Below are 57,671 nucleotides of genomic sequence, written 5' to 3' on the forward strand. Positions count from 1 at the left end.
CCGTTCGAGACGGCAAGATCACTCGGCTCGCGATCTACAGTCTGACCCCGGACGGCGGGCGCCTGCTCAACGACGTGGGTGTCGATCCGTCCAGCCGCACGCCGTAATCGGTGGCAGTGACCCCGGGTCTGTCAGCACCACCACACCAAGCATCAAACGATCACAGGGAGCATAATGAAGATCGCAGTCTTCGGTCCGAATCGACGAGTCGGCGTTGTCGTGGGCGATGACGTCGTCGACGTCAACGGTGCGTACGCCAAATATCTGACCGAGCGCACGGACAGCGTGCGTCCGGCGGCGCGAGCGGCGCACGAGGTGCCAGCCGAGCTGAATTCCTTCATCGAGCAGGGGGACGACGCACTCGCCGGTGCAAACACGGCGCTCGACTTCCTGTCGGAGGACAGCGACAAGACGGGCGTCGACGGCGAACAGCTCGTGTTCCCCCTGAACGCAGTCACGCTGCACGCGCCGATCGAAGGGCAGTCGCGAATCTTCGCCGCACTGGCCAACTTCGCCGACCACATGCAGGCCGCTGCCGACAACACCTCTAACGGGAGTGACAAGGCAACCCTCGACCGGCTGGTGTCCGGTGGTCCGAAGTACTTCATCAAGGACCCGCGAGTCGTCTCGGCCGACGGTGACGACCTGGCCTACCCGCGCCGGACCAACCTGCTCGACTACGAGGCGGAAGTGGCCGTCGTGATCGGTAAGCGTGCCAAGGACATCGCGGCCAACGACTTCGGTTCGTACATCTGGGGTTACACGCTGGTCAACGACTGGTCCATCAGGGATAACGTCTCGTTCGGACCGGACTTCCAGTACTCGAAGAACTTCGATGGCGCCGCAACGGTTGGTCCCTGGATCGTCGTCGACGAGAGCCTGGATCCGCAGGACATCCCGGTGGAAGCACGCATCAACGGCGAGGTTCGGCAGAGCGGGAACACCAAGTCGATGATCCATAGCTTCGCCTCGCTCGGGGAGTACCTGTCCAGGGATTCGACGCTGTTCCCCGGGGATCTGATCAGTGGGGGGACGCCCAAGGGGACGGCCGTCGATTCCAGCACCCGCGACGCCGAGGGGAAGTTCGCGGACGATTCGCTCTTCCTGAACCCGGGTGATGTTGTGGAGGTCAGCTCCACCGCACTGGGCTCCATCACCAACACGATCTCCGGATCGCGCGGCGGGAAGAAGTAGTCATGGCCGCGAAGAAATACTCGGTCGGTGGTGTCTCGTACGACCGACCATTCAAAATTCGTCGTCTCAACCATTTCGGCATCAGCGTCACTGACACCGGAACAGCCGTCGGCTTCTACCGTGATGTCCTCGGCTTCGTGGTCGCAGACATGCTCGATCTGCAGAAGTACGATCCCGGTGTGTGGTTGGACGGCCTGTCCGACACCAAGATCTACTTCCTGCGGCACAACAGCGACCACCACACGCTGGTGCTCATGCCCCGTTCGTGGGTGGACAAGAACGACAACCCTGCTCGGGACGACATCACGGTCAACCAGATCACCTGGCAGGCAGGATCGTTGCGTGAGGTGGTGCAGGCTAGGTTGTGGCTCGAGGAGCAGGGCTCCACGATCGAGCGGTACGGCCGCGACCCCGGTTCCAACTGGCACACCTACTTCCCAGACCCCACCGGTCACACCAACGAACTCGAGTACGGCATCGAGCAGGTGGGCTGGGACGGCGTCAGCAAGCCGGAAGTGATGTGGCCCTGGGCCAACGAACATCCCGCGCTTCCCACGAAGTCGGAGGCGAGCGAGCTCGAGGAAGCCGAGGAAAAGGGCATCGACCTCACCTCGGGGCACCGCTGGATCGACACGCTACCCAAGACCTACGACGTCGGCGGAGTGTTGCTCGCCCGTCCCTTCAAACCGGTCCGCATCGGTCCGGTCAGCATCTTCGTTGCCGATCTCGATGCGGCGGAACACTTCTATACCGAAACGCTCGGACTGGTGAAGAGCGAGGAGTCGACCGTCGAGGGTCACCGCGTGCTCTTTCTGCGCGCCAACACCGAACACCACAGCATCGCACTCTTCCCGCTCGAGGTCCGGAGTGCACTGGGATTGAGCGACAACACGACCCTGCTGTCCTTCGGCGTCCAGCTCGGTTCGTACGAGCAGTTGCGGGACGCGAAGACCTTCCTCGAAGAACGCGGCGTCAAGCTGATCGATCTGCCGCAGGAGATTCACCCGGGCATCGACTACGCCATCCACGCGGTCGCGCCGGACGGTCACGTGATGCAGCTCTACTACTACATGGAGCAGGTCGGGTGGGACGGCACAGTGCGCTCACCTGAGAGCCGACGCCGCGTCGAACCCGGAGTCTGGCCCGAGACGCTCGAACCCATGTCCGATACCTATGGCGGCGAAACGTTCTGGGGTCCGCTCGGGTGACCACGCATCCGACCATCACCATTCATCGTCATCACGAAGTGAGGAAAGTACGTGCCTGAGCACAACGCTGAGAGGCGAGTCGCGGCGGTCACCGGTGCAGCGCAGGGACTCGGCGCCGAAATCGCGCAGCAACTCGCCGAAGACGGATTCTCCGTCGTCCTCCTGGACATCCAGGAGGACGGGCTCGAGACATCGAAGAAGCAGATCGAGACCATCGTGTCCGGCGTCGAGGTGCTCACGCTAGCGGTCGATCTAACCGACGAGGTAGCCGTCGTCGCTGCGTTCGAGAAGATCGACCAGCGGTTCGACCGTCTCGACGCACTGGTCAACACCGCCGGAGGCAGCGGAACGGATCCGGTGCGCTCGCTCGACGACCTCGGCGCCGACGTCTGGCGGCGGGTGCTCGACAACAACGTAACCAGCGCCTTCCTCTGCAGCCGACAGGCAGTGCCACTCATGCTGCGACACGGCTACGGCCGGATCGTGAACTTCTCGTCCGCGGTCGCCAACGGCCTGGCAGGTCCCTCGGGCACCGTAGGTGCCCGGCTGCCGTACGCCGCATCGAAGGCTGCGATCAACGGCTTCACGAAGCAGCTGGCTAAAGACCTCGGCGCAACGGGCATCACCGTGAACGCGGTCTCGCCCGGTCTGGTTCTACCGACCGCCGGCCGGGTGCGGACCATCTTCGAGGCGCTGTCCGACGAGACGCAGGACGCGACACGCGCAGCTATTCCACTGGGCCGCACAGGAACCGGTACGGAGATCGCGGCCGCAGTCGGATACCTCGTGTCCGAACATGCCGGTTTCACGTCGGGATGCATCCTCGCGGTCGACGGAGCTGCATCATGAGCGACGTGCTCGACGTGCCCCTGGTATTCGTTCCGGCGCTGGGATCGGACGCTCGCTCGTGGCGGCCGGTAGCCGACATCCTCGGCGACAAGGTAACCAGCGTCGTGGTGCGCGGTCACGGCAGTTCGATCGAGGACATGGCCGACCGCGTACTCGAGCAGAGCCCGCAGGAATTCTTCCTCGTGGGAAACTCCATGGGTGGGTACGTCTCACTGGAGATCGCGCTCCGGAGAACGGGTCGCGTGCGAGGCCTGGTACTGCTCAACTCGTCCGCAATCGCTGCCGATTCCGATCGGCGCGCGAATTCCCAGCGCCTCGTCGAGAAAGTTCGAGCAGGGGAATTCGACGAAGCGGTGACAATGATTTCGAGCGCTGTCGCCCCGCAGCGGCCGGACGTCGCCGAAGCCGCGGCCACGATGGCGCGAGATCTCGGTGACGAGGTGTTCATCGCACAGCAGACGGCCGTGTCGAACCGACGCGACCGGCGCTCCGAAATCGCCACGCTCGACGTGCCCACACTCGTGATCGTGGGTGAACACGACGCGATCACCCCGCTCGCGCTCGGTTCCGAAGTCGTCGACTCGGTCCCGCATGCGGAACTGGTCGTCCTCCCCGGGGTCGGCCACCTCTCGACTCTCGAAGCGCCGGACGCCGTGGCTTCGCACCTGCTGTCCTGGCTGTCGCGCCAGGTCACTTCCGCGAGGACGGGGCTGTGATCGAGTTCGACCACACCACACTCGGGCAACGGGTGCTGTTCGCCCGCGGGCAAGCGGTCGACAACATCGTCTCGGCCGTGGGGGACCTGTCCGCGTCGCGCGTGCTGCTCGTCGCTGATTCGTTCGTGACGAGCCTCGCGGACGAGATGGCTCACCGGGTACCGGTCGTGGCTCGGATCGACGATGTCGTCCAGCACGTGCCGGTCGCGAACGGTCGCGCTGCTGTCGACCTCGCGCGTTTAGAGGCTGTCGACGCGGTCGTGTGCATCGGCGGCGGCTCGTCGACGGGGCTCGCCAAGTTCGTTGCCCGCGACACTGGGATCCCGATCGTTGCCGTCCCGACCACGTTCGCCGGCTCCGAAGCCACCGACGTGTGGGGACAGACGGACGGGGATCGCAAGACCACCGGATCCGATCCGAAAGTTCTGCCCCGAGTCGTGGTCTATGACGCGGCTCTCTTCGCCTCGCTGCCCGCCCGACTGGCGGTGGCGTCGGGGCTCAACGCCGTCGCCCATGCGGTGGACGCTTTCTGGGCGCCGCGTGCCGACCCGATCGACACGGCACTTGGCACCGAGGGCCTCCGTGCGCTCGTTCCCGGCTTGCGGGCTATGTCCGAAAACCCTGACAATCTTGACGCGCGAGAGGCCACGCTCTACGGGGCCTACCTCGCGGCCGTGGCGTTCGCCTCGGCGGGCAGCGCGCTGCATCACAAGATCTGCCACGTTCTGGGTGGTGCATTCGGGCTGTCACACGCCGACACGCATGCCGTGGTGCTGCCCTACGTGATGGACTTCAACGGCCCCGCCGCGCCCGATGCAGCGCGCCGAGTGTCGGACGCCCTCGGTGGCTCGTCGGCTGCACGCGGGCTCTACGACCTCCGCCGGGACCTGGGTGTCGTCGACTCTCTCTCACAGTTGGGTATGCCGGAGGACGGCATCGACACCGCCGCCGAGCGCATCATCGCGGCGGTTCCTGCCTCTAACCCGCGCCCGGTCGCGCTGGCCGATCTGCGCACTCTTCTCGCCGCCGCGTGGGCGGGCGACCCGATCGATGAGCAGGAGCGAGTATGACGATCGAGCAGGAGCGAGCGAACGCCGAGCTGAACCCGTCGACCGAGCAGGCCGCGCGTGAGCAGGCACTGGTCGACACCGTCCTCGGCTCGTTCGGCGAATCGCCGAACGCCCGATTGAAAGAAGTCATGAAGGCGGTGGTTCGGCACGTGCATGCCGCAGCCCGCGAGGTCAGGCTCACCGAAGCCGAATGGAACACGATGATCGCGTTCCTCACCGAAACGGGCCAGACGTGTACGGACACCCGGCAGGAGTTCATTCTGCTGTCCGACGTACTCGGACTGTCCATGCAGGTGATCGGAATGAACAATCCATCGGTCGCGAACGCCACCGAGGCGACGGTGTTCGGCCCGTTCTTCGTGGAAGGTTCACCCCGAATCGAACTTGGACAGGACATGTCGTTCGGCGCGAAGGGGGAGCCGTGCTGGGTGACCGGCAGTGTCCGCGACGTTCACGGTAAACCCGTTCCCCGCGCGCGTATCGAGGTGTGGGAGGCGGATGAGGACGGGCAGTACGACGTGCAGTACGGCGACGACCGCGTCGCGGCACGTGCGCACCTTTTCGCCGACGACAGCGGGGAGTTTCGATTCTGGGGTATGACTCCAACTCCCTATCCGATTCCGCACGACGGTCCGGTGGGGCGGATGCTTTCGGCCGTAGGTCGTTCCCCCATGCGCGCGAGTCACCTGCATTTCATGGTGACTGCGCCTGGCTTACGGCGTTTGGTGACTCACATCTTCGTCGACGGTGACGAGATCGGCTGGAAGGATGCCGTGTTCGGCGTGAAGGAGTCGTTGATCAAGGCGTTCGAGCGTCACCCGTCGGGACCCACTCCCGACGGGCGCGTGGTGAACGGCTCGTGGAGCGACGTCACCTTCGACATCGTCCTCCCCCCCGGGACCTGATGGTAAGGGTCACTCGTCCTCTCGGTCGATATCCGAGCTGGCGAAGTGGCCCGTCACGAATTCGAGAAATGCTCTCGCTGGGGTTCCCGTCGGCCCGTAATTCCGGGTGATCGCGCCGTAGAAGCGAAATGCGTTGGCGTCGCTGATCGGAATCGTGACCGTCGGTGACTGCTGATCGGCCTGGGGAACCGGCACGATGGCGATGCCGCGGCCGTGCCGGACCAGTGCGCGCAGCGTGGACAATTCGGTGGCTTCGATACCGATGGTGGGAGTAAGGCCGGCTTCGTCGAAGAGGCGGTCGACGACTTGGCGCAGCCCGTAGCTCGGGCCGAGAGCGATCATTGGCCGCCCAGCAATTTCGGCAATGGTGATGGACTCGCGATCGGCGAATTCGTCCCCGGGCGGGACTTCGAGACAGAGAAGTTCTCGGCCCAGCGGCACCCAGGCCAGATCTTCCGCGTTTGGTCGAGGTGCGACGAACCCGACGTCGATCCGGCCGTTTCGCACGGCGTCAACTATGGCGTCCGCGGCCCCTCCCTCGAGTTCGAACGTGGTCAGCGGTGCAACCAGGTGGTATTGGTCCAACAGGGAGGGGACGAGCCAGGATCCGAAGGAATGGAGGAATCCGAGGGACACCACTCCGCGCTCAGGATCCACCAGAGTTCGGATCCGTTCTTCGCCCTGGGTGAGCTCCTGCATTGCTCTGACCGCGTGGGCCCGGTAGATCTCACCGTATTTGTTCAGCCGGATCCGGTTCTGATTCCTGTCGAATAACTTGACGCCCAATTGACGTTCGATTCTCGCCAGTGCACGCGACATAGTCGGCTGGCTGATGTGGAGATGTGTGGCGGCGTTGGTCACGTTCTCGGTTCGCGCCAGGATGACAAACCATTCAAGCTCACGTAATTCCATGGTTGTAAAGCACTTCCTCTCATAGCGCCAAAGGCGTATCGGTGTCCACGACCCGCAGACGAACCGCGTGTCCACTCGGATCGGACAGCGCCTACCCCAAGGTGGTTCCGCCCAAGGTCGCAACGAGCGCGCTCGCGGTGTCAAAGTTGACGAAGCCTGCACGGTGAAGTTCCGGAACCGTCACCTGGGCAAGAAGTTCCACGGTGCCAGCGTTCCAGAGAGGGAGAAGCGTGACCCCATCTGCGACTCCCGCTGTGCGGATATCCGCGGCCAAACATGCGAGACCACTCGCTGTTCCCACGAATCGCAAGGTTGTCGGACTAGAGGGGGTCGCCAATTCGAGTTCTCGAAGTGCCAGCCGCGCCTTCCGCGCAGTCGAAGCGAGCAGAATTTCGACGTCGAGCAGCACGAAGGGCCGATTTGCGGATGCCTGCGCGTGGTCGACCAGCCTCCTTGCGTACGCGTCCGTGGCCAGTTGCAGATCGCGGGCACGGAATCGTTGCGTTCGTTCGTCACCGGGTGGCGCAATTCGGGATGAGGCGTCCGGAGCGGTCCGGCTGCGTTCGTATCCGACCGTGAAGGCAGGATGATGGCCACCGTCGACGAGATCGACTGCGACGTGAACGTGCCGCTCGCGGAACGTCGCCGATCCCACGGCGGAGAGGTGACCTAAGCCGCGCGCCGCGGCGGAAATTTGCTCCCCGAGCGGTCCCTCATTCGGGCACGACACGTATTCGGTACTCAAGCCGACACCGGCCAGGCGCCAGGTACTGCTGGCCGCAGCACCCGTCTCGGAGTTCCTTCGGACGGCGCGCGGTCTGCTCGCGCCGGAATCGCCGAGACACCGGCGACGAATTTCAGGAAACGCCGTGCGGCCTGGCTACTCGGACCATGCCTGCGGATGACCGCCCCGTAGCACCGGAACGCAGTCGGGTCGCTGAGCGGGACGGTACCAGTGGCGGACGGGTGTCCCGATGGGGCGGCGGGCACGACCGCCACGCCCAGTCCGGCCGCGACAAGGGCATGCAGTGTGGGAAGTTCGGTGGCTTCGAGCGCGATGCGAGGCCTGAACCCCGCCTCCCGGCATAGGCGGTCCGTGGCCTGGCGTAGACCGTGTCCAGCCTTCAGTGCGACCATTGGCTCGTCTGAGACATCGGTCATCGCGATATGGTCATGGCCCTCGAACGCATGGCCCGCGGGAACCCTCAAACACAGGGCCTCATGCCCGAGCGGTATCCACACGAGATCGTCCGCGGCCGGCTCAGGAGCTACGAAGCCGATATCAATTTTCCCCTGCCGCACACTGTCCACCACGGAATCGCAAGCACCCCCATGTAATTCGAAGGACGTACTTGACGCGACACCGCGATACCTCATGAGCAGATCCGGTATCAGCCACCCACCGAAGGAATGCGCAAACCCAAGCGACACCGAGCCTCGATCCGGATCGACCAGGGTGGCGATCCGTTGTTCCGCACGGTCTAACTCGTTCAGTGCCCGTAACGCGTGGGCCTGGTAGAGCTTGCCGTACCTGTTCAGTCGCAGCCGGTTCTGGTGGCGGTCGAAAAGCTGCACTCCAAGCTTGCGCTCGATTCGGGCCAACGCCCGCGACAGGGTCGGCTGGCTGATATTCAACCGTATCGAAGCCTCCGTGATGTGCTCGGTTTCGGCCAGCGTCGTGAACCACTGAAGCTCGCGCAATTGCATGGTGAACCTGCCTAGGGGAGAACGCCGTCGCTGGCGGATACCTACCGGTGGTCCAGCGCTGGGGTTCCAGTCGACAATTAGGACCATCCCTCGCACCTGGGTCCTCGGGATGGGAACTCCACCTTCCCCCGCGCGGCATGTCCGTGACAGCGTGGGAACACCTAGAAGCTACGTAATTGGGCATCTACGTACCCTGTGACATGGGACACCGATCCGGGGACGCGCGTCACGCCTTCTTGCCGAGGGCGGCGGCTGCCCACAGGCCGGCCTCAGTGCGTGATTTGACGCTAAGCTTGGCCAAAATGTGCTCGACATGAACCTCGACTGTGCGCGGAGAGAGCACCAGCTTGCCGGCAATGGCACGATTGCTGAGACCCTCCGCCAACAGCGCCGCTACCTCCGTTTCCCGCGGCGTCAGCAAGCCAGCCGCAGCCACCGTGTCCGTCGGGTCCGATGGGACGGCGGCGACCGACCCCAGCGCCAAGCGCATCCGCTGACCGCGGTCCAGTCGCCGACCGATGTCGTGATGGCGGGCGAACAGGTCGTCCCCGAGCCGATCCTGGACGGCGGATTTGATCGCCTGATAGCGCGAGCCAAGCATGCCCGGTACCTCAGTATCGACAATGGCCAGCAGTTCAGCGACGACGCCCAACATCTTCGCCGCCTTCTTGGGATCGCCGTCGTCCAGCGCGATGCCTGCCATCAGATCGAGGACGACTGCACTGCCGAAGTCATCGTGATAGTCCCATCGCAATGTGAGGCTCTGCTCGGCGTACTCCTCAGCGACATCGAGGTCCTGACGCGTCCACGCGTCGAATCCCAACATCCACAGCGAATAGGAGCGGCCCCAAGTATCGCCCAGACGTTCGCTTCGTTCGACGGCTTCCCGGCCGGCGTCCGTGGCACCTACATGATCTCCGGATATGCTCCTGACGAATCCGAGCAGGAACAAGGTCATCAGCAGACCCTCGGCATCCGCGTGCTCGAGGTGGGCGGTGTAAGCCATTTCCAGAGATGAGCGGCTAACCTCGAAATCCCCGGTGATCAACGCGGCCAATCCTGTCCACGTCGCGGCCCGCGCAGCAATTCGCGGATCACCGATCTTCCGGGCGATCGTGTCCGCTTCGTCAAGAAGCTCCCGGGCAGTATGCGTTTCGCCGTGCAGCGCCTCAATCCACCCCGCTGCCCACAGGGCATTGCCACGCTCGGCGCAGACGGTCATATCGTTGGCAAGGGCACGCTCCAGCCAGCGGCGACCCTCACGGAGATGGCCATTCATCCAGAAGAAGCGGAGGTCCGCAGCGAGCTCCAGGGCGCCATGAGAGCCCGGAGCCGCGTGGAGGAGATGGTCAAAGGCTAACTCGAGGTCGGTGAGGTCAGACTCCCACCGCTGGACCATATCGAGTTGGCGCGGGCCGAAGAAGTTCTCGGCGGCTCTGCTCGCCCACGTTCGGTAATACTCCGTGTGGGCACGCCGGACGCGACCGTAGTCTTCGCCGGCCCCGGCTTGGGCCCGCCCGAACTCGCGCAGAGTTTCCAAGAACCGATAGCGCATGTCGCCGTGCGTCGTCTCGGTGAGAACAATCGACTTGGATACCAAGCCATCGAGCGCGTCGAACAGTTTGGTTCCTTGCAGTGGAGGGAGCCCGCACACGGCGCGGATCGTGGGAAGATCGACGCTGCCGCTGAACACGGCCATTCTCTCCCAGAGCAGCTGTTCGGTGGAGGAGCATAGGTCATAGCTCCACCGCACCAGGGCATCCAAAGACCGGTGGTGCGGCGCGGCGGTGGGGTCACCCGAGGTCAACAGTGCGAATCGGTCGTCAATGTGAGTCAGCAGCTCGTGCACCGACAGCGATCGCAGCCGCATAGCAGCGAGCTCGATAGCCAGCGGCATTCCGTCCAGATAGGTGCACAGCTGTGCGATCTCCGCCGCAGTCCGGTCGGTGATCTCGAATTGATCGTTGACCGCCTTGGCCCGGGCTTTCAGCATGGCCGCGGCCGGATACTCGCAAAGTTCGTCGGCGGTGAGGCCGCGATGATTCGGGGGGATTTCCAGCGGGCGAACGGCGACTACACGCTCGCCTCGGATTCCTAATGGCTCTCTGCTGGTAGCCAATACTCGCAGCTCGGCGGAGGCGGCGAGGAGCGCGGACACCAATCGCCGGCATCCGGGAAGGACGTGCTCGCAATTGTCCAGTATCAACAGCATTGAGCGATCGGCCACATGCCGCCGGAGCTGTTCTTCGGCATCCACGCTGGCCGATGCGCTCAGGCCGATTTGTGTCACCACGGCTTCGGCTACAGTGTCTGAACTGCGTTGCGCGCCCAGCTCGACGAACCATACGCCGTCTCGGAATGCCCGGTCGAGCTTGGCGGACAACGCCGCAGACAGAGCGGTCTTGCCCACGCCCCCGGGTCCGGTGAGTGTAACGAGGCGGGTAGAAGCAAAAAGTTCACGTGCGCTCGCCAGCTCGCGCTGGCGCCCGAACAATTCCGCCGCTGGTGGCGTCAGTGCTCGAGCCCGCGAGACTTGCCTACCCATCTCGGGCATTTTACTCCAGCGCCGACAGCGCAGTGAGCAGGGCGTAGTCGAGCGCGGACAGCGCCAGATCGGTGGCCTTCAGGCCTGCAAGGGGGTGCCGCATTGGGTGCCGAACGTCGTCCTGCTCCCACACGGTTTCGCCAAAGAACGAGGCCACGGAATGTTTGCGCCTCCTCCTACCTGCCGATGCCTTTCAGGGCGGCGTCGACCATGGCATCGGTGGCCTCCTCGTCCAGGTCCCCGGTCTGGAACAGAAGTCGGAAGTAAATTGGAGCGTAGAGCATTTCGGCGACGACATCAGGGTCGATGTCATCCCGCACGGCACCTTCGGCGACGGCGCGCTCGATCAAAAGCCTTGCGGCGTCGGCGCGTCCTTTCCAGAACCGTTGCTTGAACTCCTCGAGGGTTGCCGGATCATGCTGGCACTCTGCGATGAGCTGCGCGATCAGTCGCCCCTCCGGCCCACTGTAGACGCGTGCGAGTGACGCCAGATGTGCCCGCAGTGCATCGATAGCTGGACCCTCGTCGTGGATCGGGGTCTGCGCCACGTGGTTGTCGAGGAAGGAATCGATGACTACAGCCGTCTTGCTGGGCCACCACCGATAGATCGTCATCTTGCTGACACCGGCATGCTTGGCGATGCCTTCGATGGACAGCTTCTGCAGCGACACCGGCCCAGGTGGGGTGTCGTTGAGCAACTCCATGGTTGCCTGCAGGACCGCCTTGCGGCTTGCTTCACTCCGTACGGCCATGCCCGAAATGCTATCCGGTCCGTCTCGGATCGCAACTACCCGGGCCCTGGCCTCGTGGTGGTGGTTTGCACTGGCGCTGGTGATGGACACCACAGTGCTGTACGGTACGTATCGAATTGAATTGGAAGGAGTGGTTGAACCGGAACCCTCGGAAACGGTCGGTCTCGAGCTCGATCGTCGACGCGAGCCGGGACGCAACTCGACGGAATCGAATCCTGCGTACCCCATCGGAGAACGGGAGGTCGCGTCGTGGCTCCCGAGGAAAAGCCGTACCCATTCGCCACTCAGGCAGTGAACTGATTTCAGAAAGGCAGCACACAATGAATCAGCCTCAGGCGCGAACCGCCTCTATTCGTCGGGTGGTGACGGCGGTCGACGAGCAGGGCCGGTCATACGTCCTTGCCGACGGCAAGGCCCCCAACATTTTCAGGTCACCGACGGTTCCCGGATTCGGCGCCGCGCAGGTGTGGGCCACCGAACCGGGACCGGTGTCCAACGACGGCCGCCTCGACCCAGCTTCCGTCGACGCCGAGATCCCGATGTACCCGGAACTGGGTGGCACGATCTTCCGCGTCGCCGACTTCCCACCCGACAGCGTGTACGAAAAGGCCGGGAAGGACCAGCTATTCTCCGACATCGGCGGCGACCACGCGCGAGAGGAAGCGACCCACAGCGGCAACCGCCACTTCTGGTTCCACAAGACCGACTCGATCGACTTCGCCGTCGTAATCGAGGGCGAGATCTGGCTACTTCTCGATGAGGGCGAGTGCCGGCTCGAGGCCGGTGACGTGATCGTCCAGCGCGGCACCGCGCATGCCTGGTCCAACCGAACCGACGAGAACTGCCGGGTGGCGTTCCTTCTGTTCGGCGCCTTGCCGGTATCGACCGACGACACCCAGAGCGAATTGGCGGGGCAGTCGTCGTGACAGAAACACCGGGGGACGTTCTGTGGTGCCCCGATCAGGCCCGCACAGAGGGCAGTGAATTCACCAGATTCGTCACCTGGCTGACCACATCGGGTCTCGTGACGCCGGGCACGATCGACGACTACCACGCACTGTGGCACTGGTCGGTCACCGACCCGAATGCGTTCTGGCGCGCGTTCGCCGACTACATCGGCATCGTCGTCGACACCCCGGACGGCGAACCTGTCGTGCCCGACACGATGCCCGGCGGGCGATGGTTCCCGGGAACGACGGTCAACTACGCCTCGTATGCGCTCGCCGACCACGACAACGCCGACGAGGCCATTGTGGCCATCGACGAGGACGGTACGACAACGACGACCACATGGCACGAGCTCCGCCGGCAAGTCGGCGCCCTCGCCGCGTTCCTGCGACAATCCAGGGTCCAGCACGGCGACCGCGTGGTTGCAATCCTGCCCAACCGCACCGAAGCGGTGGTCGGGTTTCTCGCCGCAGCCTCGGTCGGGGCGGTGTGGTCGATCGTCGCGCCCGAGTTCGGCGTCGGCGCCATCGTTTCGCGGCTGCAGCAACTCGAACCCGTCGTGCTGATCGCGGCGAGCGGTTACACCTACGGTGGCCGCCGTCTCGATCGCAGTGACGTCCTTGCCGACATCGTCGCTCAACTGCCGAGCCTGCGCGAAATCGTCTGGGTCGATACCGCTGCGGGTGTTCCGGCCACGTCGATGCGTACGCACTCCTGGCAGGACGTCGTGGCCGCCGAGCACGAATGGGAAGCCGACCAACTACCGTTCGACCATCCCCTGTGGGTGCTGTTCTCCTCGGGCACCACTGGCATCCCGAAGGGGATCGTCCATGGACACGGCGGCGTCGTCCTCGAGCACCTGAAAACCCTGACGCTGCACGCCGACCTTCGCCCCGGAGACAAGCTGTTCGTCGTCGGCACCACCAGTTGGGTGGTGTGGAACATGCTCGTCTCTGGGCTTCTGCGCGGGGCCACCATCGTTCTCCTCGACGGCAACCCCGCCCATCCCGACATCGACCGGGTCTGGCGAGTCGCTGCCGAGAACAAGGTGTCGATGCTCGGCCTCGGCGCTGCCTACACACACGCCAGTATGCGCGCTCAGCTGCGCCCAGGAACCGACCACGACCTCTCCGCGCTCCGAATGATCCAGGTCACCGGCTCCCCCCTGGCACCGGACGCATTCCGGTGGGTCTACGACGCCGTCGGGCCGGTGTGGCTGGCATCGGTCAGCGGGGGCACCGACATCGCCGGAATCTTCCTCGGCGGCGCGCCGACCGAACCGGTGCGTCTGGGACGCCTCCAGCCGCCTGCGCTCGGGGTTGCCGCCGCAGCATGGGACACCGCCGGCCACCCGGTGGTCGGCCAACCCGGCGAGCTGGTGATCACCAGCCCGATGCCGTCGATGCCGCTGTACTTCTGGAACGACCCCGACGGCTCGCGCTACCGCGAGAGTTACTTCTCGACGTACGCCGGTGTGTGGCGCCACGGAGACCTGGTCGAATTCGATACCGATCGCAGCTCGGTCATCGTCGGACGATCGGATTCGACACTGAACCGCAACGGCATCCGGATGGGCCCAGCGGACCTGTACCGGGTGGTCGAGGCGTTGCCGGAGGTCGAGGAGGCACTCGTGGTGGGTGTCGAGGAGACCGACGGCTACTACATGCCGCTGTTCGTGCAGTTGCACACCGGAACCGATCCCGAAGCCGCGATCACGGCCATCCGCAACGCGATTCGTGCGGCGCTGTCACCACGGTACGTCCCCGACGACATCATTGTTGTCTCGCGGATTCCGCACACCCGCACGGGCAAGAAGCTCGAGGTTCCGGTCAAGCGGATTCTGCTCGGGCACTCCGTGGACCAGGTGGTCGACCCGGGTTCGGTCGACGATGCGCAGGTGCTGATCGAGATCCGTGACCGCACGATACGACAGCGACAGGTGAGCGTGCCATGACGATCACCGAGCCGGTCCGCAGGCTGCTGGCGCAGGATTCGAGCCTGGCCGAATTCGGAATCGAGGTGCTCTCGGCGGGGGAGGGGCGGGCGGTACTGCACATGGTGATCGATGAGTCCGTGGCGAACGGCCACCGCATCGCCCACGGCGGGGTGATCTATGTCCTCGCCGACAGCGCCTTCGCGTGTGCCGCCAACAGCCGCACACCCGGAACAGCCACCGCCGGTGCGTCGATCGAGTACTACACCCCGGCACACGTCGGAGAGGAATTGGTGGCCGAGGCAATCGTCCGGCACCACACCGGTCGGCACTCCCTGGTCGACGTCACCGTCCGCAGCGGCCCTCGTGTCGTCGCGGAATACCGCGGCCGGGGGGCAGTCCTGCGCCGCCCGGATAGTGCGGTCGGCAACCGAACCGCCGACCAATCGGAAGAGAGATGAGGATGGACCAGAAACGATTCACACTGGGGACCTTCGACGCCGGCAACGGCCCATTCCCCGGACTGGTAGTCGACGACGACGTGTACGACATCAGTGCATTCACAGCCTATGACTCGACCGCCGCGCTACTCGAGGACTGGGACTCCGCGTTCAAGACACTGGCCGAGGCCGCGGTCTCACCCACTACGCCCGGAACACCCGCGTCGGAACTGCGAACGCTGCCGCCGGTGACCCGGCCGGGCCAGATCTACGGGGCCGGAGCGAACTATCGCGAGCACATCATCCAGATGGCGGTAGCGCACAAGCTGGGCACCGCCGGACTGACGGACGAGGAGCTCGCCGAGGAGGCCGGCCACGACATCGACGAGCGCAAAGCGCACGGCGAACCGTATGTGTGGACCGGTGTCCCTTCGGCGATCAGCGGCGCGTACGACGACATTCTTCTTCCTACCGGATGGTCCGACCACGACTGGGAACTCGAGCTCGGCGTGGTCATCGGTCGTCGTGCTCACAACGTCACGGTGGCCGGCGCACTCGACTACGTCGCCGGCTACACGATCTGCAACGACCTCACCACACGAAGCCTGGTTCCGCGCAGGGATATTGCGATGATGGGAACGGACTGGATGCGGGCGAAGAACTTCCCGACGTTCTACCCGACCGGCCCGTGGCTCGTTCCGGCAGCTTTCGTGCCAGACCCACTGAACCTGGGTATCCGGCTTCGCCTCAACGGTGACACCATGCAGGACAGCACCACGGGCGACATGGTCTTTGGCCCCGCGGAACTGATCTCCTACATCTCGCGCTTCGTCGAGCTCGAGCCCGGAGACATGGTGATCACCGGATCCCCGCCCGGCAACGGCTCGCACTGGGGCCGGTACCTCCGCCAGGGGGACGTCCTCGAATGCGAGATCGATGGTCTGGGCATGCAACGCACCCGCTGTATCGACGCCTAGTTGTACTGATCTGGGAGGTTGGGTACGCGGGTGGCGGGTGGTTGGCCGCCGAGTGCGGTGTGGCCTCGGTGGTGACTGTAGGTGTGCAGCCATCGCGGGAACTCGTCGCAGCGTTCGCGGTCGCTGGTGTAGAGGCGGGCGTAGGCCCATTCGTCGGCCAGGGTGCGGTGGAAGCGTTCGACTTTGCCGTTGGTTTGGGGTCGGTAGGGGCGGGTTCGGCGATGCTTGATCTCACCGAGTGCGTCTCGGAACGCGTGTGATCGGTAGCAGGAACCGTTGTCGGTCAACACCTTTTCGACCGTGATGCCGTGCTCGGTGAACCACGCGTTGGCGCGTAGCCAGAACGCGGCGGCGGTGGCTTTGCGTTCGTCGCCCAACAGTTCGGAGTAGGCCAACCGTGAGTGTGCGTCGATCGCGGTGTGCAGGAAGTGGTAGCCGCGGACCGGACGGTAGTACTTGTCGACCTCGCCGCTGCTTTTGTCGGCCCGGGCATTGCGGCTGCCTGCCGAGCGACCGACCTTCCGCCATCCGCCGCCGGCGGGGATCTTGCCCAGTTTCTTGACATCGACATGAACGAGATCGCCGCAGTGCGGTGAGTGCATGCGACGGATCACCCGTCCGGTCGGGCGGTCGAGCCACCGCAGTCGAGCCAACCCGTACCGGCTCAGGACCTTGTGCACTGTCGAAACATTCAGACCCAGCAGATACGCGATCCGGGCCGGACCCCAGCGGCGGATGACGCGGACCTTGATGATGCGCCGCTCGGTGCGCGTCGGGGTCTGGTTCGGGCTGCGATGTGGCCGTGACGTCACCAACGTTGGATCAGTACACCTAGTCGCCGCGGAAGCTGCCCGCCGGAGGAGGCCGGGTGCTTGCGTTGGCTACGAAAACGTGGACATTAAAATTAAGAGGTTCGTCAGCTCGAATGCGAACGCGTCCGGACGGCCGTTTCCATGTACGCCACGCTGTTGATCGCCTCACCGCTGCGGGTTGACGTATGCAAATGGGTGCGGGCTCGCTCGACGAGCAACCCGCACCCATTCTCGTACATACAATCTCACTCACCGACGGTGGAGGGCCGGAGGTGTGAATCCCACCGTTGACCCCGCGGACTCATTCTTGGAGGCGATCTTGCTCGCCAAGCCATGACCCGCTCTGAACCGGTCAACCAGATCAGAGCGTCTTCCGCGGGGCGTTTCACGATGCGGGGGAGCGGGGCCGCGCACCCGGCTCACGCCCTTCCCGACCCGTGCGGAGGTTCTGGTGGCAGCGGACGGGAACGTCGATCAGCCACCGCAGGCAGGAGTTTTGGTGGTCGCACCATGACAATCTCGTCGATTCTTCCGTCGCGCACCTTGTTGGCATACTCGGGATCGGCGAGGAGTTGCCGGGCAAGCATCAGAGCATCTCCGTGGCCGGATACGATCGCGTCGGCACCCGTCTGCGGATCGGTTGTGCTGCTGAGGAACAGCGGGACATCGCCGACTGCCCCGCCTCCCGCCGGTGAGGTTCCCGGTGGGAGGCGGTCCTCGGTCATATGAACGTTCTTCGGGCTTGCGGTGAGAATCGGCCGGTCCTTGCCTGGCATTCCCATCCGCCCGAATCCGGCGAAGGCTTGGGAGAAGATCGCGGTCCCGTGGGAATGCACGGCGGCGGTGAACCGCCCCAGGTCGGGGATGAGATCGTCGGAGTCGAAACGGAGCAGTGGCCGGAACGGTGCCTCGTCAACTCCTCGTGACGTGGCCGCTGACCCTCCGACGATGATCATGCCGACGCCGGTGGCGCGCTCGGTGAGGAACGCAATCGTTTGTCTGCTCGGACGTCCGCCCTTGTGCTGCTGCAGGACCGCCATCGGACCCATGACGATGCGGTTGGCGATCTCGAGTCCGTTGATACTCGGTGGCTGGAAGAGCCCTTCGCTCGGACGAACAAGGCCCGGGCGGAGTCTGTCATAAATTCTTCCGGTGACGTCTGTGGCAGTCGTGACTGCGGATGTTCTCTTCGGTGCGACGAATTTCGGAGCAATCGGTGTGTACGCCGCATCGATGGGCGAGAAATCCGACGGAGGCCCTCCGGTCGCATCTGTCGTCACCGTGGGGTGCGAACGCGACCGGAGGGCTCCTTGCGGGTGCCCGGGTAGCCCGGGCTGCGGTGTCGGTACGCGAGGCCCCTATACCGGGGGTGCCTGGAACAGGCCCTTGTCCGGATCGTTGAACATCTGCTTGCTGATCCATTCGTTCATTGAGTCGGCGGTGCCCCACTCATCGGAGGTCTCCGGTTCGCTGGTGTCGTACAGGCTCGGGTGCCAGGTGTCCTCGTCGAGAAGTTCGAGTTCGGTGGTGTACTCCATCGTGTTGCCGTTGGGATCGTGGAAGTAGGTGAAGGTGTTGTCGCCGGCGCGGTGTCGGCCCGGTCCCCAGATCTTCGGGACCTCGGCTCGAATGAGCCGTCCGCTACCGCGCATGTATTCGTCGAGCCCACGCATCTCGAACGACACGTGATTGAGCGCGGTATGGGGGCACCGGGCGATCGCCATACTGTGATGCTGCGGTCCACAGCGCAGGAACCACATGAGCCCACCCATGTGAGGATGGACGAGGGTGTCGGAGAGACGCAAGTCGAGGTGCTTCACGTACCAGGCCAACATCTTCTCGGGCTCAGGCGAGTTGAGAACCACGTGCGACAGTCGCACGGGAATGGCTTCACGTTCCTCGATCTTGCGGTGTGTGCGGGTCTCGACGTCGGCGGAAACTTCGAGGACGCGACCTTCGAGGTCGAAGAACCGGAATCCGTAGCCTCCGCCGGGCGTCTGCAAGATGTCGGGTTCGCTGATCAGCGCGACGTTCGCACCGCCGAGGCGGTCGGCGAGCTGATCGACGGATTTGGGGTCTGCTGCGCCGAACGACACGAGATCGAGTCGCTTCTCGTCGGCGCGTCTGACACGCACGATGTACTGCTCAGGCGAGCCTTCGGCCGCGAAGTACGTCAAATTGCTTTCGCCGCCGACATCGGTCAGGCCCCAGTTGTTGCCGTAGAACGCGACCTGCTTGTCGTATTCGGGGACCGCTATGTCGACGTGACGTAGGTGGGTGATCGGACTGAATGACACGGAAATCTCCTTCGGGTACCAGTTCAGGGCAGTGACGGGCAAGGGCTCGTCACTGTGGCAGGGGCGCGGCCTGGACGGCGGGGGCGAGCGCCGCTTTGAAGGTGGGGACGAGTTCGAGCAGTAGCCCGAGCTCCTCACACGTGTCGGCGACACCGAGCACGTACCGGTCCGGGCGCAGGACCACGGCCTTGCCATTCACCGAGGCGAGCAGGTCGGAGAACGTCTCCGGGTCGGTGAGCACCACGGTCTCGCCATCACCGGTGAGCGCCCCCTGAAGCTGTGGTGACAACCCGGCGATCATGTCCTCGGGTGCTGCGACGAGGAACCGGACGCCGACCAGATCGTCGAGGCGTGTTCCGTCGGACAGCCGGGGCTGCAGGGAAAGTCGGCCCGCACTGTCGTTGAGTTCGGCGGTATGCAAGCCGGGACCGAGCGCCGGCGACGGGGGTGCAGATGCACCGGGGTTCGCGCGCACGTAGGCGTCGCGATGTTCGGCGGTCTTGCGGTCCGTGGTCTGCAGAATGCCTGCCATCGTCGCCGCCTGCTCCACCCAGTAATGGGCGTGCGGGCGCCGCTCGCTCTCGTAGGTGTCGAGCAGGTCCACGTCGGCGAGACCCCGCGAGACCAGACTCAGCTTCCAGATCAGGTTGGCGACATCGCGCATGCCGGCGCACAGTCCCTGGCCGAACAGTGGCGGAGCCTGATGGGCGGCGTCCCCGGCGAGGAACACATTGCCCGCACGCCACCGCTCGGCAACCCGTGCGCGGAAGGTATAGATCGCGGCCCGGTCCGGCGTGAATCGGTCCGTCGGCAGAACGCCGTGGCTGATGCGCTCGATGGCGGCCGCGGTGGTGATCTCCTGGGGATCATCGTCCGGCATGACCTTGAACTCCATCCGGACCCGCTTGCCGGGAAGGCGAACCCACAGTGCCGGCCGACTGTAATGACCGAGGAACACCATGTCGCCACTGATGTCAGGCTCCCCGTCCAGTAATCCGTCAACGACCAGCCACGGATCATCGCTACCGAGGCTTTCGGTCCGGACATCGAGCAGTCGCCGCACCGTCGAGGTAGCCCCATCAGCTGCGATGACCCATCGCGCGGTGAGGGTCTCCGTAGAGCCCTCGGCGTCTGTGACCACACAGCGAACCCCGTCGGCAATGTGCTCCAGATCGGTCAAGGTGGTCCCCGAGCGAAGTGACACGCCGGCCTGGCGGTCCACCTCGCTGCGCAGCAGTACCTCAATGTCGGGCTGATGGAACATGACGTCGTCATGCCATGCCTGTGTTCCGAGTTTCCCCGTTGGATGTGAGAACAGCGTCTCGCGTGCTTCATTCTCCATGCGGAAGTCCGTCATCGGCTTACATCGAGCCATCGCCTGTTCGCCCAGGCCGAGGGCTTGAAATGCGCGAAGGGTCTCTCCATCGAAGTGCACCGCCCGAGCCTGTGGCCACACGCTACTTTCGCGTTCGATCCCGATCGCTGAGATCCCGGCCTGGCCGAGAAGAGCGAGGGCGGCCACCCCCACGGGGCCGCCGCCGACGACCACCACTTCGTAATCCCAAGACACGTGAGCTCCTTGCTGTACTAGACGTCTCGTATCGATTTCCGTACTCTAACCCCATGCGATGTGGATCACAATCACTTTCTGTAGCGATATGTACGAGGGCTTCGAAACAACTCACACGGAGGCACAGTCGATGACGGTGCAGCAGTCGGTGTTCGTCGTCCCCCCGGTCGTGGCGGTGGCGCAGCATCGGGGGCTGTTCGCCGCAGCGGGCGTCGATGTGGAGACAAAATTGGTGGGGTCCTCCCACGAACAGCGCCGGGAACTCGACGAAGGCCGAGCGGATGTCGGCATCACCGCGACAGACAACCTGTTCGCCTGGAATGCAACGGGTTCGGACATCGCGGTGATAGCCCAGATCGAAACGACCACCGATCTTGCCTTGACGCTTCGGCCCAAATTGCTATCGACCGATGGTCTCGACGTGATTCGTCTGGCGGTCGACGCCCCTACGAACGGCTTCGCCATCGTCGCGTACTCGATGATGGCGCGGCTCGGCCGGACGAAAGACCAGTACGAGGTCGTCGAGGTGGGTGGCGTGCGCGAACGGTTCGAGTCACTGATCGCCAACACGGCGGACGTGACTCTCCTGGCGCCGCCGCTGGACGAGATCGGCCGCGATCAGGGGATGACCGTTGCCATGCGGATAGCGGAACTGGTGCCGTCCTACCCCGGCCTCGGAATCGTGTCCACCCGAAAGGTCCTCTCGGGAAAAATGGACGAAATTGTCCGGTATCTCCGAGCTTTGGCCGCGGCCCACCGGTGGATGCAACAGGCGGCGGCATCCGAGGTCGAGCAAGAACTGCTCGCCACGGGGTTCGGACAGGCTGCGGTCGCCTCTGCTCTCGCCGCGGTGCCGCAGACCCTGGCCCCCTCCGGTATCGGCATTCGGGCGCTCGCCCAGCTGCGCGATGACCTCGGCATGATCGTCCAGGGTGCACCGGAGGCCGGTGATCTGATCGACCTCCGCCCGCTGCAGGCCGCCGGGCTCGTGCCGATACACAACCGCGAGGACGGCTGCGAACCGCTCTGACGGTCCGAATCCGGGACACCGGTCGAATGGACGCCGCCGAGGCAAGCAGAAAATGGCCGGCGTGCCCTCGAGTGCAGATCGCGGCGGCGTGTGTGCGCTGGGTCGGCGCGCGCCAGTGGCACTCTGCGATTCACCGGGGCGCACCGGGAACGCTGCAGGTGCCACCGAACCGAAACTGGCGCGAACCCGCGTCCACGTGTCCGAGAGATGTCGGCGGTCTGCGCAGCACGTCTGACGGGGGAGTGGGTATACGAGAGACGGGTTCACGGAGTGACTTTCGCCGACATCGGGTCGGGCGCATCGGAGTGTTGATGCGATGACTCCCCGGCCCGGGACAAGCTGTGCACGAGATGATCGAGGAAGACCTGTGCCCGCGGGCTGAGGGTCATGTGCCGGGGCCAGGTCGCGACCACGCTGGTGCGGCCGGCACGAGGGGTGAGCGGTCGCGTCACCAGGGGTCGTCCTTCGGAGGTGGTGTCGGGAGAGTTGGGACGGGACATGAGCAGGCCGTATCCGACTCCTCGCCCCACCAGAGCCCGGACGAGATCGATTGTGGGAACGGCGGTGCCGACAGTGGGTTGTACCCCCTGCTCGGCGAAGATTCGATGGGTGTTGGCCGTGCTCGGCGCCGAGTCGAGCAGAACGAGAGGTTCCTCGGCGAGCTCGTGCAAGGCCACGCTGATCCGGTCGGCGAGTCGATGGTCGGCCGGCAGCACGGCCATGACCTCGGTCTCGTACACCACCCGCTTGTTGAGGTCCGAGGGTAGAAACATGTCGTACAGAACCGCGAAGTCCAAGGTGCCGTCGGCCAGTGACGGCAGCAGCTCGTCGTCCCCACCGACCCGGACCCCGACCTTGGCCTTCGGGTGTGCGCCTGCGAAGTGCGCCAGCACCGGCGGCAGCACCGTGGCGGCGAACCCTACATAGCAACCGACCCGAATGGGGCCGGTGATCTCCCCACGCGTGGCAGCGAGATCACCGACGAGGGAGGACACTTCGTCGACGAGATGACGCGCACGATGGGCGAAGTACTGCCCCGCCGGCGTCAGCTGCAAACCCTTCGCCTTGCGACGCACGCACAGTTGCTCCCCCACAATTCGCTCTACCTCCGAAACCGCCTGTGACAGACCTGATTCGGATATGTGCAACGCAGCCGCAGCCTCCGACAACGTCCCATATCGCGGGAGGGCGGAAAACAACTCGAGCTGGCGGACGGTGAGCTGACCCATCTGAAACTTCCGTTCAACTGAAGATATTTGCCATTTTTGATCACTTTACGAGAATTACTCGGTGATGTGAACTAAGTCTCAACCCCAATGTGGTGCACAACACGCACAAGATGGAGAACGACATGACCGACACGGCAGCCACGCGGCCAATGTCCTGTCCGGTGACCCACGCCCCGGCCTCCGCCGGCGAGAGCGCACTTCCGCAAAGAGGCACCGTCGACCCGGCTGAATTACCCCCGGCACCCGAAGTCGACTGGGTGGCGCCCGGTGAACTTGCCGCCGACCCGTACCCGACGTACCGGCGTCTTCGCCACGAGGCGCCGGTGGCGTGGGTCCCGGCCGTGAACAAGTACCTGGTCACCAGCTACCACGAATGCCACGAGATCGAGTGCGACCAGCAGACCTACACCGCCGATGTCGGGGGCAGCGGCGCGACCATGCTGCGCGCGCTGGGTGGGCATCCGATGCTGCGCAAGGACGATCCCGACCATGCGTCCGAACGATCGACGATCAATCCCACCCTGCGTCCGAAGATGGTCAAGTCCGTATGGTCCGAGGTGTTCACCCGCAACGCGCGTACCTATCTGGACGTCCTTGCCGATGCCGGTCCCGGGGCTGCCGAACTGAACCGGGACTACGCAGCACCGGTGGCATCACAGAACCTGATCGATCTGCTGGGGCTGCCGGATGTCGATGTCGAGGACATGCGGCGGTGGTCTCATGCCTTCATCGCCGGCACCGGCAACCTGCTCGACGATCCGGACATCTGGGTCCGCTGCGAGCAGGCCCGCACCGAGGTCGACGCCCTGCTCGATGCCCTGATTCCCTTCTACGACAAGCATCCCAATGAGTCGATGACCTCGGCACTGGTCGGCAGCGGACTGCCTCGGCAGGCGGTGGCCGCGAACGTCAAACTGACCATCACCGGGGGAATGAACGAGCCGCAGCACATGATCACCAACATGGTGTGGGCGCTGTCGAGGCATCCGGACCAGCAACGGCACGTATCCGTGGACCGCTCGCTGTGGCCGGCGGTGTTCGACGAGACCGCGCGCTGGCTGTCGCCGATCGGCATGTACCCCCGCCAGACCACCCGCCCGGTGGTGCTCGGGGGAGTGCGCCTGCCCGCCGGTGCCGCCATCGGTGTGGTGGTCGGCTCCGCCAATCGCGACGAACGCTACTTCGACGCCGATCCCACGGTGTTCGACATTTCCCGCCCACGCCGCCCACACCTGGCGTTCGGCAGCGGGGTCCACCTATGCGCTGGCCACTGGGCGGCCAAGAGCGCCGTCGGAGAGATCGCGGTGCCCCTGCTCTACGAGCGCTTCCCCACCCTGCGCGTCGATACCACCCGCGAAACCCGATGGGACGGATGGGTGTTCCGAGGACTGACCGATCTCCCGGTCACCTGGGACAACTGAGAAAAGAGAGAGACCTCCATGCCAAAAATCACCTTCCACCAGCCCGACGGTCGCAGCGACGTCCTCGACGTCCCCGACGGCACATCCCTGATGCGCGCCGCGGTCACCAACTCGATCCCCGGCATTGTCGGCGAATGCGGCGGACAGGCCATGTGCGCCACCTGCCACGTCTACATCCGCTCCGCGCATCTGACGGATCTACCCGACGTCGGCGAGGACGAGGACGAGATGCTCGACTGCACCGCCACCGCCCGCGCCCCGCAGCGGTCCCGTCTGGGTTGCCAGATCCTCGTCACCACCACCCTCGACGGTCTCGAGGTCGATCTCCCGGAAAGCCAGATCTGACATGAGCGCGACGATCATCATCGGCGCGGGCCATGCCGGGATCCAGCTCGCCGACTCCCTGCGAACCCGCGGCCACGATCGCCCGATCACGGTGCTCAGCGCCGAATCGGAACTGCCCTACCAACGCCCCCCACTGTCGAAGGACTACCTCGCCGAAGGCGATCCGCAACCGTTGCCGCTGCGTGGCACCGAGTTCTATCACGATCACGAGATCGACCTGCGGCGCGGCACCGCTGTCACCGGAATCGACCCGCGCACCCGCACCATCGGGTGCGCAGACGGCACCCGGATGCACTACGACGACCTTGTTTTGGCCACCGGCTCCCGCAACCGACGCCTCACCCTTCCCAGCGCACAGGGACCCGGGGTGCACTACCTGCGGACAGCCGCCGACGCCACCCTCCTCCACGACGACCTCGACCACGCGACGGCCGCCGTCGTCATCGGCGCCGGTTTCATCGGACTCGAATTCGCCGCCGCGGCGGCCCGGCGCGGCATCGACGTCACCGTCGTCGAATACGGTCCCCGGCCACTCGCCCGCGCCCTGACCTATGCCACCACCGACCAGCTGACCGTCACTCACCGCGCCGCGGGTATCGACTTTCAATTCGACGTGCAGGTGTCGGCGATCGAACACGCCCACGGACGTGTCTCCGCCGTCGTCGGACACGACGGCCGCCGCTTCCCCGCCAACCTCGTGGTCATCGGTATCGGCGCGGACCCTCAGACCGATCTGGCCGCCGCCGCAAACCTGCGAATCGACAACGGCATCCACGTCGACGAATTCCTACGCACCAGCGACGAGCACATCTGGGCGATCGGCGACTGCGTCAGCTTTCCCTGCACACACGCCGGGACCAGGGTTCGGCGGGAATCGGTGCAGAACGCGGTCGACCAGGCCCGGGCCCTGGCGGCCACACTCACCGGGACCCCCACCGGCTACCAGGACCTCCCGTGGTTCTGGAGCCACCAAGGCAGCTGCAAGATCCAGATCGCCGGCGTCGGCGGTCCCACCGATCGCACCGTTGTCCCCACCGACCCCACCACCGGAAAGTTCTCCACTTTCCGCTTCCGCGACGACGTCCTCGTCGCCGTCGAATCGGTGAACCAGCCCGCCGTGCACCTCGCCGCCCGCAAAGTACTGTCCGCACCGCGGCGGCCGAGCCTGACCGACCTGACCCGGGCCGGCTTCGATCTCAAATCGCTCTCCGCGCGATCCGCCGCGATCTCCGCAGGCTGAACAGTCCCTGCACCACCCCGCCCAACTACGACACACCCGCGTGTCGCACCCGCGCACAGTCCTGCGCTCCCGGCGTTTCGCAAACCCGCTGCCACAACAGCTCTCAACTGCGGTTCGAGAGAGCCGAGCGCGCCGCACCGGAGCCTTCGACGGATCGGCACCTGAACCTTCGGTAGCTCTCAGCGGCACGCGGACCGCCCACGGAGCGACAACGAACGGCGCCGCTGGTTCGGCGTGGTCCTCCGCCATCCCTTGCGGGCAGCTTCTACCGTTCAACCGTGGAAGTTCCACGGGTGCATGAAATTTACGAACTCCGTGGGATAGGTTGAGATAGCCCGCAGGCGATGTGACGCCAATTACACGAAGCGATCCCCGCTCGTCTCGAAATACCAATGCTCGATTTCCCTCCCTGTCGAAGGTGTGTGCCCATGGTCAGTAATGAAGAGATCCGGCGCGGATGGCCAACTATCGTCATCGCTGGCTTCGGGTCGGCGGTCGGCATCTCCGGATTGCTGCTGTACACAATAGGTTTGTTCACGGCCGACCTCGAAAACGCCATCGGACTGAGTAAGACCTCGTACGGTCTCGGTCTGCTGCTGGTCAGCGCGGGGGTCGCAGCAGGAACGGTATGCACGGGGCGCGCGATCGACCGCTTCGGGACGAGGAGAGTCATTGTTTTCGGGCAACTGTCCTTCGCATCCGGATACCTTGCCCTCGCGACAATCGTCGACACCGTCCCCGTCTTCCTTGCGGTCATGTTCGCACTCGGCTTCCTCGCCAGCGCATCCGGCCCGGTCGGATTTACGCGAACGGTAAGCCTGTGGTTCGTCAAGTCGCGCGGGTTTGCCCTCGGACTCGCGATGACTGGGATCGGTGTCGCCGCGGCCGTCGCTCCGCTCGTCGTCAATGGCGTCATTGTCGAATATGGTTGGCGCGCAGGGTTTCTTGTGCTCGCTGTGATCGCCGCGAGCGGTATCGCTCCCGTGCCCGCCTTTTTGAAAGAGCCCTCGGCAACGGCCACTCGGGGGAGGACGACGACCTCGCCGAGTGCACTGAACTCGATGTGCCTGCTCCCGTGCGTGCCCGCTCGACTTTCGCCGCGATTCGTCGAGACCGGTGCTTCTGGAGATTGTTGATCACGTTCTTCGTGATGTCATTCGCTTTCACGGGCTTGCTCACACATTTCGTTCCAATGTTGCGGTCGATGGATGTGGAGCCGTCGCAGGCCGCGACCTTGGCGTCCCTGATCGGATTCGCTGTCATCGGAAGTCGGGTCATGGTGGGATTTCTGCTCGATCATGTCCGCCCGGGACTGGTTGCCGGAGGGGTCTGCGCCTTGAGTGCTGCCGGTACATGCTTCCTGATCGTCGGAGGCGTCGCTTTCGCTCCACTCGCCGCCATTGCCTTGGGGCTGGCCATCGGCGGCGAGATCGACATGATCGGCTTCTTCACCGCTCGGTACTTCGCACTCGCGGGATACGCCCGAGCATATTCCTGGATGTACACGGGCTTCGTCATCGCGGCAGGCATCTCGCCATTGCTCATCGGGATGTTGTTTGATGCCCTCGGCACGTACTCAGCAGCACTCATCCTGTGCGCAGCATTGGCCGCCATGTGTGCATGTGCCTTCGCCACACTGCCGACGCCCACTCCGCGGACTTCGCCGGCTTCTCTCATCCCGCAACCCGCCGAAACGGAGTTGTAGATGATGTCATCAAACCTATTGCGGTTCGAGACGTATCGTATAGGATTACGGAACAAACTAGGAGGCCACAATGAAGCTAGGCAGGGTGGTGCGACCGACCCCGGACGGTCCGCGCGCACGAATCGTCGCGGTGCAGCCCGATACCGAAAGGGTGATCGACCTGGCGCAGGCATATGCGCTGACGCTGCAACGCTCGGGTGCGGAGCCGGAGCGCGCGTCGAAGATTGCCCGCTCCATCTTTCCGTCCAGCATGGCCGCCGCGATCGGTGGCGGCGATGTCTTTCTGGATGCTGCGCACGAGGCACTCGGAGCCGCGGACGACGCATCACTGCCGTTACTCGAGGTCCAGTGGTGTGCAGCGGTGGATTCCCCGGTGATCCGGGATGGGCTGACCTTCAGTCAGCACATCGTCAACTTCAGTGAGAAGGTCGCACACGCGCTGCCCAATCCGAACATCTACAAAATTCCGGGGTACTTCAAGGGCTCGACCGCGACGGTGTACGGGCACAACGAAGAGATTCCCTACCCGGACTTCACGGACGCGTTCGATTACGAGCTCGAGATCGGCTACATCGTCGGCCGGCGAGGACGGAATCTGACGCCGGACGATGCGTTCGACCACGTCTTCGGCATCACGATCTTCAACGATTTCAGCGCGCGAGACGTGCAGGGCGCAGAGATGGCGATCGGCATGGGCCCGCAGAAATGTAAGGACTTCGCCTACGGCATCGGCCCATGGATCACCACCATGGATGAGGTCTCGTCCATCGAAGGATTGACGGGATCCGTGCGGGTCAACGGCGAACTATGGTCCTCCTGCGTCGCCGAGGACATGGTGTACACCCCCGCCGAATTGGTCGCATATGTCTCGATCGCCGACTACCTCCAGCCCGGCGACATAATCGGTTCCGGCACTCTGGGATTCGGGTCTGGACTCGAACTCGGCAAGACACTCTCACCCGGTGACGTAGTGGAACTCGAACTCGAGTCCGTTGGCACATTGCGGTCACCGATCAGTAAGACCCGCGAGAAGGCCCCGTGGTGGCCTGAGCCGCGGCCGTATCCCTTCGAGGTCCAGGACGTCAACTGAACGACGTACGCGGTGCCGAGCCGGAGGCCGGGGTGCTGGCAGGGGGCGGTACCTTCCGCCGGACTCTTACGAGCCCCTCGGCCTCCGGCAAGCCCCACACTCAATCAGGATGCATGTCTGTCCGAGACCCACGCCGTCACCAAGTACAAGTGAATGGCGCGAAAGGAATTCCATGACGAACGCTGTCATCGTGGACGTCGTCCGCCTCGCCTCCGGTAAGGGCAAGCCCGGCGGTGCGCTGTCGGGCACGCACCCGGTGGAACTGCTCGCGCACGTGCTCCGCAGCATTGTCGAACGCAACGGCATCGACCCCGCACAGGTCGACGACGTCATCGGCGGCTGCGTCGGGCAGGCCGGCGAGCAGGCCCTCAACATCTCCCGGACAGCGGTGCTGTCGGCCGGATTCCCGGATTCGGTTCCGGCCACCACCGTCGACCGCCAGTGCGGCTCGAGCCAGCAGGCGGCGCACTTCGCCGCGCAGGGCGTGATCGCCGGCGCCTACGACATCGTGATCGCCTGCGGTGTGGAGTCGATGTCCCGCGTTCCGATGGGCACGACGACCATCGGTCAGGACGCGTCCGGCCCGGGCATCGCCGCCCGCTACCCCGAGGGACTGGTCAACCAGGGCATCTCCGCCGAACTGATCGCCGCCAAGTGGAAGTTCGACCGCGACACCCTCGACGTGTTCTCCGCGCAGTCGCATCAGCGGGCCGCCGACGCCTTGTCGAAGGGTCTGTTCGACAAGGAGATCGTCCCGATCTCGGTCACCAACGCCGCCGGTGAGACGGTGACCCACACCGCCGACGAGACCGTGCGCGCCTCCACCACCGCCGAGGGACTGTCCGGGCTGAAGTCGTCGTTCTACTCCGAGAAGTACGCGGCCCGGTTCCCCGAGGCGCAGTGGCACATCACCCCGGGCAACTCGTCGCCGCTGACCGACGGCGCGTCCGCGGCGCTGATCATGAGCGAGGAGATGGCGTCGAAGCTGGGACTGACGCCGCGGGCCCGGTTCCATTCGTTCGCCGTTGCCGGTGACGACCCGGTCTTCATGCTCACCGCGCCGATCCCGGCGACCAAGAAGATCCTCGCGAAGTCGGGGCTGAGCATCGACGACATCGACGCTACGAGGTCAACGAGGCGTTCGCGCCGGTGCCGCTGGCGTGGGCGCACGAATTCGGGGCCGACCCGGCCAAGCTCAACCCGTGGGGCGGCGCCATCGCGCTCGGGCACGCACTCGGCTCTTCGGGCACCCGCCTGCTGAGCACCCTGGTCAACAACCTCGAGGCCACCGGCGGACGCTACGGCCTGCAGACCATGTGCGAGGGCGCGGGCATGGCCAACGCCACCATCATCGAACGCATCTGACCGGGGCGGAGGACCAGTCCCGCACCGTCCGATCCCCGGCAGGGCTGTCCGCTACCACGGACACCTCCGCCCGCCGGAAGTCGGCACCGAAGCCCAGTGCTTCCTAGTTACGCCTCGATGGGTGGATGACCCTGGGCTCTCCGGTCGTCAGCCGACGGTGGTGAGTCTGGGGCTAGAAACCCACAACCCAATACGATACGATCCGTATAGTATCGCAACCTTCTGGAAAGGAAGGGGAGAAGATTGACACTCCTGCTGGACGACGCCGCGGTGCGATCGGCCTTCGACTGGACGCCGGCCATCGCCGCGTTGCGTGACGCCTATCGGGCGGCTCCCGACGATGCTCGATTCCCGGCCCGGACCATTGCGCGCGGCGGCACCTCGTTCCTGCGGTCGATGAGCGGCGCGCCGGGCAGCGGCGGGTTGATGGGCGTAAAGACCATCGCCGGCGCGATCGGCGTGCGCAAGTTCTCGTACCTCATCTCCCTGTTCGATCAGGAGTCCGCGGAACTGGTGGCGCTGCTCGACGGCAATTCGATCACCGGCTACCGCACCGCGGCCACATCGGCGCTGGCGGTCGACCTGCTGGCCGCACCCGGACCGGTCACGGTTGCGGTCATCGGTTCGGGTTTCGAGGCGAAGAAACATGTTCGCGCCCTCGCGGCGGTGCGCAAGCTCGAAGCCGTGCGTGTGTACAGCCCGCGAGCGGAGAGCCGGGCGCGCTTCGCCGACGAACTCGCCGATCTGGACACGTCGATCATCGCCGCCGAGTCACCTCAGGCAGCGGTTTCGGGCGCATCCGTGGTGATCTGCGCGGCGCGATCTTATAACGAATCGCCGATCTTGCTGGGCGCGTGGCTCGAACCGGGAATGACCGTCGTCTCGATCGGATCGACCGTGCGGGAGCAGCGCGAGGTCGATCCGGATGTGATCGCACGCGCCGACGTCGTCATCGCCGACGTCCTGGAAGAAGTACTGCACGACAGTGGCGATCTCATCGCCGCGACGCAGGCGGGCATCGACGTCACCGACCGGATCGCGGCGCTGTCCGACCTCGTGTCCGGAAGGCACCCTGGGCGCACGACCACCGAACAGATCGTCGTGTACAAGTCCGTCGGCTCCGCCGTTCAGGACTTGGCCGTCGCCGCTATGTGCGCGGACGCCGCCCGCACGTCCGGGCTCGGATCCGAACTGCCCATCCGCATCCCACCGGTTCACAAGTAAAGGACGCACCATGAGCACTGCTGCCACCGGGAGCCGAACGCTCGCGGACCACACCCTGTTCCGCACTGCGGCCTATATCGACGGACAGTGGATTGAAAACGGTGAATCCGGGCGTTTCACCATCGCCAACCCGTCGACCGGTGAACAGCTGGCCGACCTGCCCTCGCTGAGCCGTCCGCAGGTCGCCGCGGCCATCGACGCAGCACACCGCGCCCTGCCCGGCTGGCGGGCCCGGTCCGCCAAGCAACGCGCCCAGATCCTCCGGCGCTGGTTTGACCTCGTCAACGAGCACGCCGAGGATCTGGCGCGGTTGATCGTCCTCGAGGAGGGCAAGCCGGTAACCGAGGCGCGCGGTGAAATCGCATATGCAGCATCGTTCATCGAATGGTTCGCCGAAGAGGCTAAACGTGTGCGCGGCGATGTCTTCCCGGCACCCGATCCCGCGAACCGCGTCCTGGTGCTCAAGGAGCCGATCGGGGTGTGCGCCGCGATCACGCCGTGGAACTTTCCCGCAGCGATGATCACTCGCAAGGTTGCTCCTGCGCTGGCCGCGGGTTGCACGATGGTCGTCAAGCCTGCTGGGCAAACACCGCTCACCGCCCTGGCTCTCGCGGAGCTGGCCACTCGTGCCGGGGTGCCGGCGGGTGTGTTCAGCGTGGTGCTCGGCAAGGCGGGGGAGGTCGGCGCGGAACTCACCGGAAACCCGTTGGTGGGGAAGGTGAGTTTCACCGGGTCGACGGAGGTCGGGCGGCTGCTGCTGCAGCAGTCGGCGGCGACGGTAAAGAAGGCATCGATGGAACTCGGAGGGAACGCGCCGGTACTCGTCTTCGACGACGCGGATCTCGAGGTCGCCGTATCGGGTGTGCTCGCCGCGAAGTACCGCAACACCGGTCAGGCGTGCATCAGCGCCAATCGGGTATATGTGCAAACCGGCATCTACGAGCGGTTCACCGCGGAGCTGGCCAACCGGGTCTCCGGCCTTCCGGTCGGCGACGGTTTCGAGCCGGGCGTCATGCTGGGCCCGCTGATCGACCAGTCTGCTGTCACCAAAGTCGAAGAACATGTGGCCGACGCCGTCGCCCACGGCGCACGTGTGGTGTGCGGTGGTGCGCGACATGACCGGGGCGGGCAGTTCTACCAGCCGACGGTGTTGGCCGATGTCGCCGCCGGTATGAAGGTCACCCGCGAAGAGACCTTCGGCCCGATCACCCCGCTGATCCCGTTCACCGACGAGGCGGATGCGATCCGGCAGGCAAACGACACCGAATTCGGCTTGGCCGCCTATGTTTTCAGTCGATACGCCGAGAGAATCTGGCGTGTGGCGGCGGCCCTCGAAGCTGGCATGGTCGGAATCAACTCCGGCCTGATCTCCAACGAAACCGCGCCCTTCGGCGGCATCAAGCAGTCCGGCCTGGGGCGGGAAGGGTCGATCTACGGCATCGACGAGTACATGGAGATGAAGTACCTCGCGTGGGCGGGCAGCGGCGCGAACTGACCGGAGCCGTTCAACCGGCCAACACATCGAAATCAATTGATCGAAAATCGGAAGGAACGCCCGTCATGGCTGTTTACACACGCTCCGAAGCCCGGGAATGGGCCCGCGAGAAGCTCGTCGGCGCCGTCAACTGCACAATTCCATCGTTCACGAACGACCTCCGCCGCATCAACGAAAAAGGCATTCGCCACGATATCCGCCTCGCCAAGGAACACGGTTTCATTGGCAGTCTCGGTATCTCGGAAATCAGCATCACCCTGCCGGAATACCTGGACTTCTTGCGGATTTCCAAGGACGAGGCCGGCGATGACTTCTACATCGTCCACCACGCGAGCTGGAACGATCTGGAGCAGAACATCGAAGCCGTCCGGGGCGCAGAGGAGGCCGGCGCCGATCTAGTGCTGCTGTCCTACCCGCCGAACTTCTACCCGGAGTCCGAGCAGGAGATCTTCGACTACACCAAGGCCGTCGCCGACGCGACGAACCTGGGTATCATCCTGTTCCCGATGGTGATCTGGGGCTTCAGCGGCCGCATTCATCCGTCCGATATCCCCACCCGCCTCATTCGCCGCATGATCGACGAGATCCCCAATCTCGCGGTGGTAAAAGCCGAAGGCGGCTTCCCGAGCATCCAGAGCGCGATCGAATGCCATCGCCTCTTCGGTGAGGAGATCGTCATCTCGATCCCCATCGAAGGCGAACTGATCCCGCTCTCGCAAGTCATTCCCATCCAGCTCTCGGCCACCAGCGATCACGAATACTTCGGACCCATGATTCCGCGTGTGATGCAGCTGCTGCGCGACGGCAAATACGATGACGCCACCGAGATCTACTGGCAGTTGCATCCTGCGCGCAAGGTCAAAGCCGGACTATTCAACGGAATGCACGGCGGATCGTTCCTCAACCGCCAGGCGTGGAAGTTTCAGGGGTGGTTGCAGGGCTACAACGGCGGCCCGCTGCGGCAACCCACCCAGCGCATCCATGACCACCAGATGGCCGCGCTGCGCAAGGGCTTGATCGACGCCGGACTGGAGCCGAGTATGGATCCGTTCCGAGAGTTCTTCATCGGCCGCAACCCCGCCTGACCGCGGAACCAGTAGAGGGAAGTGGCTCCGGTCGATTCCTCGATCGACGTTGGTGCGGTACTCCGGCGGAGCACCGTCGATCGAATTGTTGGCCTGGGTGCGTGAACTGAGTGTCGAAGGCGATGACGTCACCGCCCTGGTCGGCGACGTCATCGCTCGAAAGCTGCTACTTGACCGACCAGTTATATTCCAACCTCTGACCCACTATCCACGGACGACCTTTCGGTCCGGTCAGCTTATCAACGCCAGAGGTCCCCGGAAGGGGATCGAAGCGAACACCCTCAGTTCCAGATCGTTGACACCCGAATCACACTGATGTGGGTTTCGCGTGCTTCAGAACCCTTGTTGTTGAAGGTTTCATAGAGGCTGGCGAGCAGCATTCTGACCTGTAGCCAGCCTCGGGACGCGGGCCGTCGGCATTCACGGAGTAGTCGATGTACCGACTTGGGATCTCGCCACAGACCTAGGAGTAGTCGAAATGCCGTTGCATGTCCTTCATGCTGCGATTGCGTGCGTCAGTCTGATCGCACCCCGCCGCGCGACATCGATCCAACAAATCCTTACGAATTGTGCCATCGCACGAGCCAATGCACGGTGGCTGGCCCTTGCCGCGAGCGCATAACAAGAGTCCTCTAGCTGGATGAGGCCATAACGTTGGTGACACCGGCGTGGAACTTGCTCGCGGGTGGCCGGTTTCAGGCGTCAGTGTGAGGTCGATGGTAGTCGTAGTGCACGTTCCACACTTCGAGAGCTCGTGAGCGCTGCTGCTCGCTGGTCCAGGTTCGGGCGTAGAGGAATTCCTCGGACAGGATCGAAGTTGTAGCGCTCGACCTTGCCATTGTGCCGTGGGGTGTATGGGTTGATTCGCCGGTGGCGCGCGCCGTGCAGGACATTGGCGAAGTCTTTCGCGCGGTAGCATGAGCCGTTGTCGGTGACGATCCGATTGATGTGGCCGACGGAAGTGTGCAGCGAAGAACACCCGGGCTCGATGCATGAATCCGATTGCCGTGGAGGCTTTCTCATCGGTCAAAGCCTCGGTGTAGGCAAGGCGGGAGAACCCGTCGACGGCGGAGTGCAGGTACACGTAGCCGGCGCGGGCTCCGGCAGCCTTGGCGCGTTCGACGGCCTTCGCCTGGTCAGAGCGCTTGCCGTGGGCACGCCAGCCACCGCCCTTCCGGTATCCGCCCGACCTTCACCCGCGTCCACGTGCACCATAAGCCCCGGCCAGCGGGCGACGATTCGCCTTGGTTCACGGTTGCTCTCACCGGTGGGGTCGAGGAACTTGCGCCGGTTCAATCCGAGGAGGGCCAGGTGTCGGCTGATGGTGCGCACGGCGATCGTGGTGCCATCACTGCTCAGTTCGTGGGCGGTGCGGCGGGCGGACCATTTCTTGTCGCGGCGCAGCTTCTCGATCCGTGCCACCACCGAGGTGGGGGTGGCGGTCGGTTGGTTGGTGGTGGGGCACGCTCGGGCGATCCAGCAGTCCCAGTTCCCCGAACTCGCGGAAGCGGGTTACCCATTTGCTGGCGCAGGCGCGGGAGATGCCCATCTCGGCAGCGACGTGGGCGATGGGACGGGTCTGGCAACGTTCGACGAGTCGGCGGCGATGACCGGCATCATCGAGGTGCTCCGCGTCAGCACCGACCCTGGTGATGCCGTAATCGTGACCACCCGGTCTACGCGCCCTTCTTCTCGTACGTCTCGCACGCAGACCGGAACATCGGTGTGGCGCCGCTCACCCGGGCGGGCCGTCTCGACATCGACCTCATCGGGGACACGATCGCACGAGTGCAGACGGCGGTCGGTCGGTGCGTCGTCCTACTCTGCAACCCGCACAACCCCACGGGCACCGTGCACACCAGGTCCGAACTCGAATCGCTCGCGCGTGTAACCCGGGACGATTCACTGGGGAGCGCTCTGATCGCCGAGCTGGAGTACCGGTTGCTGGCAAGGGGGGTGCGGCGGATGAGCGCACTGTTGCCCGAGGGGGAGACAGGTGCGGCGGCATTGGCCAATTCCGGTTTCACCGCGCGGGCAGGCATCACCTATTACGAGAAGGTGGGGACGGTATCAGCGGATCGCGGAAGTGCTGGCCCGGCTCGGTGGTGCGGTCCCACCGGCAGGTCTGTGGCGGCAGGTCGCCCGGATGGCCAAGGAGAAGACTTTGATCGAGCGGCGGATCGTGCTGCCGTTGTCGCGGTCGGTACTCACCGCCGAGCATGGGGTGGTGCCGCCGCGGGCGGTGGTGCTGTTCGGGCACGCAGGGAAGGGGAAGACCACGTTTGCGCGGTCGATCGCGAGCCGGTTGGGGTGGCCGTTCGTCGAATTGTTTCCGTCACGGTTGGCCTCGAATGGGGGCGGTTTGGCGGCGGGGATCGGGGAGATGTTCGGGTCGATGGCCAAACTCGATCATGTGGTCGTATTCATCGACGAGGTGGAGGAGGTGTCGCGGCCCGGCGCCGGCCAGGGTCGGATTCGGTAGGAGTGGTGGACGAGTTGCTGAAATCTATCGTCGGTTTCCGGGAGCGGGCTGGGCGGCTTCTGGTGTGCGCGACGAACTCGGTGCGTGACCTCGATGACGCATTTTTGCGGCGTGGTCGGTTCGATTACGTGTTGCCGATCGGGGCACCGGATGAGCAGGCCCGGCATGCGTTGTGGGAGCTGTTCCGGCGTTGGTGGCCGCGTCGGCGGGCTTTACTCCCGCGGATGTGGCGCACGCGGCACGGATGGTCGCGCAGACGACGTTCGAGTGCAGTGTCGAACAGGGGGACGTTGTCACGCCGGTACGGAGGACTATTGGGGGTGATCAGTGCGATGCGTCCGACCCTGACCCCGGAAATGCTCGATGCGTTCGCTGTGGACATCGCCCGCTTCGCCCGAAGCTAATGGTGAGCTCAAGGTGTGCGGCCGGGAAATCGGCACTGAGGGGTGAAGTTTGTTTGAGCACAGTTTGTCCATATCGAGTACCGCGTGTCCCCGGCCGGTCCTCTCGCGAGGACCGGTCGGAAGCTGGCGATGTATGCCGTTCAGTTCATGAGTGCTGACCCTGCTTGCGCAGGGTGTTCTTGAGGATTTTGCCGGACGCGTTGCGGGGGAGAGCGTCGATCACCTCGAGTTGGGTGGGGAGTTTGTACTTCGCGAGGGATGCTGATGCCCATTCGCGAACGGAAGTGATGTCGAGCGCGGCGGCCGGACCCCGAGGGACTACGAAGGCGACCGGTGTTTCGCCCCACACGGGGTGGGGGTGGCCGATGAGTGTGACCTCGACGATATCGGGGTGGGCTGCGAGTACGTTTTCCACCTCGGAACAGTAAATGTTCTCGCCACCGGAGATGATCATGTCTTTTGCGCGGTCGACGACGTAGACGAAGCCGTCCTCGTCTACGCGGACGAGATCACCGGAGTGGAACCAGCCGCCGTGGAAGGCATCGGCCGTCGCATCGGGCTTGTTCCAGTATCCGAGCATCAATCCAGGGCCACGGTAGACGATCTCACCGACTTCACCCGGTTCGACGTCTTCCATGTTCGGATTGACCACGCGGGCTGTGACCGCGGCGATGGGCCGGCCGACGGAGCCGAGTTTGCGGATCGCGTCCTTGCCGTGGAGCACGCACGTCACCGGGGACATTTCGGTTTGGCCGAAGAGCGCGACGTTCATCGCGTCGGGGAAGGTGTCGGCCATCCGGCGCAGGAGTGTGTCGCTCGCCGGCGCCGCGCCCCAACCGAGGACACGTAGCCGCTCGAGGTTGCGGGTGGCGATGCCGGGTTCTGCGCACAGTGCCTGCCACTGGGTGGGGACCAAGAACACGCTGGTGACGCCTTCGTTTTCGAGCAGGTCGAGAATCGCGTCGGCGATGAATGCTCGGGTGGGATGGAGGACGAGTGTGCCGCCGACGAAGAGGGTCGGGACGACGGAGCCGATTGCGCCTATGTGGAACAGTGGGGAGGCGATCAGGTTGACCTCGTCTTCGTCCATGTACTGGAAGGCCCGTGTGACGGTGACGCCCTGGGCCTGCAGGTTCAGGTGGGTCAGCACGGCGCCCTTGGGGCGTCCGGTGGTGCCGGAGGTGTACATGATCAGGGCGGGGGAGTCTTCGGGGACGTCTGGTAGCGGAGCCGCCGCCGCGGTGTTCGTCTCGTCGATGAGGTCGCTGTAGAGCTCGAATCCGTTGGTGGGGTGGGTGATGGTGACGAGCCGAGGGCTTTCGGGAAGGTCTTTCAGGGCGGCCACGAGGATCGGGGTGCCCAGCTCGTCGCCGATGGCGATCTTTGCGCCGGAGTCGGCGAGTAGGTAGGCGGTTTCTGGTCCGGTCAGCCGAAAGTTGACCGGAACGGCAAGGGCACCGAGAAGGTTTGCAGCGAGCACTGTTTCGATGAACTCCGGACGGTTCCCGGTGATGATCGCTACTCGGTCGCCGAAGCCGATGCCTCGTGAGGACAAGGCCCTTGCCAAGGCACGCACCCGGTTCCGAAGCTCGGTCCATGTGGTGGTCGATCCGTCGAACCGGATCGCGGCGCGGTCACTGAGGGTGGCGGCGTGGCGTTCGACATGGTTCATCCAGTGCGATCGCCGGGCGCGGCCGGGCTGGTCGGAGAATTCGATCTGGTGCACGTGCTTCACCTTTCGGCGTGTTGAGGAGGAAGTGCGGGCGCGTCGAAATCCTCAGTCGAAAAGCCCGTGCGGCTGATCACCGGCCCGCTGCCTCGACTGGAAATCCGGAAGGATGTATTCGCCGCTGTGCCGACTGACGACGGGGTGGCCGCGGTCCCGGTGAGGCATTGATGCCACGGCAGCGCGAGTAATGGGGCGTTACCTCGGTGGCCGTGTCGGTCCGTGTGTTGCTCAACCGGTGACTGCAGAGGTCTTGTAGACGGATTGGTAGGTCAGGTAGGGGTCGATACCTTCGGGGCCGAGTTCGCGCCCGTGTCCGCTGGCCTTCACGCCGCCGAAGGGGGATCCGAGATCGAGGGTGTACGAGTTGATTCCGACGGTACCGGTCTTGACCTGGTGGGCGATGGCGTCGGCGCGGTCGGGGTCTGTGGACCATACTGTCCCACCCAGACCGAACTTGCTGTCGTTGGCGATCTGGATGGCATGGGCGTCGTCGTCGTATTTGATGATTGACAGGACGGGGCCGAATATTTCCTCTCGGGCAATGGTGTCGCTGTTGTCGACGTCAGCGAAGACGGTCGGAGCGACGAAGTAGCCGTCGAGGTCGGTGACTGCGTCACCGCCCGTGATCAGTCGGGCGGTGCTCGACTTGCCAGTCTCGATGTAGTTCAGGACTCGTTTTTGATGGTTTGCGGTGACCATCGGGCCGATCAGGGTGTCGTGATCGAGTGGGTCTCCGACTGTGAAGGACTTCACCACGGAGGTGACGGTGTCCACGACCTCGGTGTAACGGTGCGCGGGCACGAGCAGTCGGGTGCTCGCGTAGCAGGTCATGCCGTTGTTGGGGAACGAGGCAGCATAGAGCCCTTGGGCGAGGACGTCGAGATCGACGTCGTCGAGCACGATGCCGGCAGACTTGCCGCCGAGTTCGAGTGTGACCGGTCGCAGCAGGCGTCCGCAGACCTCGCCGATAGCGCGACCGGCCGGAGTTGATCCGGTGAAAGCGACCTTGTCGATGCCCGGGTGCGCGACCAGGTGTTGGCTGGCTTCGAGGCCGGCGGGGACGATGTTGAGCACACCCGACGGCAGCCCTGCCTCCAATGCGGCATCCGCGAAGACGAAAGCGTCCAGGGCGGTCTCGAGGGCGGCCTTGAAGACGACCGTGCACCCTGCCGCGAGCGCAGGCGCGATCTTCATCATCGCCAACGTTTGGGGGTAGTTCCACGGGGAGATGGCCGCAACGACGCCGACCGGCACTCGACGGATTTCGGTTGTTCCGGTGAGGCTCGGGCGCGATTGGACCCAGGTGAGTTCTCGGGCGAGGCCTGCGTAGAGGCCGAGCAGTGCCGCCGGGGCGAGTCCGTTGGCCGATGCCGACAAGGTGATCGGCATGCCGTTCTCCTGGCTGCACAGCGTTGCGGTGTCCTCACCCCGTGCGGCGAGGGCGGCGGCGAAGCGGTCGAGAATGTCGGCGCGGTCGTGCGCCGGGGTGGCGGACCAACCGGTCAGTGCGTCGTTGGCCGCGGTGACCGCTGCGTCGATGTCTGCGACGCCGGCGGTGGCGGCGGCTCCGAGGACCTTGCCGGTGCTCGGGTTGACGACGTCCACAGGGGTGTCGGTGCCGGTGACGAATTCACCGTTGATGAACAGGTGTGGGCGGTCGAGTCCCATGGAGTCTCCTGGCTCTGAAGTGAAGAGGATGGGTGGTTCAGCTTGGACTGGTGGTCGTGTCGGGTTGGGGCGAGTGACGGTGCGGAACAGGACACCCGGGGGCGAATGTTCCTAAGGTTTTGACGTCGAAACCGTTGGGGTAACTGCGGATACGTGGCATCGTGTGGACGTACTGCGGCGTGCGGCGCGGGGGCAGAGCGGCGACGAAGCGGGCACGTAACCGCAGTCCGGCCGCCGAGAGGCGCCGTGCGAGGTTCCCGGGATTTCGGTAGCGGAACGCCGCCAGGAGCGGTTCGTCCATCAGCGACCGGCTGAAGATGTCGATGATGGGTTTGGCGACGGCGGGGTAGAAGGACGCGAGCAGGTTCATGGTCGCGTCGGCGACCCGGCGCGCGCCGGGGTCGAACGCGAAGTGTGCGGCCTCGTAGGTGTCCATGAGGGCCGCGAACTCCGCGTACGTGGCGGGAATGTCCTTGATCCCCATGTGGCGGCCGAGTGCCTGGTAGTAGCGAACCGAGGCGAGTAGTTCGTCACCCGTAAGTTGCCGCCAGCCGTAGTTCTCAATCCATCGCTGGGGAACGACGACGAACGTCGCGAGGACGTAGAGGAAGTCCTCGTTCGAGATGTCGTACATGTGGTGCATCTGATTGATGCGCTGTATCGCTGCTTTTCCGTTAGGGCTGTCGAAACCCTCGAGTAGGGGAACCTCGAGCAGGATCGAGGTGTCGTCGTAGCGCTTCTGGGTGTTCTGGGTAAAGGCTCCGGTCTGATCAAGCAATCTGCCGACGCTCGGGACCGCATAGGTGCGGAACAGGGCAAAGCTCAGGGACTGATTCAGGTCCCAGGGGAACTCGTAGGTGGCCAGATTGCGGTAAATCTCTGCGAACTCGGTTTCCGGGTCCAGGCCGTTGTTGCGATTGGGCTTGCTCACATCACGCTCCTTCATATTTCGTGCGCAAGCGTAAGTTGAGTTACGCTTTTGTGCAAGAGGTCACACTTGCCGGAAGGGTGATGCATGATCAGGACCGCGCGCCTGGTAAAAGAAGGCGTGACTTCTCACCACGCCAAGAAGAAAAAAGTGCCTACGAGAGGTGCCCAGTTGCGCTACCTCGAGGCCGGCTTGGACGTGCTCGGCAGAAAAGGGCATGCCGGCTTGAAGCTGGGGACGGTGTGCGAGGCGGTCGGGGCGACAACCGGCTCGTTTTACCACGCGTTCGCGAACTGGGGCGAGTACACGTCCGCGCTGATTCAATACTGGCGCACGGAAAAGAGCGGCCGCCTCATCAGCAGCGCCCGGGAGATCGCCGATCCTGCCGAGCGCCTGAAGTTCTTGATCGACATCGGCCTGCGCCTGCCACACGAGTCCGAAGCCGCGATCCGTGTATGGGCGGCCCATGACCCGGACGTCCAAGCCATCCAGATCGAAGTGGACGAGGAGCGACGACGCTTCATCGCCGACGCCCACTTCGAAGCAACGAATGACCGGGAGCTGGCCGAGCGTAACGCGACGGTGTCGATGTACCTGCTCGTCGGATACGAGAGCGGCACCTATCGCTCCAGAGAGGCGCTCGCATGGGCTTTTCAAACCGTACTCGACCAGGGCCTGTCGTAAGGCAAGGGTGCAGAGGATTCGGTCAGGAACCGACCACTCGGACTCGAAGCCGCAAGTTCTCGAGCGTCCTTCGCGCTACGGCGGGCATTGAAACAGGTCCGTCCTTACCTACCGCCACCATGACGGCGTCACACAGGCTGATGCAGTTCCCCGCGTGAAACAGCGCCGAGGACACCACGAACGAGGTTCGGCCTATCCGTCCGACGCCGACGCACGTGTCGATCGTGGCTGGCCAATACGCTTCGGCGAGAAAATGTACGACACTCTGGGAAGTGACCAAGCGTTGTTTTCGGCCTGCTGGATCATGCGTGTCGGGAAAGGCTTGCCGGGTCAATACAGCGCGAGCGTCTTCATGAAGCGATTCCAACGCTAGATTGTTGAGGTGGGCGTTGGGGTCCATATCGGCGTATCGAGCCGTGCAACTATTGCTTATCGGGTACAGCTCTGAACGATACCGCTCTACATGGGGACGGGCGGTCGTTGCCACCAGTGACTCCAGGGTGGACACATCTCTCCTCTGCTATCTGCCTCGCGTCGACAACGGATGTCGCACTGGATCTGTGGTGAAAGAGCGGCAGTGCCAGAGCCTTCTCCTTGCTGCACGGCGCCTGGCCTGAATTAGCCATGGCCGTTGAGTCCGTCGCCGGGCCGCGTCCCCACCGGCCAACCATGGCATCCACTGCCGGTTTATGCGGAGGCCGCTGCAATTTCTCGGCCGATGATTTCCTTCATGATCTCGGTGGTTCCGCCGTAGATCGTCTGAATGCGGCTGTCGACGTAGGCGCGGCCGATGGGGTACTCCATCATGTAGCCGTAGCCGCCGTGCAATTGGACGCAGCGGTCGACGACACGCTTCTGCAGTTCACTGGCCCACCACTTGCCCTTCGACGCGTCGACGGCGGTGAGTTCGCCTGCGTTCAAGGCGAGTACGCACCGGTCGATGTGCGATTCGGTCACCTCGATCTCGGTGAGCATCTCCGCCAGCGCGAACCGGGTGTTCTGCAGATCGCCGATCGGTTTGCCGAACGCCTTGCGCTCGAACACGTAGTCCCGGGTCCACTGGTACGCGGCCTTTGCGGCGGCAATCGCAATGACCGCGATCGACATACGTTCGAGGGGAAGGTTTTCCATGAGATGGATAAAGCCGCTCCCCTCGGTGCCGAGCAGATTGTTCGTGGGCACCCGCACGTCCTCGAACACGAGCTCCGCCGTGTCCTGACCGGCCAGGCCGACCTTGTGCAGCTTGCGGCCACGGCTGAAGCCGGGCATGCCCCGCTCCACGACGAGCAGCGAGAAGCCCTTGGAACCGGCGCTCGGGTCGGTACGGGCGACGACGATGACGAGGTCGGAGTGAATGCCGTTGCTGATGAACGTCTTCTGACCGTTGACAATCCAGTCGTCACCGTCGCGCACCGCGGTAGTTTTGATGCCCTGTAGGTCGCTTCCGATTCCGGGTTCGGTCATCGCGATGGCGCCGATCAGCTCGCCGGCGGCCATGCCGGGAAGCCACCGTTGCTTCTGTTCCTCGGTGCCTAACATGAGTACGTACGGGATCACCACGTCGTCGTGGGTGGCAATGCCACCACCGAACGACGTGGTCGCCGTGCGGGCGATCTCTTCGGAGACAACATTCCTGAATCGGTAGTCGGTGACCCCCGATCCGCCATAGGCTTCAGGCACCGCCAGTCCGATGATGCCCGATCTACCGGCAGCGAGCCACGCAGAACGGTCGATAAGTCTGTCGGTCTCCCAACGCTCGTAGTGCGGTTCCACCTCGCGGGTGAGGAACTCCCGCACCACCTCTCGGTAGGCCTCGTGGTCAGTGTCGAAAAAAGTGCGCTGCATCGGTTCTCCGGAAGATCAGTAGGTCAGGGATTGACGGGAGGAGGAGGGGTGGGTCGTACACGGATCAGAATTTCGCAGCCCGCAGCCCGCAGCCCGCAGCCCGCAGCCCGCAGCCCGCAGCCCGCAGCCCGCGGCACGTCGGTCGTCGATCGTGCGGATTGTGATGCGCGAAGACGACAGGGTGTCGGGGCGTCGGCTTCTCCGGGCACAACGGGGGAAGCCCGAAGTGGCTTTCATCAGAGGCGTTCGATGATGGTGGCGTTGGCCATGCCCGCGCCCTCGCACATGGTCTGCAGGCCGTAGCGTCCGCCGGTGGCCTCGAGGTTGTTGACCAGGGTGCTCAGCAGGCGGGTGCCCGAAGAGCCGAGTGCGTGCCCGAGCGCGATGGCGCCGCCCCACGGGTTGAGCTTGGCCGGGTCGGCCCCGAATTCGTGCGCCCACGCCAGCGGCACCGGCGCGAACGCCTCGTTGACCTCGTAGCGTCGATGTCGTCGATGCTCAGCCCCGACTTCGCGAGGATCTTCTTGGTCGCCGGGATCGGCGCGGTGAGCATGAAGACCGGGTCGTCACCGGCAACGGCGAACGAATGGAACCGGGCCCGCGGCGTCAGTCCCAGCTTCGACGCCATCTCCTCGCTCATGATCAGCGCCGCGGACGCGCCGTCGGTCAGCGGCGACGAGTTGCCCGGGGTGATGTGCCACTGCGCCTCGGGGAACCGGGCCGCGTACTTCTCGGAGTAGAACGACGACTTCAGCCCGGACAGTCCCTCGGCGGTGGTGGAGGCGCGCACGGTCTCGTCGGCGGTGTGGGTCACCGTCTCACCGGCGGCGTTGGTGACCGAGATCGGGACGATCTCCTTGTCGAACAAGCCCTTCGACAATGCGTCGGCGGCCCGCTGATGCGACTGCGCGGAGAACGCGTCGAGGGTGTCGCGGTCGAACTTCCACTTGGCGGCGATCAGTTCGGCGGAGATGCCCTGGTTGACCAGTCCCTCGGGGTAGCGGGCGGCGATGCCCGGGCCGGACGCGTCCTGACCGATGGTCGTCGTGCCCATCGGAACGCGGGACATCGACTCCACACCGCAGGCGATCACGATGTCGTAGGCGCCGGCGATCACGCCCTGCGCGGCGAAGTGCGCCGCCTGCTGGCTCGAGCCGCACTGGCGGTCGACGGTGGTGGCCGGAACCGAATCCGGGAATCCGGCCGACAGCACCGCTGTCCGGGAGATGTTGAGGGCCTGCTCGCCGGCCTGCCCGACGCAGCCGCCGATGACGTCGTCGACCTGTGCGGGGTCGATGCCGTTGCGTTCGACGATGCTGCGGAGCACGTGCGCGAGCAGTTCGACCGGGTGCGTGCCCGACAGCGCACCACCCGGCTTGCCCTTACCGGAGGCGAGGCGGACGACGTCCACGATGACAGCGTTGGTCATGATGTTCCCTTTCGAGGAGGAGGAAGTGGTTGCGGTCAGGTGGCCGGGTCGATCGAACACCGGATCGCAATGGGGTGGTACAGGCCAGTGCCGTCTCGAGATCGGGTCGCTCGCGTCAGCCCTTTGATCAGCGGATGCGGTGGTAATTTCGATGCAGATCATGAGCGTCGATGCCGCTTCAGACGGTCAGAGCGTTGTGGGGCCTCCGCCGACTCCCCCTAGTGCATGCGAACATTCGCGGCACTGCCGTTGTCGAACCGTGTATTCCACATTCGAATTATTGGATTCTTATGCCCGTGGGTTGAACGGGTCGGTGATGGTGTTTCCGGTGTCGATCCACACGGTTTTCAGCTCGGTGTACTCCTCGATGGCGTGGGATCCGTTCTCGCGGCCGAGTCCGCTTTCCTGGAAGCCGCCGAAGGGGGCTACGTAGTTGGTCTTGCGGTAGTTGTTGACCCAGACGGTTCCGGCGCGGAGTCGTTTGACCATGCGGTGTGCGCGTGCGACGTCGCGGGTCCATACGCCTGCGGCGAGTCCGAATTCGGTGTCGTTGGCGATGCGGACGGCGTCGTCTTCGTCGGTGAATTTGATGACGACGGCCACAGGGCCGAAGACTTCTTCGCGGGCAATGCGCATGTCGTTGGTGACGTGGGTGAACACGGTTGGTTGTATGAACAAGCCGCGGCTCAAGGCCGGGTCGGTGGGGCGGGCGCCGCCGGTCGCCAGGTGGGCGCCGTCTTCCTTGGCGACTTCGATGTAGTGCAGCACCTTGTCGAATTGGGTTTTCGATGCGACGGTGCCCATTTCGGTGTCCGGGTCGAGGGGGTTGCCGAGCTTGATCTGCGAGGTGCGCTCGGTGAGGGCTTGGGTGAATTGGTCGTAGATGTCTTCGTGGACGAGGACGCGCGAGCCGGCCATACATGTTTGGCCGGTGGCCGCGAAGATTCCTGAGATCACGCCGTTGACGGCGTTGGGGAGGTCGGCGTCGGGGAAGACGATGTTGGGAGATTTGCCGCCGAGTTCCAGGGAGACGCGGGCGAGGCGTTCGGCGGCGGTGACGGCGATCTTCTTGCCGACTGCGGTGGATCCGGTGAAGGCGATCTTGTCGACGCCGTGGTGCGCTGCCAATGCGGCGCCCGCCGGTCCGGCTCCGGTGACCACGTTGATCACTCCGTCGGGGAAGCCGGCTTCCTGAGCGATGCGGGCGAGAACGAGAGTAGAGACGGGGGTGACTTCGGAGGGCTTGATCACGACGGTGTTGCCGGCGGCCAGTGCTGGGCACAGCTTCCACAGCAGCAGTGCGAGGGGACTGTTCCAGGGGGTGATGGCGGCGATGACGCCGATCGGTTCGCGGACGGTGTAGACCTGCATGTTGGGCACACTGCTGGCGAGGGTTTCCCCCGTGGGGCTTTCGGCGACCCCGGCGAAGAAGTAGCAGTGGTTGGCGAGGGCGAGCGTTTGCCCGGCGACTTCGCGAATCAGCTTGCCGTTCTCGAGGACCTGGATGCGGGCGAGTTCGTCGGCGTTGTCGCGGATCAGGTCGCCGAACTTGCGCAGCAGTGTTGCCCGCTGCAGTGGTGTGGACTGTGACCAGGGGCCGCCGTCGAACGCTCGGCGGGCTGCGGCCACGGCGGCGTCGATATCGGCGGTGGTGGCGGTGGGCACCTGCGCCCACGGCTGGCCGTCAAACGGATTGATCGAGTCGAAGGTGGCGTGGTCGGCGGCGGCCCGCCAGGCCCCGTCGATGAGCATGTCGTATCGCTCGGTCTCACCGCCTGCGGTGGTCACAGCGTTCGCATCGGTGGCAGTCATGTGGGGTCCTTCCGGATGGATCATCGTTGGTCAGGCAGGGGTGGTGGTCCGCGCCGGTACCGGTGTTCCCGGTTCGTCGGTCTCGGCGACCAGGCGGTGTCGGGGGGCCGCTGCGATGGCGACGAGGGAGACGAGGGCGGCGGCGACGGTCATCAGAGCCAGGGGCCACCATCGGCTTCCTCCGTTCCCGACGACGGCTTCGGCGATGAACGGGGTCGGCGCGCTGAAGATCAGTCCGCCGAGCGCGTTGCTCAGGGCCGTGCCGCTGTAGCGGACCTTGGTATCGAACTGGTCCGCGATGAGGCTCGAGACCACCGAGTAGGTGGTGGCGTGCGCGCCGACCATCATGACGATGACGACGACGCTGGTCAGCAGGACCTGTTCTGCGCGCAGGAACCAGAAGAACGGGAAGGCCGCGGCGATCGTGAAGAGAGCACCGGCGAAGAACACGCGATGTGCCCCGATCCTGTCGCTCAGCGATGCCATGAACGGCAGTGCTGCCAGGTCTATCACCGCCGCGGCCATCACCATCAGCAGTGCGGTGTTGCGGTCGAGGTCAAGTGATTTGGTGGCGTAGCTGAGGAAGTACACAGAGATGATGTAGAAGACGACGTTGACCGAGGCCTGCAGTCCGATACCGATCGCCAGGCTCTTCTTGGCGCGAGCGACTATGTCGCCGATCGGCAGCCGGGCGGTCTCGCCTGTTGCCTTGATCTCCCGGAACTGCTCGGACTCTTCTACTCCGAGGCGGATGGCGAGACCGATGAGGACCAGGACGAACCCGGCCAGGAAGGGGATTCGCCAGCCCCAGTCGAGGAGTTGGTCGTCGGGGAGGGTGGAGACGGCCGACATCACCGCGGTGGCGAGGACCAAACCGAGGGGGCTACCCATCTGCGGGGCGCAGCCGTACAGGCGCACCTTCGAGGCCGGTGCGTGCTCGACGGACATCAGGACGGCGCCACCCCATTCCCCACCGACTGCGAGCCCTTGGAACAAACGCAGCACGATGAGCAGGATGGGCGCCCAGATCCCGATCGAGTCGTAGGAGGGGAGCAGACCGATCAGACCGGTGGCGGTACCCATGATTCCGAGGGTGGCGATGAGGGTGGATTTGCGACCGAGGCGATCGCCGAGATGCCCGAAGATGGCGGCGCCGAGGGGTCGGGCGACGAATGCCACACCGAGAGTGGCAAAGGAGGCGAGGCGGCCGCTGTGTTCGTCGACCCCGGGGAAGAACAGGTCGCCGAAGACCAGCGCCGCAGCGAGCCCGTAGATGAAGAACTCGTACCACTCGATCGTGGTGCCGACCAGGCTCGCGATCGCCGCTCGCCTGGGGGTGCTGCTCGAACCGGTCTTAGCTGGTGAGGTTGTGGCCATGATTCCTCTTGCTGGGGTAGGTGCGTTCACTGGTGGGTAGCGGGTGCGGGTGCGGCGATCCGGTGCGCGGCGCTGGTGCCGGCGATCCGGCCGAAGACCAGTGCCCGGAGCACGGAGGTGGCCCCGGGATACTTGTGGTGGTAGATCCCGGCGACCTCGCCGACGGCGAACAATCCGGGGATGGGCTGGCCGGACCGGCCGATCACCCGAGCCTTGTCGTCGGTTTTGAGTCCGCCGAAGGTGAAGGTGATCGCGCAGGTCACCGGCCATGCCGCATACGGGGGTTCGTCGATCGGGCGCGCCCAGTTCGATTTCGGTGGGTCGAGGTCCCGTGTTGCCACCCCGTCGAGGAAGGTCACGTCCAGGGGCCCGGGTGTCGCGGCGGCGTTGTACGTGCTGACGGTGTCGGCGAGGACGTCGGGGTCGAGGTCGAGTCGGCGGGCGAGGGCTTCGAGCGTCGGTGCCGATTCGGGCTCGCGGTCGGTGAGAACGGCCCGGGCGATGTTGTGGCGCATGAGTTTCTGGTCTGCGATGACGTAGGCGAACTGGTCGGCGTCGGCCCAGATGCGGTAGGCGACCGACTCGAAGGTGTTGTCCGGGGTGTCCGAGCCTTCGTCGACGAACCGCCGACCGTGGTGGTCGACCAGAATTCCGTAGGGGTAGACCATGACGAGGGCTTCCGCGGATCGGGTGCGCGCATCGACGGGTTCGCCGTGGAAGCGATCGAACTGCCCGTCCGTTAGTGCACCGGCCCGAATCCCCATCTCCAGGCCTTCGCCCTGGTTGGAGCGGCCGCCCGGTGCGATGGGGGAGAGTTCGTGTCCGCGGTCGCCGAGATACCGGTCGAGCAGGGCCGCGCTTCCCTCGAAACCGCCGGAGGCCAGGACCACGGTGCTCGCCAGCACGCGCCGCAGTTCGCCCGCACCGTCGACCGCCTCGACTCCGATGACCGCGCCGTGCTCGTCCTGGATCAGGCTCTGCGCGGTCGTCTCATAGGCGATCGTGCCTCCGAGTTCTTCCAGCCTTGCCGCGAGGTTTTCGACGATGGCCGCGCCGCCCCCAGCGGGCATCAAGCGGGGACCTTTCGACGTCAGGAAATAGGTGATGTCCGATTTCGTGGGAACACCGTTGTCGTTGAGCCAGTGCATGGTCGGTTGGGCGAGTTCGGCGAGTCGAGCGATGATGGCCTCGTCGGTCTTGCCTTTGCTGAGTTCGAGCATCCGGGAGGTGAAGTCGGCCGCGGGGGCGCCGTCCTCCTCGAGCCGGAAGAAGGAACCGGTCCAGGCGGTGTTTCCGCCTCGCTGGCTCTTCGGGGTGCGTTCGAGAACGAGGACCCGCCCGCTCGGAGCGGACTGCAGGAATTGCAGCGCGGTTGCCAGGCCACCGGCTCCGCAGCCCACCACGACGAGGTCTACCTGTTCTCCACTCACGGACTTTCCTTCTTTCTACGACTGTCGCGATCGACCACTGCGCGGTTCACGAAACCCGCTAGGCAGCGTTTGTGTGCTGTGTCACCGATCGAAGCACGAAGATAAACCGGAGTCAACCCGCTATTCGGTTTACACAAACCATAGAATGGTTTAGCGTGAGTGGCATGGCTGACACTGAGACCGCATCCACACGAGCCGACGGAGGCGTGCGCAGCATCGCCCGCGCCGTCGAGGTGCTGGAACTGTTTGACGTAGAACACCCCACTCGCACCCTGCGCGAGCTCGTGGCCTCCACGGGATTGCCGAAAACCACCGTGGTGCGTCTGCTCTCGACATTGGACTCGTTAGGACTCATCGCGGACCGCGGTGACTCGACCTTCGGCGTGGGGGCCGGGTTCCTGCGCTGGGTGACCCTGGCGCAGTCCATGTGGGAGGTCAGCACGGAAACACGCAAAATCATGACGCGGCTGGTCGATTCCTGCGGCGAAACGGTCAACATCTACATCCGTCAGGATCTGAACCGCGTGTCCATCGCGCAGGTCGAAGGAACGACCACCGTGCGCAGCGTCGTGGAAGTCGGCGTGCCGTACGCGCTCGCCACGGGCGCGGCCGCCAAGATCCTGCTCACCGGCGCCCCCGACCAGGTGGTGCGCAGCCTCGTCGACGCACGGCCGGACCTGCAGCTCGAGCCGCTGCAGCGGGAAATCTCCGGTATCCGGGAGGCGGGGTACTCGGTCACCCACGGCGAACGCGAACTCGGCGCGTCCGCGGTCGCGGCCCCGATCGTCTCCTCGGACGGCCGGGTGATAGCCGCGCTGTCGGCGAGCGGACCCACCTCCCGGTTCACCGCCGACCGGGTGGGCCGGTACGTGGACGCGGTAACCGCCGCGGCCGCCGAAATCAGTGCCGTCGGACTCGGCAGCGTGGAGGTATTCCTGTGACCGCGAACCTGCTCGAAGGCGTCCGTGTCCTCGACCTGACCAATGTGCTCGCGGGACCGTACGCCGGCTACCAGTTGGCCCTGATGGGGGCCGACGTGATCAAGATCGAAACGCCGGGAACCGGTGATCTGGCAAGGCAACTCGGCGCGGACTCTCATCTGAGCGCCGAACACCTCGGCGTCTCGTTCCTCGCCCAGAATTCGGAAAAACGCTCCGTCACGGTCAATCTCAAGACAACTGGGGGAAAGGAAGTCTTCGAGAAGCTGGTCGCCGACGCGGACGTGCTGGTCGAGAACTTCCGGCCAGGGGTGCTCGAACGGCTCGGGTTCGGGTGGCAGCGGCTACGCCAGCTCAACCCCAAACTCGTCTACTGTGCAGTGTCCGGATTCGGATCGACCGGCCCGATGCGCGGACGACCCGCCTACGACCAGGTCGTCCAGGGCCTGTCCGGCATCATGAGCGTGACCGGCACGGCGGAGGTCGCGCCCCTGCGTGTCGGATTCCCGGTGTGCGACAGCTTCGGTGGCCTGGCAGCGGCGTTCGCGATCACCGCTGCGCTGCTGCGGCAACGCCGGACCGGCGAAGGTGCCTTCCTCGACACCTCCATGCTCGACGCCGCACTCACCTCGATGGGATGGGTGGTCTCCGACCATCTCATCGCCGGCCGCGAGCCCGCCCCGATGGCCAACGAGAACATCACCTCGGCCCCGTCGGGCACCTTCCGCACCGCCGACGGGGCGCTCAACATCGCCGCGAACAAGCAGGAACAGTACGAGACGTTGTGCAAGGTTCTCGACCGTGAAGAGCTCATCGACGATCCGCGGTTCCGCACCCGTGAGGACCGCAAACGCCACCGCGACGTGCTGCGGGAAGAACTGGAAACCTCGCTGAAAGCGAAAACGGCAGCCGAGTGGGACGCGATCCTGCTCGACACGGGAGTCCCCGCCGCCCCGGTCGTCTCGGTGCCGACGGCACTGCAATCCGATCAGGTCGCACACCGCGAGCTGGTCACCACGATCGACTCACCCGCAGCCTCCGGCGGTGCGGTGCGGGTACTGGGTCTGCCGACGCATGTCGACGGCCGCCGCGTCTCACCCGAGTCTCCGCCCCCCACCCTCGGGCAGCACACCGACGAGATTCTCACCGAGCTGGGCTACAGGCCGGCGGACATCACCCGCCTGCGGGAAGAGAACGCGATATGAGCACCGCCCGACAAAGCGCCCTCGAGCGGACGTCGAGCCGGGAGGTCACCGACTGGTGGTCGACCGCCGTCTCCGACATCGAGCCCGGGATCATCCGGCTGCGGGGATACCCCATCGAGCAGATGATCGGCCAGGTGAGTTTCCCCGAGATGATCTGGCTGATGGTCCGCGGTGACCTCCCCAGTGCCGGCCAAGCCGAACTGCTCGAGCACGCCCTCGTCGCCGCCGTGGACCACGGTCCACAAGCACCGTCGATCGCCGCGGCCCGAATGGCCGCCACCTGCGGTGTCGGGTTACACGGGGCCATCTCCACCGGTGTCGGTCTCCTCGGCGACATCCACGGCGGCGCCGGCCAACAATGCATGCAACTACTCGAACAGATCCGGACTCGGTCCACCGATGGCGACCTCGAAGAAGTGGCCGCGCAGACGATCGCCGACCACCGCGCAACAGGCCGATACATCCCGGGATTCGGCCACCGCTTCCATCCGCGCGACCCACGCCGGGACCCGCTGTTGTCTGCAGTCCACACCCAGGTCGAGGCCGGCGTGATCGACGGCCACTACCTCCAGATCGCCGAAGAACTGGAGCGACAACTGGCAGCAGGGCGAGCTCGGCCCGTCCCGATGAACATCGACGGGGCGACCGCCGTGATCTACGCCGAACTCGGCTTCGCCCCCGAACTCGGCAGAGGCCTGTTCATCCTGTCCCGCTCCGTCGGGATCCTCTCGCACTCATGGGAAGAACGCGAAGGTGGGCGCCGGATCAAAGGGCCGATCCCCCCACCTTTGCTGCCGACCTACACCGGTGCACCGCCGAGGAGCGTTCCCGAGCGGGCACCGGTGGCACACGGATGACCCTCGACTCCTTCGACGCACTCCGCGACCTACCCGGCGCCCCCGCCACACAGTTCATCGATCTCACCGCCGCAGAACGAGGCGGTGCGGGTGCCCTGCACCGCCTTCCCTACGCCACCAGGGTGCTCGTCGAAAACGTGCTGCGGCATGAGGACGGCCGCACCGTCATCGCCGATCATGTCCGAGCGCTCGTGGCCGGCGATCACTCCACGTCGATTCCGTTCACCCCCGAACGCGTTCTGCTTCAAGACGCCTCGGGAATTCCGGTACTCGCCGACATGATCACCCTGCACGAGCGTGCAACGGCACTCGGCCTCGACCCCGCCACCGTCTCGCCTCGGCGGCGCATGGATCTCGTAGTCGACCACGCCCTCGAACTCGACGCCGCCGGAACCGCCGACGCCGGTGCCACCAACCTCGCACTCGAATACCACCGTCACGGTGACCGATACCGGTTCCTGCGGTGGGCACAGACCCGCTTTCCCACGCTGAGGGTGGTGCCCCCGGGTATCGGAATCTGCCACCAACTCAACCTGGAAGTCCTCGCCGACGTCATCTCGGTCGGCACCCACGACGGCATCGCGCTCGCACGGTTCGACTCCGTCGTCGGTACCGACAGCCACACCACCATGATCAACGCGCTGTCCGTCACCGGTTGGGGAGTCGGCGGCATCGAAGCAATCGCCGCCGCACTGGGCCAGCCAATCCTGATACCGGTCCCCGCCGTCGTGGGTGTTCGCCTCAGCGGTGCACTGAAGCCCGGCGTCCTCGCCACCGACGTCGCGCTCACCCTCGCTTCCATGCTCAGAGCCCACGGTGTGGTGCAACGAGTCGTCGAATTCCACGGTCCCGGGCTCACTCGCCTGTCGGTGCCCGACCGGGCCACCATCGCGAACATGGCACCGGAATATGGGGCCACGATGGCGTACTTCCCCGCCGACGACCGCACCCTCACCTACCTCGCCACCACAGGGCGACCCGAGGCAACCGTGTCCTTGGCCCGGACCTACCTGACCGCCCAGAACATGCTCTACACACCAGATCTGCCAACGCCCGACTACCATGAGGTACTCGAGCTGGACCTGGCACAGGTGGACCGCACCATGGCCGGCCCCTCCCGCCCGCATCAGACATTCACTGCAAGCGAACTGGCGCACACAGTGCCCCCCGAGGGCTCGACGGGCGCGAACGGCACCGGCACGCTGCACCACGGGGACATCGTCATCGCCGCCATCACCAGCTGCACCAACACCTCCAACCCGAAGGCCATGGTCGCGGCGGGGCTACTGGCCCGAAACGCGGTCGAGCGCGGCCTCACACGAGCACCCTGGACCAAGACTTCGCTGACCCCGGGATCGCGCGCGACCGCAGAACTGCTCCAGTCCGCGGGACTGCAGACAGCGCTCGACGAACTCGGCTTCCACATAGCCGGTTTCGGTTGTGGAACCTGCATGGGCAACTCCGGACCCCTCGCCCCGGCGATCACCGAGCAGATACGTCAGCAGTCCCTGTCGGTCGCCGCCGTGCTCTCGGGCAATCGAAACTTTCCGGGCCGCATTCACCCCGACGTCGCGCATTCGTACCTCGCCTCGCCGCCGATGGTCGTGGCGATGGCGATCGCCGGACGAACAACGATCAACCCCACTGACGAACCACTGGCCACCGACCGCGCCGGGCGCCCCGTTTTCCTGGACGAGATCTGGCCATCGGACGAGGACATCGACCTACTTGTCAATGCCAACGACAGCAGGTCGCTCTCGCTCGGCCCCGCCCGACCCGTGCCGCTCACCACCACCGAATGGGAGTCCCTGCCACCCGCGGGCGGAGACGACTACGAGTGGGACGGCGATGCCGGTTCGATCCGACGCCCACCGTTCGCTGACGCCGCACTAACCCGACCCGTCAGAACCGGGGACGTCGTGGCTGCTCGCCCGCTGCTGTTGCTCGGCGACGGCATCACCACCGATCACATTTCACCGGTCGCCCGCATCACTTCGGATTCGCCGGCTGGTCGATGGCTCGCCCGCCATGGTGTTCCGCCCGAGAAATTTGGCAGCTACAGCGCCCGCCGACTCAACCACGACGTAATGCTGCGAGGGGGCTTCGCGAACCCGAGGCTCGAGAACAAACTCGTCCCCGACAGGCAAGGCGCGTGGACCCGCGTGCTTCCTGATGGTGACATCGTTCCGGTCCATCAGGCAGCGGCGATCTACGCTGATCGCGGCGTTTCTACAATCGTGGTCGCTGGGCACTCCTACGGGGCCGGGTCCGCCCGTGACTGGGCGGCGAAAGCGACCAGACTCCTGGGAATCCAGGCGGTGATCGCGCAGAGCTTCGAACGAATCCACCGTACCAATCTGGTCGCCATGGGCGTTCTGCCCATCGAATGTCCGGATTTGTCTCCAGACGAGCTCGACGGCACCGCGGAATTCGACATCACCGGCCTCGCGGGCTGCACGCATACTCAGCCCGCGGTGCGCGTGATCGCCCGTGCCACGACTGGCGTGCAGCAGTTTTCGGGCCGAGCACGAATCGACACGGCAGTCGAGGCCGACTGGATCCGTGCAGGCGGATTGATCGCGCATTTACTCACGCCCGCGATCCATTCTCTCGACACGGTCGCAGCCAACACTCCCTGGACCGGTTTGTCTGAGAGCTAAGGTGGCACGGTCATGGTGGAGCTACCTGGTCGATGAGACAAGTTCCAATCATGAATCGCCGGGAACCTGCACGTTGTGTCGTTTGTCGTAGATTTGTGCAGGTAAGAAGCCCTCAATCAAACAGTTCCCGCAGGTCATTCTGGGCGAGTGGACGGGTGAGGGAGTCGCAGGGCAGATCAGTCGTCGCCGGAATCGGACACGACATCGCACTCCAGGGTTAAGGTTGCTCATCGATCTTCCTCTCGATTTGATCAACAATTTCGCAGAGTTCTTCCTTGAACCCGTGACGGTGACATCCCAAACCGTACGAAGATTTTCTCTTCGGGCGCGCCGCCATGGGGCCCACGTCCGGACAAACCGTCAACCAGATCTGCCGCCAGATCTGCTGCTCGAGGATGTCCTCGACCTCTGTCCACTCGGGGTCTCCGGCCCGGGTCTGATTCGCCTCTCGGCGCCGACGGAGCTCCCGGGCGGATGGGATCGGTGACACCCATCCCGTTTCTTGCGGCCGGCCTGACCTCAGTGCGGTCCTCGGCGCGATCTCCAGCTTCGTCGCCGCGCACCGCGATTGGCTACTGATGCAATCCGCCGAATGATCAACGGCGCATCGGTGGCATGGGCGTGAGCTGCGCCGGCCTGTCCCGTGCGGGCTGCGGATCTGCGCTATACAGAGAATCGCGACCCGTCAACCAGAACAGGGTGACGACGGAGCATGTCGCTCCGTTCGGGTTGTTGTCATCAAAGTCCTCTGTCCGCGGATGCTCAGTGCATCGATCAATGCGCTTCAGTTCTGGTCAATCCAGCACGGCAAGAGATGAGGTATTCACGAAGCGTTCCACGCTGACGGGGGGTGAGCTGACTGACCATCTGTTCCTCGAGTGCCGAGACTTCCCCGTGATAGCAATCGAGCAGCCCCACTCCGGTCGCCGTGACACTCGTCAGCATTTGCCGGCGGTTGCTGGGGTCGACCCGCCGACTGACCAGACCTCGACTCTCGAGCGCGATGATCATCTCGCCCATAGTTTGCGCTGTGACAAAGGAATTGCGGGCCAGCTCGGCGGAAGAGAGTCCATCGCAGCGACGTAAGACCGTCAGGGCGGTGTATTGGAGCGCCGTGATGCCGGCCGGGCGCAGGATCGTGTCCATCCGTGACCGTATGGCCAACTCCAACTGTTTGATCGCGTAAAGGAGACTCGGACCGAGGTCCTGTCCGTCACCGCTGCCGCGTTCCGAATTTGACTGGTGCTTCACCGGTGGTGCCTCTTCCGCGTCCGCTGAACGCCCTTCGCGCGCGCCGCGTGCGAACCCGGGATTGTTGCGGCGGTCCAACCGCGACGGGTGGTGACGTGTCTCCATCTTCCCGCTCCTACACGGAGACAGGACTAACGGAGTAGCGTGCCGCGTTCTCCTGGATCAGATGTCGCTCGGCGAGCGGCATGTTCCGTAGCGCGATGGTGCGCAGGATTCGGGTGATCCTCGCGTAGAATGTTGCTGGGCTGATGCCGAACTCGACGAGGATGTCGCCCGGTTGAGCACCCCCGTAGGGTGCCCAAATTCGGGCCAGTTCGAGCATGGCTGCCTCTTCCGAATTCATAACGTCTCCTGCTTGAGAGGTGGATGACAGAGTGCGTCGTGATGCGGCACACCATGGGAACTCCGGTTTGCTTACTGTCCTCGCGCGATCCATTCGGCGAGGTGTGGGGCCTCGGTGCCGATCGTGGTTCCGTCACCGTGACCGGTATGGACGAGTGTTTCTTCGGGAAGAGTGAACAGCCGGTCGCGGATCGACCCGATGATGGTCGGGAAATCCGAGTACGACCGGCCCGTGGCGCCGGGGCCACCCGAGAACAGGGTGTCGCCGGAGAACAGTGCCCCGGCCTCGGGCAGGTACAGGCACACCGACCCGGGCGAGTGACCGGGCGAGTGGATCACCTGGATCTCGGTGCCCGCGATGGCGATCGCTGTTCGTCCTCGAGATGCCAGTAATTGGCGTCGGGGTGGCTCATCTTCCACAGCACGTCGTCGCCGGGGTGCAGCAGCACCGGGGCGTGCACGCGCTCGGCCAGTTCGGGGGCGACGGTGACGTGGTCGTTGTGACCGTGCGTGCAGATCACGGCGTTCACGTGCCGGTCCCCGACCGCATCGATGATCGGCTGTGC

47 protein-coding genes and 6 pseudogenes (2 of these 53 cut by a window edge) are annotated in these 57,671 nt (G+C 64.8%); 30 read left to right on the forward strand and 23 right to left on the reverse strand.

All coding sequences use genetic code 11. The features are described 5' to 3' along the window. From CJ177_RS48725 to CJ177_RS34930, 7 genes are all read left to right on the forward strand, one after another. On the forward strand, nucleotides 1-107 hold the end of the coding sequence (locus CJ177_RS48725; protein WP_240960383.1) for a nuclear transport factor 2 family protein. It extends 319 nt beyond the left edge of the window; 107 of the gene's 426 nt are visible here — the last part of the coding sequence; its start codon lies off the left edge, out of view; the stop codon is at nucleotides 105-107. 67 nt (nucleotides 108-174) lie between these two features. Continuing rightward, entirely contained in the window at nucleotides 175-1,194 is a 1,020-nt protein-coding gene (locus tag CJ177_RS34905; RefSeq protein WP_095869833.1) for a fumarylacetoacetate hydrolase family protein, read from the forward strand. A 2-nt stretch (nucleotides 1,195-1,196) separates the two neighbouring features. Further along, on the forward strand, nucleotides 1,197-2,402 hold the full coding sequence (locus CJ177_RS34910) for a VOC family protein (protein WP_095869834.1): 1,206 nt from the start codon (nucleotides 1,197-1,199) through the stop codon (nucleotides 2,400-2,402). A 51-nt stretch (nucleotides 2,403-2,453) separates the two neighbouring features. After that, on the forward strand, nucleotides 2,454-3,251 hold the full coding sequence (locus CJ177_RS34915) for an SDR family NAD(P)-dependent oxidoreductase (RefSeq protein ID WP_095869835.1): 798 nt from the start codon (nucleotides 2,454-2,456) through the stop codon (nucleotides 3,249-3,251). Beyond that, nucleotides 3,248-3,967, forward strand: coding sequence for an alpha/beta fold hydrolase (locus tag CJ177_RS34920; RefSeq protein WP_241031739.1), 720 nt, complete (start codon nucleotides 3,248-3,250; stop codon nucleotides 3,965-3,967). The genes CJ177_RS34915 and CJ177_RS34920 overlap by 4 nt, the downstream gene beginning before the upstream one ends. Then, a complete protein-coding gene (locus CJ177_RS34925) occupies nucleotides 3,964-5,037 on the forward strand; it encodes a maleylacetate reductase (protein WP_095869836.1) in 1,074 nt (357 codons plus the stop codon). The genes CJ177_RS34920 and CJ177_RS34925 overlap by 4 nt, the downstream gene beginning before the upstream one ends. After that, entirely contained in the window at nucleotides 5,034-5,942 is a 909-nt protein-coding gene (locus tag CJ177_RS34930; RefSeq protein ID WP_095869837.1) for a dioxygenase, read from the forward strand. The genes CJ177_RS34925 and CJ177_RS34930 overlap by 4 nt, the downstream gene beginning before the upstream one ends. A 9-nt stretch (nucleotides 5,943-5,951) precedes the next feature. On the opposite strand, the gene CJ177_RS34935 is transcribed toward CJ177_RS34930, so the two are convergent. The 5 genes from CJ177_RS34935 to CJ177_RS34950 form a co-directional block, all read right to left on the reverse strand. Further along, on the reverse strand, nucleotides 5,952-6,929 hold the full coding sequence (locus CJ177_RS34935; RefSeq protein ID WP_241031738.1) for a LysR family transcriptional regulator: 978 nt from the start codon (nucleotides 6,927-6,929) through the stop codon (nucleotides 5,952-5,954). Nucleotides 6,930-7,595: 666 nt separating this feature from the next. After that, nucleotides 7,596-8,561: a LysR family transcriptional regulator gene (locus tag CJ177_RS34940; protein WP_095869839.1), complete on the reverse strand. Its 966-nt coding sequence runs from the start codon at nucleotides 8,559-8,561 to the stop codon at nucleotides 7,596-7,598. 226 nt (nucleotides 8,562-8,787) lie between these two features. After that, entirely contained in the window at nucleotides 8,788-11,115 is a 2,328-nt protein-coding gene (locus CJ177_RS34945; RefSeq protein WP_179443363.1) for a LuxR C-terminal-related transcriptional regulator, read from the reverse strand. A 1-nt stretch (nucleotide 11,116) separates the two neighbouring features. Beyond that, nucleotides 11,117-11,263 (reverse strand): hypothetical protein, encoded by a 147-nt coding sequence (locus CJ177_RS47635; RefSeq protein ID WP_167114292.1) that lies wholly within the window; start codon nucleotides 11,261-11,263, stop codon nucleotides 11,117-11,119. Between the two features lie 19 nt (nucleotides 11,264-11,282). Beyond that, entirely contained in the window at nucleotides 11,283-11,948 is a 666-nt protein-coding gene (locus CJ177_RS34950) for a TetR/AcrR family transcriptional regulator (protein WP_164060999.1), read from the reverse strand. Between the two features lie 230 nt (nucleotides 11,949-12,178). On the opposite strand from CJ177_RS34950, the gene CJ177_RS34955 reads away from it, so the two are divergent. From CJ177_RS34955 to CJ177_RS34970, 4 genes are read left to right on the forward strand one after another with little or no spacing between them, the layout of a single operon-like run. Further along, complete coding sequence (locus CJ177_RS34955; RefSeq protein ID WP_143548761.1) at nucleotides 12,179-12,784, forward strand: cupin domain-containing protein; 606 nt, start codon at nucleotides 12,179-12,181, stop codon at nucleotides 12,782-12,784. Beyond that, nucleotides 12,781-14,760: an acetoacetate--CoA ligase gene (locus tag CJ177_RS34960; protein WP_095869842.1), complete on the forward strand. Its 1,980-nt coding sequence runs from the start codon at nucleotides 12,781-12,783 to the stop codon at nucleotides 14,758-14,760. The genes CJ177_RS34955 and CJ177_RS34960 overlap by 4 nt, the downstream gene beginning before the upstream one ends. After that, nucleotides 14,757-15,200: a hotdog fold thioesterase gene (locus tag CJ177_RS34965; protein WP_095869843.1), complete on the forward strand. Its 444-nt coding sequence runs from the start codon at nucleotides 14,757-14,759 to the stop codon at nucleotides 15,198-15,200. Before CJ177_RS34960 ends, CJ177_RS34965 begins: the two co-directional genes overlap by 4 nt. A 2-nt stretch (nucleotides 15,201-15,202) precedes the next feature. Beyond that, the gene (locus CJ177_RS34970; RefSeq protein WP_179443364.1) at nucleotides 15,203-16,156 is read left to right on the forward strand and encodes a fumarylacetoacetate hydrolase family protein; all 954 of its coding nucleotides are present in this window, start codon (nucleotides 15,203-15,205) and stop codon (nucleotides 16,154-16,156) included. Here CJ177_RS34970 and CJ177_RS34975 read toward each other — a convergent pair. The 4 genes and pseudogenes from CJ177_RS34975 to CJ177_RS47995 form a co-directional block, all read right to left on the reverse strand. After that, a pseudogene (locus tag CJ177_RS34975) lies at nucleotides 16,153-16,965 on the reverse strand (IS481-like element ISRhosp6 family transposase); the annotation flags it as partial. The gene CJ177_RS34970 and the pseudogene CJ177_RS34975 sit on opposite strands and share 4 nt — an antisense overlap. 422 nt (nucleotides 16,966-17,387) lie before the next feature. Beyond that, nucleotides 17,388-18,248, reverse strand: coding sequence for a hypothetical protein (locus CJ177_RS34980; RefSeq protein ID WP_095869845.1), 861 nt, complete (start codon nucleotides 18,246-18,248; stop codon nucleotides 17,388-17,390). Nucleotides 18,249-18,326: 78 nt separating this feature from the next. Then, nucleotides 18,327-19,265, reverse strand: coding sequence for a VOC family protein (locus tag CJ177_RS34985; RefSeq protein WP_095869999.1), 939 nt, complete (start codon nucleotides 19,263-19,265; stop codon nucleotides 18,327-18,329). Nucleotides 19,266-19,314: 49 nt separating this feature from the next. Further along, nucleotides 19,315-20,835: a bifunctional 3-(3-hydroxy-phenyl)propionate/3-hydroxycinnamic acid hydroxylase gene (locus CJ177_RS47995; protein ID WP_218835159.1), complete on the reverse strand. Its 1,521-nt coding sequence runs from the start codon at nucleotides 20,833-20,835 to the stop codon at nucleotides 19,315-19,317. A 130-nt stretch (nucleotides 20,836-20,965) separates the two neighbouring features. Between CJ177_RS47995 and CJ177_RS34995 the strand changes: the two genes are divergently transcribed. Next, on the forward strand, nucleotides 20,966-21,865 hold the full coding sequence (locus CJ177_RS34995) for an ABC transporter substrate-binding protein (RefSeq protein ID WP_166680756.1): 900 nt from the start codon (nucleotides 20,966-20,968) through the stop codon (nucleotides 21,863-21,865). Between the two features lie 263 nt (nucleotides 21,866-22,128). Here CJ177_RS34995 and CJ177_RS35000 read toward each other — a convergent pair whose 3' ends face one another. Further along, a complete protein-coding gene (locus CJ177_RS35000) occupies nucleotides 22,129-23,094 on the reverse strand; it encodes a LysR substrate-binding domain-containing protein (RefSeq protein ID WP_095869848.1) in 966 nt (321 codons plus the stop codon). Nucleotides 23,095-23,216: 122 nt separating this feature from the next. Between CJ177_RS35000 and CJ177_RS35005 the strand changes: the two genes are divergently transcribed. From CJ177_RS35005 to CJ177_RS35050, 10 genes and pseudogenes are all read left to right on the forward strand, one after another. Further along, entirely contained in the window at nucleotides 23,217-24,515 is a 1,299-nt protein-coding gene (locus CJ177_RS35005; protein ID WP_241031736.1) for a cytochrome P450, read from the forward strand. A gap of 18 nt (nucleotides 24,516-24,533) precedes the next feature. Further along, a complete protein-coding gene (locus tag CJ177_RS35010) occupies nucleotides 24,534-24,860 on the forward strand; it encodes a 2Fe-2S iron-sulfur cluster-binding protein (protein WP_095869849.1) in 327 nt (108 codons plus the stop codon). A gap of 1 nt (nucleotide 24,861) precedes the next feature. Beyond that, a complete protein-coding gene (locus CJ177_RS35015; protein WP_095869850.1) occupies nucleotides 24,862-26,100 on the forward strand; it encodes an NAD(P)/FAD-dependent oxidoreductase in 1,239 nt (412 codons plus the stop codon). Nucleotides 26,101-26,528: 428 nt separating this feature from the next. Next, on the forward strand, nucleotides 26,529-27,236 hold the full coding sequence (locus CJ177_RS35020) for an MFS transporter (protein ID WP_206016350.1): 708 nt from the start codon (nucleotides 26,529-26,531) through the stop codon (nucleotides 27,234-27,236). Next, on the forward strand, nucleotides 27,176-27,805 hold the full coding sequence (locus tag CJ177_RS35025) for an MFS transporter (RefSeq protein WP_166680754.1): 630 nt from the start codon (nucleotides 27,176-27,178) through the stop codon (nucleotides 27,803-27,805). The genes CJ177_RS35020 and CJ177_RS35025 overlap by 61 nt, the downstream gene beginning before the upstream one ends. Before the next feature lie 70 nt (nucleotides 27,806-27,875). Further along, nucleotides 27,876-28,895, forward strand: coding sequence for a fumarylacetoacetate hydrolase family protein (locus tag CJ177_RS35030; protein WP_095869852.1), 1,020 nt, complete (start codon nucleotides 27,876-27,878; stop codon nucleotides 28,893-28,895). A gap of 172 nt (nucleotides 28,896-29,067) precedes the next feature. Further along, nucleotides 29,068-30,260: pseudogene (locus CJ177_RS35035) on the forward strand (acetyl-CoA C-acyltransferase). Between the two features lie 243 nt (nucleotides 30,261-30,503). Next, nucleotides 30,504-31,484, forward strand: a complete 981-nt coding sequence (locus CJ177_RS35040; RefSeq protein ID WP_095869853.1) for an ornithine cyclodeaminase family protein — start codon at nucleotides 30,504-30,506, stop codon at nucleotides 31,482-31,484. A gap of 10 nt (nucleotides 31,485-31,494) precedes the next feature. Continuing rightward, the gene (locus CJ177_RS35045; RefSeq protein WP_095869854.1) at nucleotides 31,495-32,979 is read left to right on the forward strand and encodes an NAD-dependent succinate-semialdehyde dehydrogenase; all 1,485 of its coding nucleotides are present in this window, start codon (nucleotides 31,495-31,497) and stop codon (nucleotides 32,977-32,979) included. 65 nt (nucleotides 32,980-33,044) lie between these two features. Further along, nucleotides 33,045-34,064 (forward strand): dihydrodipicolinate synthase family protein, encoded by a 1,020-nt coding sequence (locus tag CJ177_RS35050; RefSeq protein ID WP_095869855.1) that lies wholly within the window; start codon nucleotides 33,045-33,047, stop codon nucleotides 34,062-34,064. Nucleotides 34,065-34,762: 698 nt separating this feature from the next. On the opposite strand, the pseudogene CJ177_RS35055 reads toward CJ177_RS35050, so the two are convergent. After that, a pseudogene (locus CJ177_RS35055) lies at nucleotides 34,763-35,718 on the reverse strand (IS481 family transposase); the annotation flags it as partial. Nucleotides 35,719-35,744: 26 nt separating this feature from the next. On the opposite strand from CJ177_RS35055, the pseudogene CJ177_RS49535 reads away from it, so the two are divergent. The 3 genes and pseudogenes from CJ177_RS49535 to CJ177_RS48735 all read left to right on the forward strand — a co-directional run. Beyond that, nucleotides 35,745-35,948, forward strand: a pseudogene (locus CJ177_RS49535) (aminotransferase class I/II-fold pyridoxal phosphate-dependent enzyme); the annotation flags it as partial. A 202-nt stretch (nucleotides 35,949-36,150) separates the two neighbouring features. Beyond that, the gene (locus CJ177_RS48730) at nucleotides 36,151-36,546 is read left to right on the forward strand and encodes an AAA family ATPase (RefSeq protein WP_257014827.1); all 396 of its coding nucleotides are present in this window, start codon (nucleotides 36,151-36,153) and stop codon (nucleotides 36,544-36,546) included. Between the two features lie 5 nt (nucleotides 36,547-36,551). Continuing rightward, the gene (locus CJ177_RS48735) at nucleotides 36,552-36,950 is read left to right on the forward strand and encodes an AAA family ATPase (protein ID WP_257014829.1); all 399 of its coding nucleotides are present in this window, start codon (nucleotides 36,552-36,554) and stop codon (nucleotides 36,948-36,950) included. 145 nt (nucleotides 36,951-37,095) lie between these two features. Here the strand turns inward: CJ177_RS48735 and CJ177_RS35065 are convergent, their stop codons facing one another. The 3 genes from CJ177_RS35065 to CJ177_RS35075 form a co-directional block, all read right to left on the reverse strand. Beyond that, nucleotides 37,096-38,622, reverse strand: coding sequence for an AMP-binding protein (locus CJ177_RS35065; protein WP_095870002.1), 1,527 nt, complete (start codon nucleotides 38,620-38,622; stop codon nucleotides 37,096-37,098). A gap of 285 nt (nucleotides 38,623-38,907) precedes the next feature. Beyond that, nucleotides 38,908-40,347, reverse strand: coding sequence for an aldehyde dehydrogenase (locus CJ177_RS35070; RefSeq protein WP_095869856.1), 1,440 nt, complete (start codon nucleotides 40,345-40,347; stop codon nucleotides 38,908-38,910). A 37-nt stretch (nucleotides 40,348-40,384) separates the two neighbouring features. Then, entirely contained in the window at nucleotides 40,385-41,293 is a 909-nt protein-coding gene (locus tag CJ177_RS35075; protein ID WP_373560072.1) for an oxygenase MpaB family protein, read from the reverse strand. Nucleotides 41,294-41,362: 69 nt separating this feature from the next. On the opposite strand from CJ177_RS35075, the gene CJ177_RS35080 reads away from it, so the two are divergent. Continuing rightward, nucleotides 41,363-41,959, forward strand: a complete 597-nt coding sequence (locus CJ177_RS35080) for a TetR/AcrR family transcriptional regulator (RefSeq protein WP_241031735.1) — start codon at nucleotides 41,363-41,365, stop codon at nucleotides 41,957-41,959. Nucleotides 41,960-41,981: 22 nt separating this feature from the next. On the opposite strand, the gene CJ177_RS49540 is transcribed toward CJ177_RS35080, so the two are convergent. From CJ177_RS49540 to CJ177_RS35110, 6 genes and pseudogenes are all read right to left on the reverse strand, one after another. Next, nucleotides 41,982-42,359: an acyl-CoA thioesterase gene (locus CJ177_RS49540; RefSeq protein WP_338051777.1), complete on the reverse strand. Its 378-nt coding sequence runs from the start codon at nucleotides 42,357-42,359 to the stop codon at nucleotides 41,982-41,984. A gap of 287 nt (nucleotides 42,360-42,646) precedes the next feature. Beyond that, nucleotides 42,647-43,804 carry an acyl-CoA dehydrogenase family protein gene (locus tag CJ177_RS35090; protein ID WP_095869858.1) on the reverse strand — a complete coding sequence of 386 codons (1,158 nt, stop codon included), beginning with the start codon at nucleotides 43,802-43,804 and terminating at the stop codon, nucleotides 42,647-42,649. 236 nt (nucleotides 43,805-44,040) lie between these two features. Continuing rightward, nucleotides 44,041-45,233: pseudogene (locus tag CJ177_RS35095) on the reverse strand (acetyl-CoA C-acyltransferase). 288 nt (nucleotides 45,234-45,521) lie between these two features. Then, nucleotides 45,522-47,045, reverse strand: a complete 1,524-nt coding sequence (locus CJ177_RS35100; RefSeq protein WP_095869859.1) for an aldehyde dehydrogenase — start codon at nucleotides 47,043-47,045, stop codon at nucleotides 45,522-45,524. A 30-nt stretch (nucleotides 47,046-47,075) separates the two neighbouring features. Further along, nucleotides 47,076-48,422, reverse strand: coding sequence for an MFS transporter (locus CJ177_RS35105; RefSeq protein ID WP_095869860.1), 1,347 nt, complete (start codon nucleotides 48,420-48,422; stop codon nucleotides 47,076-47,078). Between the two features lie 26 nt (nucleotides 48,423-48,448). Next, on the reverse strand, nucleotides 48,449-49,852 hold the full coding sequence (locus tag CJ177_RS35110; protein WP_095869861.1) for an FAD-binding protein: 1,404 nt from the start codon (nucleotides 49,850-49,852) through the stop codon (nucleotides 48,449-48,451). A gap of 164 nt (nucleotides 49,853-50,016) precedes the next feature. Here CJ177_RS35110 and CJ177_RS35115 point away from each other — a divergent pair, with 164 nt between their 5' ends. From CJ177_RS35115 to acnA, 4 genes are read left to right on the forward strand one after another with little or no spacing between them, the layout of a single operon-like run. Next, complete coding sequence (locus tag CJ177_RS35115; RefSeq protein WP_095869862.1) at nucleotides 50,017-50,793, forward strand: IclR family transcriptional regulator; 777 nt, start codon at nucleotides 50,017-50,019, stop codon at nucleotides 50,791-50,793. After that, complete coding sequence (locus tag CJ177_RS35120) at nucleotides 50,790-51,995, forward strand: CaiB/BaiF CoA-transferase family protein (protein WP_095869863.1); 1,206 nt, start codon at nucleotides 50,790-50,792, stop codon at nucleotides 51,993-51,995. The genes CJ177_RS35115 and CJ177_RS35120 overlap by 4 nt, the downstream gene beginning before the upstream one ends. Then, complete coding sequence (locus CJ177_RS35125; RefSeq protein ID WP_095869864.1) at nucleotides 51,992-52,852, forward strand: citryl-CoA lyase; 861 nt, start codon at nucleotides 51,992-51,994, stop codon at nucleotides 52,850-52,852. The genes CJ177_RS35120 and CJ177_RS35125 overlap by 4 nt, the downstream gene beginning before the upstream one ends. Beyond that, nucleotides 52,849-55,512 carry an aconitate hydratase AcnA gene (acnA, locus tag CJ177_RS35130; RefSeq protein WP_095869865.1) on the forward strand — a complete coding sequence of 888 codons (2,664 nt, stop codon included), beginning with the start codon at nucleotides 52,849-52,851 and terminating at the stop codon, nucleotides 55,510-55,512. Before CJ177_RS35125 ends, acnA begins: the two co-directional genes overlap by 4 nt. A gap of 774 nt (nucleotides 55,513-56,286) precedes the next feature. Here the strand turns inward: acnA and CJ177_RS35140 are convergent. The 3 genes and pseudogenes from CJ177_RS35140 to CJ177_RS35150 all read right to left on the reverse strand — a co-directional run. After that, complete coding sequence (locus CJ177_RS35140; protein WP_257014830.1) at nucleotides 56,287-56,868, reverse strand: MarR family winged helix-turn-helix transcriptional regulator; 582 nt, start codon at nucleotides 56,866-56,868, stop codon at nucleotides 56,287-56,289. Nucleotides 56,869-56,878: 10 nt separating this feature from the next. Continuing rightward, nucleotides 56,879-57,106 carry a DUF3263 domain-containing protein gene (locus CJ177_RS35145; protein ID WP_095869868.1) on the reverse strand — a complete coding sequence of 76 codons (228 nt, stop codon included), beginning with the start codon at nucleotides 57,104-57,106 and terminating at the stop codon, nucleotides 56,879-56,881. 71 nt (nucleotides 57,107-57,177) lie between these two features. Next, nucleotides 57,178-57,671, reverse strand: a pseudogene (locus CJ177_RS35150) (MBL fold metallo-hydrolase) (it continues 138 nt past the right edge of the window).

The organism is Rhodococcus sp. ACPA1, assembly GCF_002300195.1.
Lineage (GTDB): Bacteria > Actinomycetota > Actinomycetes > Mycobacteriales > Mycobacteriaceae > Rhodococcus_F > Rhodococcus_F opacus.

Bases quoted from the DNA above. Each gene is read 5' to 3' on its own strand.
- CJ177_RS34905 (WP_095869833.1), top strand. From the start codon at position 175: ATGAAGATCGCAGTCTTCGGTCCGAATCGACGAGTCGGCGTTGTCGTG.
- CJ177_RS34910 (WP_095869834.1), top strand. From the start codon at position 1,197: ATGGCCGCGAAGAAATACTCGGTCGGTGGTGTCTCGTACGACCGACCA.
- CJ177_RS34920 (WP_241031739.1), top strand. From the start codon at position 3,248: ATGAGCGACGTGCTCGACGTGCCCCTGGTATTCGTTCCGGCGCTGGGA.
- CJ177_RS34930 (WP_095869837.1), top strand. From the start codon at position 5,034: ATGACGATCGAGCAGGAGCGAGCGAACGCCGAGCTGAACCCGTCGACC.
- CJ177_RS34940 (WP_095869839.1), bottom strand. From the start codon at position 8,561: ATGCAATTGCGCGAGCTTCAGTGGTTCACGACGCTGGCCGAAACCGAG.
- CJ177_RS34945 (WP_179443363.1), bottom strand. From the start codon at position 11,115: ATGCCCGAGATGGGTAGGCAAGTCTCGCGGGCTCGAGCACTGACGCCA.
- CJ177_RS34955 (WP_143548761.1), top strand. From the start codon at position 12,179: ATGAATCAGCCTCAGGCGCGAACCGCCTCTATTCGTCGGGTGGTGACG.
- CJ177_RS34965 (WP_095869843.1), top strand. From the start codon at position 14,757: ATGACGATCACCGAGCCGGTCCGCAGGCTGCTGGCGCAGGATTCGAGC.
- CJ177_RS34970 (WP_179443364.1), top strand. From the start codon at position 15,203: ATGGACCAGAAACGATTCACACTGGGGACCTTCGACGCCGGCAACGGC.
- CJ177_RS34995 (WP_166680756.1), top strand. From the start codon at position 20,966: ATGACGGTGCAGCAGTCGGTGTTCGTCGTCCCCCCGGTCGTGGCGGTG.
- CJ177_RS35000 (WP_095869848.1), bottom strand. From the start codon at position 23,094: ATGGGTCAGCTCACCGTCCGCCAGCTCGAGTTGTTTTCCGCCCTCCCG.
- CJ177_RS35005 (WP_241031736.1), top strand. From the start codon at position 23,217: ATGACCGACACGGCAGCCACGCGGCCAATGTCCTGTCCGGTGACCCAC.
- CJ177_RS35010 (WP_095869849.1), top strand. From the start codon at position 24,534: ATGCCAAAAATCACCTTCCACCAGCCCGACGGTCGCAGCGACGTCCTC.
- CJ177_RS35015 (WP_095869850.1), top strand. From the start codon at position 24,862: ATGAGCGCGACGATCATCATCGGCGCGGGCCATGCCGGGATCCAGCTC.
- CJ177_RS35020 (WP_206016350.1), top strand. From the start codon at position 26,529: ATGGTCAGTAATGAAGAGATCCGGCGCGGATGGCCAACTATCGTCATC.
- CJ177_RS35030 (WP_095869852.1), top strand. From the start codon at position 27,876: ATGAAGCTAGGCAGGGTGGTGCGACCGACCCCGGACGGTCCGCGCGCA.
- CJ177_RS35045 (WP_095869854.1), top strand. From the start codon at position 31,495: ATGAGCACTGCTGCCACCGGGAGCCGAACGCTCGCGGACCACACCCTG.
- CJ177_RS35050 (WP_095869855.1), top strand. From the start codon at position 33,045: ATGGCTGTTTACACACGCTCCGAAGCCCGGGAATGGGCCCGCGAGAAG.
- CJ177_RS35065 (WP_095870002.1), bottom strand. From the start codon at position 38,622: ATGAACCATGTCGAACGCCACGCCGCCACCCTCAGTGACCGCGCCGCG.
- CJ177_RS35070 (WP_095869856.1), bottom strand. From the start codon at position 40,347: ATGGGACTCGACCGCCCACACCTGTTCATCAACGGTGAATTCGTCACC.
- CJ177_RS35075 (WP_373560072.1), bottom strand. From the start codon at position 41,293: ATGAAGGAGCGTGATGTGAGCAAGCCCAATCGCAACAACGGCCTGGAC.
- CJ177_RS35080 (WP_241031735.1), top strand. From the start codon at position 41,363: ATGATCAGGACCGCGCGCCTGGTAAAAGAAGGCGTGACTTCTCACCAC.
- CJ177_RS49540 (WP_338051777.1), bottom strand. From the start codon at position 42,359: ATGGACCCCAACGCCCACCTCAACAATCTAGCGTTGGAATCGCTTCAT.
- CJ177_RS35090 (WP_095869858.1), bottom strand. From the start codon at position 43,804: ATGCAGCGCACTTTTTTCGACACTGACCACGAGGCCTACCGAGAGGTG.
- CJ177_RS35100 (WP_095869859.1), bottom strand. From the start codon at position 47,045: ATGACTGCCACCGATGCGAACGCTGTGACCACCGCAGGCGGTGAGACC.
- CJ177_RS35105 (WP_095869860.1), bottom strand. From the start codon at position 48,422: ATGGCCACAACCTCACCAGCTAAGACCGGTTCGAGCAGCACCCCCAGG.
- CJ177_RS35115 (WP_095869862.1), top strand. From the start codon at position 50,017: ATGGCTGACACTGAGACCGCATCCACACGAGCCGACGGAGGCGTGCGC.
- CJ177_RS35125 (WP_095869864.1), top strand. From the start codon at position 51,992: ATGAGCACCGCCCGACAAAGCGCCCTCGAGCGGACGTCGAGCCGGGAG.
- acnA (WP_095869865.1), top strand. From the start codon at position 52,849: ATGACCCTCGACTCCTTCGACGCACTCCGCGACCTACCCGGCGCCCCC.
- CJ177_RS35140 (WP_257014830.1), bottom strand. From the start codon at position 56,868: ATGGAGACACGTCACCACCCGTCGCGGTTGGACCGCCGCAACAATCCC.
- CJ177_RS35145 (WP_095869868.1), bottom strand. From the start codon at position 57,106: ATGAATTCGGAAGAGGCAGCCATGCTCGAACTGGCCCGAATTTGGGCA.